Origin of the sequence: Streptomyces sp. NPDC058001, from assembly GCF_042886315.1 — a bacterium.
Classification (GTDB): Bacteria; Actinomycetota; Actinomycetes; order Streptomycetales; family Streptomycetaceae; genus Streptomyces.
Genome location: NZ_JBHVQT010000011.1, coordinates 354,831 through 399,147, shown reverse-complemented (window position 1 = coordinate 399,147; position 44,317 = coordinate 354,831). Strand labels below are relative to the sequence as shown.

The window sequence follows — 44,317 nt, the reverse complement described above, 5'->3', positions numbered from 1 at the left end:
ACTTCATCGGCCCGTGAGCCTTACGGACCTTCCGGATCTCGAAGTCCATCGCATCCCCTGAGCTGGGGTGTTGCGACGACTACTAGAACCCAAGGAGGCGGGACAGGGGCTCCGTCGTCAGGTGGTTCCGGTCAGGCCAGCAGCCCCGGAATCGTCGCCCCGTGCGCCTCCCGCAGCTCCGCCAGCGACAGCGCGAACTCGCCCTGTACCTCGATCGCGTCACCGTCCACGACACCGATCCGGGTCACGGGCAGCCCGCGCGCCCCGCACATGTCGTTGAACCGGAGCTCCTCCGAGCGCGGCACCGCCACGACCGCGCGGCCGGCCGACTCCGAGAACAGGAAGGTGAAGGCGTCCAGACCGTCCGGTAGGACCAGCCGGGCACCCTTCCCGCCGCGCAGACACGACTCCGTGACCGCCTGGATCAGACCGCCGTCGGACAGGTCGTGCGCCGCGTCGACCATGCCGTCGCGGGACGCGGAGATCAGGATCTCGGCGAGCAGCCGCTCCCGCTCCAGGTCGACCACCGGCGGCAGCCCGCCCAGGTGCTCGTGCACCACCTGTGACCAGGCCGAACCGCCGAACTCCTCACGTGTGTCGCCGAGCAGGTAGAGCAGTTGGCCCTCCTCGCGGAAGGCGACCGGCGTACGGCGCGTGACGTCATCGATGACGCCGAGGACCGCGACCACGGGCGTCGGGTGGATCGCCGTCTCACCGGTCTGGTTGTACAGCGACACATTGCCGCCCGTGACCGGCGTGCCGAGTACCTGGCAGGCGTCCGCGAGTCCGCGCGTGGCCTCCGCGAACTGCCACATGACCGCCGGGTCCTCGGGCGAGCCGAAGTTCAGGCAGTCCGACACGGCCAACGGCTTCGCACCGCTCGTCGCCACATTCCGGTACGCCTCCGCCAGCGCGAGCTGCGCACCCGCGTAAGGGTCGAGCTTCGCGTACCGGCCGTTGCCGTCCGTGGCGACCGCGACGCCGAGGTTGGTGTCCTCGTCGATGCGGATCATGCCGGAGTCCTCGGGCTGGGCGAGGATCGTGTTGCCCTGCACGAAACGGTCGTACTGGTCCGTGATCCACGCCTTCGACGCCTGGTTCGGCGACGCCACCAGCTTCAGGACCTGCGACCTCAGCTCGTCCGCCGTCTTCGGGCGGGGCAGCTTGTTCGCGTCGTCGGCCTGGAGGGTGTCCTGCCAGTCGGGGCGCGCGAACGGCCGCTCGTACACCGGACCCTCGTGGGCCACGGTCCGCGGCGGTACGTCGACGATCTGCTCGCCGTGCCAGTAGATCTCCAGGCGCTCGCCGTCCGTCACCTCACCGATGACGGTCGCGATGACGTCCCACTTCTCGCAGATCTCCAGGAACCGGTCGACCTTGCCGGGCTCGACAATCGCGCACATGCGCTCCTGCGACTCGCTCATGAGGATCTCCTCGGGCGAGAGCGTCGCGTCACGCAGCGGCACGGTGTCCAGCTCGACCCGCATCCCGCCGGAGCCGGCGCTCGCCAGCTCACTGGTCGCGCAGGACAGACCGGCGCCGCCGAGGTCCTGGATGCCGTCGACCAGCTTCTCGCCGAAGATCTCCAGGGTGCACTCGATGAGCAGCTTCTCCTGGAACGGGTCGCCGACCTGCACGGCCGGGCGCCGCGAGGGCCCGGTGGCGTCGAAGGTCTCGGACGCGAGCACGGACACACCGCCGATGCCGTCACCGCCGGTCCGCGCCCCGTACAGGATGACCTTGTTGCCCGCGCCCGACGCCTTCGCGAGGTGGATGTCCTCGTGCTTCATCACGCCCACGCACAGGGCGTTGACCAGCGGGTTTCCCTGGTAGCAGTCATCGAAGACGACCTCGCCGCCGATGTTCGGCAGGCCCAGGCAGTTGCCGTAGCCGCCGATGCCCGCGACGACTCCGGGCAGCACCCGCTTGGTGTCGGGGTGCTCGGCCGCGCCGAACCGCAGCGGGTCCATCACGGCGACCGGCCGCGCGCCCATCGCGAGGATGTCGCGGACGATGCCGCCGACGCCGGTGGCGGCGCCCTGGTAGGGCTCGATGTAGGAGGGGTGGTTGTGCGACTCCACCTTGAAGGTGACGGCGTAGCCCTGGCCGACGTCGACCACGCCCGCGTTCTCGCCGATCCCGACGAGCATCGCATCGTTGTCGGGGGCCTTCTCACCGAACTGCCGCAGATGCACCTTGCTGCTCTTGTACGAGCAGTGCTCCGACCACATCACCGAGTACATGGCGAGTTCGGCGCCGGTCGGGCGGCGGCCGAGGATCTCGCGGATACGCGCGTACTCGTCCTCCTTGAGGCCCAGGTCCCGCCAGGGGAGGGCGACCTCCGGGGTACCGGTGGCGTGCTTGACCGTGTCCAGCGTCATACCGCCGCTCCCTTCGCCACGAGGTTCTTGAGGATCGAGGTGAAGAATCCGAGGCCGTCGGTGCGGCCCGTGCCGATCAGCGGCTCGACCGCGTGCTCGGGGTGCGGCATGAGGCCGACGACATTGCCCGCGGTGTTGGTGATGCCGGCGATGTCACGCAGCGAACCGTTCGGATTCACGTCCAGATAGCGGAAGGCGACACGGCCCTCCGCCTCCAACTCGTCCAGGACCCGCTCGTCGGCGACATAGCGGCCGTCGATGTTCTTGAGCGGGATCGAGATCTCCTGCCCGGCCGTGTAGTCGGCGGTCCAGGCGGTGGCGGCCGTCTCGACGCGGAGCTTCTGGTCCCGGCAGATGAAGTGGAGATGGTTGTTGCGCAGCATCGCGCCGGGCAGGAGATGCGTCTCGGTGAGCACCTGGAAACCGTTGCAGATCCCCAGTACCGGCATTCCGGCCTTCGCCTGCTCGATGATCGTTTCCATGACCGGCGAGAACCGGGAGATGGCACCGGCCCGCAGATAGTCGCCGTACGAGAATCCGCCGGGCAGAACCACGGCGTCGACCTGCTTCAGATCCTTGTCCCGATGCCAGAGCGGGACCGCTTCCGCACCGGCGACCCGGACGGCGCGCTGGGTGTCGCGGTCGTCGAGCGTGCCGGGGAAGGTGACGACTCCGATACGAGCTGTCACTTCGACTCCTCGACCTTTACGACGAAGTCCTCGATCACGGTGTTGGCGAGGAACGTCTCCGCCATCTCGTGAATACGGGTGAGGGTCGCGTCATCGACCGGCCCGTCGACCTCAAGTTCGAAGCGCTTTCCCTGACGTACGTCGGCGATCCCCTCGAAGCCCAGGCGCGGCAGTGCCCGCTGCACCGCCTGGCCCTGGGGGTCGAGGATCTCCGGCTTGAGCATGACGTCGACTACGACGCGTGCCACTGGCACTCCCGGTGTGTGGTGCTGAGCTGGTTCGTTCAGACTACCGGGCCGAAATTTCTACTCGCGTAGATTCGTAGGTTCCCACGTGACCGCCATCACCCCCGCCCGCACTCGTCCAGAGTCCGCAGGTCGTCTTCACGGAAAATCCTGGGAAAAATCGCGGATCCGCAATGCACCGGACACGCGGACGGATTTAACGGGGCTTCACAATTCATTGCCAGGCACTGTACAAAGGAAATGGCAATAGCCGATACTTTGGCTCACCAGCCGGACAGTCGACATCACCGCACGTCAAGGGCGAGATGTCGCACGAAGGGACCGATATTCGTGGCGCAGCGTGTCGTGGTCACTCTCTCTGACGACATCGACGGCGGAACAGCGGCGGAAACGATCGCCTTCGGCCTTGACGGCAAGTCGTACGAGATCGACCTCAATCCAGCCAATGCCAAGAAACTGCGTAAGGCCCTCGCGCCCTACGTGAACGCGGGCCGCAAGGCGAAGGCCGGCAAGACCGCCCGGATCTTCAAGCACACCGCCGTGAGCCCCGACCCGTCCGCCGTCCGCGCCTGGGCCCGCTCGCACAAGATGGACGTACCGCCGCGCGGCCGGATTCCCAAGCGGGTGTACGAGGCATTCGACGCCGCGAACTGAGCCCATCCGCCTGACGGAGCAGCCGACTTGCGTTGCACCCCGGCTGATCAGCTAGAGTCTGGAGCACGCCGAGGGGCGGGGCCGGAAAAGCCCACCTCACGGAGGCGTGCGGGTGTAGTTCAGTAGTAGAACATCCCCCTTCCAGGGGGAAGGCGCAGTGTGCGATCCCTGTCACCCGCTCCGCGCCTCTTACCGACCATGAAAGTGGATCAGGTAAGGTGGTGCTCGCGCCGATCGGTGAAAGCCGGTCGGAGGCAATGCGGACGTAGCTCAGCTGGTAGAGCGCAACCTTGCCAAGGTTGAGGTCGCGAGTTCGAACCTCGTCGTCCGCTCGTGACAAAGGCCCCGGTCATCACGACCGGGGCTTTTTCGTATCTCCTGTCCGCCGCGTCTGACATTTGTCATGCGGGCCGGTGACACGCCGCACTGCTCTCACGCCCCGCGCCCGGGGAAGCTCGACACATGACTACCGACATCGACGAGCGCGTGATCGACGTCACCGAGCTGCGGCGGGTGTACGGGGGCGGATTCGAAGCGGTACGCGGCGTCTCCTTCTCCGTGGGCCGAGGTGAGCTGTTCGCCCTGCTCGGGACCAACGGCGCCGGAAAGACGTCCACCCTCGAAATCCTGGAAGGACTCGCCGCACCCGCCGGCGGCCAGGTCCGAGTACTCGGCCACAACCCCTTCACCGAGCGCGCCGCCGTACGCCACCGCATCGGCGTCATGCTCCAGGAAGGCGGCTTCCCCTCCGAACTCACCGTCGGCGAGACCGCCCGTATGTGGGCCGGCTGCACCAGCGGCGCCAGGCCCCCGAAGGAGGCCCTCGCACTCGTCGGCCTCGAACGGCGCACCGGCGTCCGCGTCAAGCAGCTGTCCGGCGGTGAGCGGCGCCGCCTCGACCTGGCGCTCGCCCTCCTCGGCCGCCCCGAGGTGCTGTTCCTCGACGAGCCCACCACCGGACTCGACGCCGAAGGGCGCCACGCCACCTGGGAGTTGGTCCGCGAACTGCGTGACCAGGGCACCACCGTGCTGCTCACCACGCACTACCTCGAAGAGGCCCAAGACCTCGCCGACCGGCTCGCGATCCTCCACGAGGGCACCATCGCCGCCGAGGGCACCGTCTCCGACGTCGTCGCCGCGCAGCCCTCGCACATCTCCTTCCAGCTCCCCGACGGCTACTTCGTCGGCGATCTCCCGCCCCTGGGCGAACTCGGCGTCAGCGGCCACGAAATGGAAGGCCGCACCGTACGGCTGCTGACCGGTGAACTCCAGCGGGCCGCGACCCGGCTCCTCCTCTGGGCCGAACGGGAACGGATCGAGCTGCGCGGACTCGACGTACGCTCCGCGTCCCTGGAGGAGGCGTTCCTGCGGATCGCGCGGGAAGCCGAGGACCGAAGCGCCCCCGGTCAGGGCGGCCAGGACGGTCAGGCACAGAACGGTCAGGCACAGGACCCCATGAAGGAGCCGGCGCTGTGAGCACCACCACCCCCACGCACACCCACACCCCCCTCACCGAGGGTGGCCCGGCGACCACCGCCACCGGGCGGATGCTCGCGCTCGCGCGCGCCGAACTCCTCCTCCTCGGGCGCAGCAAGGGCACCCTCTTCGCCGCGCTCTTCGTCCCGCTGGTCCTGCCGTTCAGCGCCCGCTCCGCCACCAAGGACATGGACCTCGCCGGCTCCGGGCTCTCCGTCGGCGACGTCCTGCTGCCCGGCGCGATCGGCTTCTCGCTGCTCTTCGCCGTCTACTCCGCCCTCACCGCCGTCTTCGTCGCCCGCCGCGAGGAACTCGTCCTCAAGCGGCTGCGCACCGGCGAACTCCGCGACACCGAGATCCTCGCCGGAGCCGCCCTGCCCTCGCTCTGCATCGGCCTCGGCCAGTCCGTACTCCTCGCCGTCGGCTGCGCCATCGTCCTTGACGTGGGCGCCCCGCAGGCCCCCCAGTACGCCGTACTCGGACTGCTCGCCGGACTCGTCCTGTGCGCCGCGCTCGCCGCCGTCACCGCGAGCTTCAGCCGCACCAGCGAAAGCGCCCAGGTCACCGCCCTGCCGCTGATCTTCGTCTCCATGCTCGGCTCCGGCATGCTCATCCCCCTCGAAGTGCTCCCCGACCGGCTCGCCACCTTCTGCGAGCTGCTGCCGCTCACCCCCGTGACAACCCTGCTGCGCGGCGGCTGGACCGGGGACCTCTCCAATGGCGACCTGCTCCGCGCCGCGCTGATCGCGCTGGCCTGGATCGTCCTCGCCGTGTTTGCTGTACGTCGGTGGTTCCGCTGGGAGCCGCGGCACTGAGGAAGAACTGAGCAAGAGAGGAGCGGCATGCGGAAACCGGGCCTGTGGTGGCGGCGTAAGACCACCCCGCAGAAGGTCGAGACCTACACCCGCTGGTCGTTCCACTTCTTCGCGACGATCGAGATCTTCACGCTCGGTATCGCGCCCTTCGGGAGCGTGCCGCAGCCCCGCGCGGGCTGGCTGTTCCTGATGGTGTGCGCGCACGCCGTGCTCTCCGGGATCACCGCGTCCCGGGCCCTCGACTGGACCCGGGGCACCCGTGGCATCCCCCGACGCGCGGTCGCCGTGCTCGGCGCGGTCACCGCCGTCATGGCCGTCAGCGCCTTCGCCCTCGCGTATGACGGCAGCGAGGACCCGGGCCGGTTCGCGACCGTCCTGACCCTCTATATCGGCGTCCTCTCCTTCGGCGCCGGCACCATCGCCCTCGTGATCCGTACCAAACGGCGCATGTTCGCGCTGGTCTGCGGCGCGGCCGTGGGCGCCGGGGCCGTCGTGCTCGGCTTCACGGGCAACGTCGTCCTCGCGCTCGCCACCGTCTTCGGGGCGTTCCTCAGCTGCGGCGCCCTCACCGCCACGGCCGGCTTCTCCGTCTGGCTGCTCAACGCCGTCTACGAACTCGACGACGCCCGCGAGACCCGCGCCCGGCTCGCCGTCGCCGAGGAACGGCTCCGCTTCGGACGGGACCTGCACGACATCATCGGCCGCAACCTCGCCGTCATCGCCCTCAAGAGCGAACTCGCCGTGCAACTCACCCGCCGCGAACGGCCCGAGGCCGAGGAGCAGATGATCGAAGTGCAACGCATCGCGCGGGAGTCCCAGCGGGAGGTACGGGAGGTCGTACGCGGCTACCGCGAGGCGGACCTCGCCTCCGAACTCGCCGGGGCCCAAAGCGTTCTGACCGCCGCCGGGATCGTCTGCGAGTTCACCGGTACGGCGACCGGTCTGCCGCCGGCCGTCCAGTCGACCCTTGCCTGGGTGGTGCGCGAGACGACGACGAATGTGCTGCGGCACGGGGACGCCAGTCGCTGTGCCGTGGCGTTGGAGGAGGTGGGGGGTGTGGTGCGGCTGACCGTGGAGAGCGATGGAGTCCCCCTCGCGGGGGCCCGCTCCAGCGGAGGGACCGGGTTGGCGGGGCTTCGGGAACGGTTGGGGGGAGTGGGGGGAACCTTGACCGCGGGGGCGGAGGGGCGAGTGTTTCGGGTGGTGGCTGAGGTACCGGTTGCCTCCGGCGGTGGGGGAATTGCCGACCGGGAAGTGGGCGGGCACCCGGAACTTGGGCGTCGTGCCCACCCGTTCCGCCCTGCGGAACACCTGCCCACAACGCAGGCGGCGGAGCCGCAAGCCGCGCATAGGGAAACCGGGGAGTCCCGATGATTATGGTGCCGGTCAGGGTGCTGCTCGCCGATGACGAGCACCTCATTCGAGGTGCCCTTGCCGCTCTTCTCGCGCTGGAGGACGACCTGGTCGTCGTCGCGCAGGCCGGGTCCGGGACCGAGGCCCTCGCCATGGCACGTGCCCACACCCCGGACGTCGCGGTCCTCGATCTTCAGATGCCCGGCGCCGACGGTGTGAGCGTCGCCACATCGCTCCGTGCCGAACTCCCCACCTGCCGGGTCCTGATCGTCACCAGCCACGGCCGCCCCGGCCACCTCAAACGCGCCCTCGCCGCAGGCGTCCGCGGCTTCGTACCCAAGACGGTCAGCGCCCAGCGCCTCGCCGAGATCATCCGCACCATCCACGCCGGCAGCCGTTACGTGGACCCGGAGTTGGCCGCCGACGCCATCGCGGCCGGCGACTCACCGCTCACCGCCCGCGAGGCCGAGGTGCTTGAGCTGGCCGCCGACGGCGCCCCCGTCGCGGAGATCGCCGAACGCGCCGCCCTCTCCCAGGGCACCGTACGCAACTATCTGTCGTCGGCCGCGTCCAAAATGGGGGCCGAGAACCGTCATGCGGCGGTGCGGCTCGCGCGGGAGCGGGGTTGGGTATAGTGGGCGACGCGCTTCGGCGCATGCGGACGTAGCTCAGCTGGTAGAGCGCAACCTTGCCAAGGTTGAGGTCGCGAGTTCGAACCTCGTCGTCCGCTCTCGACAGAAGCCCCGGTCACCACGACCGGGGCTTCTTCGTGTCGGTGCTCAGAACCGCTCAGGACCAACTGGTGCCCGTCAACCGCTCGTACGCCTCCACGTACTTCGCGCGGGTCGCCTCCACGGTCTCCGGCGGCAGCGGCGGGGGCGGCTGCTCGCCGTGGCGGTCCCAGTGGGCCGCCGGTGACGTCAGCCAGTCCCGTACGAACTGCTTGTCGAACGACGGCTGCGGGTGGCCCGGCTGCCAGGTCTCGGCCGGCCAGAACCGCGACGAGTCCGGGGTCAGCACCTCGTCCGCGAGGGTCAGCACCTCACCGTCGAAGCCGAACTCGAACTTGGTGTCCGCGAGGATGATCCCCCGGTCCCGCGCGATGTCCCGGGCCTGCCCGTACACCGCGAGTGTCGTCTGGCGCAGCTGCGCGGCGGTCTCCGCGCCGACCTGCCGGGCCACTTCCTCGTACGCCACGTTCTCGTCGTGCTCGCCGACCGCCGCCTTCGTCGCCGGCGTGAAGATCGGTGCCGGCAGCTCGGAGCCGTCCGAGAGACCTTCGGGCAGCGCCAGACCGCAGACCGTACGGGACTCCTCGTACTCCTTGAGTCCGGAGCCCGCGAGATAGCCGCGTGCGACGCACTCCACCGGCAGCATCCGCAGCGGCTTGCAGATGAGGGTCCGGTCCGCCCAGTCGGCGGGGGCGCCCGCCGGGAGGTCGGTGCTCAGGACGTGGTTGGGCGCGAGATGCGCGAGGTGCTCGAACCACCAGAGCGACAGTCGTGTGAGGACCCGGCCCTTGTCGGGGATCTCGGTCGGCAGCACCCAGTCATAGGCGGAAATACGGTCACTGGCGACCATCACGAGGTCGCCCGCCTCGTTCTGGTACAGGTCGCGCACCTTGCCGGTGTGCAGATGCACCAGGCCCGGAACCTGAAGGGGCTCGGGCTTTTCAACGAATCCGGACACGGTTCCTCCCCGTGGTTCTGTACGAGTGCCCTTGATTCTCCCGTATGCGGGGAACGGTCTTGGTCAGGGGTCCGCAGGAGTGCGGGTCGGCCGGGGGTCAGTCCCGCTTGCAGATGCGGTCCAACAGGTTCGCCGTCGCCCGCTGTACGCGCGTGTCGACATGGCCGGGGCGGTCAAGCGCGGGCGACCAGGCGAAGGTGCCCGACGCGAACACCAGCGCGCCCGACGGCGCCCGGTACAGCGAGGTCTCCTGGTGGCGCCGGGCGCCTTCCGCGTCGCGGTACGGGGAGTGCGCGAGCAGGATGCGGCGCTGGTGTTCCGGCAGCGCGGTTCGCGGGAAGTACCGGTCGGCCTCGCCCGCGACCATGCCGGCGAGTTCGTCGCCCTCGTGCGCCCCGGTCGCGTCCCACAGCCAGTGGTCCGCGTTGCGCACGATCAGCGGCTGCGGTTCCGGGACCCGGCCCGCGTACTGGATGCCCATGAGCTGCTGTTCCGGCCGGTCGATCTCCCGCCACAGGGCCGAGCGGCCGGGTCCGCGCCGTTTGCGGCAGGTGAGCAGCCGGTCCGGTACGCCGGAGGGCGCGGGCGCCAACTCGACCTGCCAGTACATGGTGTTCGCCGACAGGAACACGAGTGAGGTGCCGTGGTCACGGGCCTGCTCGGCGGCGCGGCGCATGTTCACCGACCAGTACTCGTCGTGTCCCGGGAAGACCAGGCCCCGGTACCGGGTGGGGTCGACGCGGCCGGCGTGCAGGTCGCGGGTGTCCGCGTACGCGAGGTCGTAGCCGTAGCGCTCGGCCCAGCGGATGAAGTCGTACGCGTGGCCCACGTGCAGGGGTAGGCCCGCGCCGGCGTAGGGGCGGTCGAAGGAGACCGTCATCGCCGCGTCCTCCTCGCCGACGAGCCGGCCCTCCTCGTCCCACGCGTGGTAGAGACTCGCGCCGGTCCGGCCGTCCTCCGGGTAGAGGTTGTACGCCTGCCAGGTGATGTCCGGCAAGATCAGCAACAGGTCGGCCGGCTCGTCGTCGCGGACCGTGAACGGGATGTGCGAGCGGTATCCGTCGGGCGTCGTGAGGACCGCGACATACGCGCCGACGCTCCAGAAGCTCGGGATCTGCAACCGCCAGGACAGCCACCAGTGGTGACAGGAGACCGTGCGGTCGGCGGCGAGCGGGGTCGGCTGGACGATGCCGGAGAGGCGGGGGCTGGTGGTGATCTTGGCGGCGCCGTCGCCCGCGTAGTGTCCGATGCGGTAGATGTCGACGCTGAACTGCTGCGGTGGGTTGACGGTCACATGGAAGTCGATCGACTCGCCGGGTGCGGCGCCGCCGGTCGACGCGAAGCCCTTGATCTGCCGGTGCACGTCGTCGGCGCCCCGCAGACCGGTCGCCGGTCTGGTCGCCACGCGGGGCTGCGGGATGCCGGCGGCGCCGGGTGCCGGAGCGTGGTCCACGTACCAGGGGACGACGTGTCCGGTGTCGTCGAAGTAGTGCTCGCTGCCGCGCAGCCAGGGCAGGGGGCCGAGGCCGAACGGATCGTTCACGGCGTGGGCGAGTGCGCCCGACTCCCAGCGCCGGATGTGCTCTGTCCGCTCCGACCTCATCCCGCACCCCTCCCTGGCGCCCCCGCACAGCTTCCGTCCGCCCCGAAATACGTCGTCCTGTGCCGTCCTGTATCACCGTGTGCCGTCCTGCCGCGCTTGCACAGCACATCACATTACGCACGCACTCCGTCACCGTTCGTCGCGAATTGATGTGAACGAAGACGCTCCGCTGGTTGAGGAGGGGGGCGAAGGGGCCCCCACCCCGGGACGGCCCGGACGACCCGGACGGCCCGGAGGCACCCCGGGGGGGGCGGAGCCCTGGAGTGCCGGAGACCCGGGGACTTGGTGGGCCGGGTGGGCAGGGAAGACCCGGAGACCCGCGTGGGCCGGTGAGCCGGTGAGCCGGGGAGGCCCGGCAGACCCGGGTGCGCCGGGTGCGCCGGGAGGCCCGCAGGCCCGAGCCGACAGGCCCGGAGCCTCGGGGCCCGGCTGCGGGAGCCGGGGGCCGGAAAGCCGGGAGGCCCGGGAGGCGGGAAGGCGCAGAGGTGGGGGCCGACCGGGACCAGGAGCCTTGGAGACCCGTGGGGCCGGGAGGCCGGAAGGCCCAAGTGGCGGAGGCCGGTACGCCCAGAAATCCGGGGGCCCTGAGACACCGGTGAGCCGGTCGTCAGGGGGTGGGGTGCCGGTGCCTGTTAGACCAGGCGGACCGGTTTTTCTGGGCGGGCTCCGATTCTGGTGAGCCAGGTGCGTAGGGGGGTCGGGTCGCCGTGTTCCACGAGGCTGAGTACCCGGGACGACAGGTCGGCGGCCCGTTCTCCGTCGACCAGGAGAGACGGGCCGTCGAGCCAGTCGAGGCCCGGGGTCGCGCCGGCGGTGTCCACGGCGGCGCAGCAGACCATCGCCGTGACGTGGTCGGCTAGCAGTTCGCGTCCCGTACGCGGCGGTTGCAGCGGGAACAGCGGCAGCATGCCCTCGTCCCACAGCACCTCGTCCGCTCCCTGCCCGGCCCGCACGGGATCGGCCGCCGTACGGGCCGGCGCCGACGCCTCCTCGCGGGCGATTTCGGCGCTGAGTCCACCGGCCAGCGCGGCACCGTGCCCTTCGGACTCGTCGGGTTCGTCGGGTTCGTCGGGTTCAATGATGGGTTCGGTGGTCTCGACGTTCTCGGGCACGTCAGGCGGCCGGTTCAAGGCGAGTTCGGCGGGGTCCAGGGCCAGGTGTTCCATGACCCGGGCCAGCGTGGGTCCCGGGGTGCCCCGGGATTCCGAGTCGCCGGCGTCCCGTACGCCCAAGGTGTCGAGCACCCGGTGCAACCGGGCCGCGTCGGCGCGCCACTTACGGTCGACGACCTCCTCCGGATACGACTGCCAGTCGATCGGCGCCCAGTCGGGCCCCGCCTCGGCCGGTCCGCCGTGGAACAGCCGCGCCGCGAGCAGCGAGGTCGCCTCGTCCACCGCGCCCGGCTCCTCCAGGAGGTCGCAGGCCGGGCGCTCGCCGAGCCGGGACGCGAACCCTTCCGCGAGCCGGTCGCGCCGTGACAGTTCGGTCAGCGCGGCGACCACACCCGCGTCGAGCCGGGACGGCCAGCGGCCCATGCGCCACGCGGGCAGCGCGACCCTGGTCAACAGCCGGTCCCAGCCCGCGTACGCCAGACCGACCTGTTCCTGGGCGACGATCCGTACCCCGTAGTCCACGGCCTGGGCGCGCTCCGCCGCCGCGGCGGCCACACCCCGCTCCATCTCGGCCGCGTGCTCCCGGCAGCTCCGCAGCAGCAGCCGGGCGACCCAGCCGACCCAGCCGAGCACCGCACGGCTCAGGGGTCCGCGACCAGGCGCCGATGTGACGGCGACGGCCGCGTCCAGGCCCCGTACGAAGCGGCGGGCGGCGGCTATGTCGGGGTGCGCCGAAGGTCCCGTACCGGCGACGACCGGGGCGAGGACCGCGCGCAGCTCGGCCACCCGCATCCACCACAGGAAGGGCGAGCCGATGACGAGGACCGGCGCGACGGGGGTCCTGGGCCGGTCGCCGGTGCCCGGTACGCGCATTCCGTTGCCCGGCGAGGCGGTGGCGGGCGTGGCGGTGTCGGTGGGCGTCCGGGCGGCCGGGTGGGTGCGGTCCTCCAGCCAGCTGTCGCAGTCGGGGGTGAGCGCTATCGCGGAGGGCGCGGGCACGTCGAGCCGGTCGGCGAGGTCACGCACCATCCGGTACAGATCGGGCGCCGAACGCTCGCTGATCGGGACGGTGGGGCTGACGGCCGGGCGGGAGCGCGCGACGACGAGCGCGATGGCTCCGGCCGCGAGCAGTACGACGACGGCGACTGCCGTGACGACCCAGCGCGCCGTGCCCCAGCTCGCGCCGCCGATGTGTCCGGTGACCTCGGCTGCGAGGAGCACCACGGCGACCGCGGCGGGCAGCAGAGCCACGGCCAGCGCCCTGCTGCGGACGCGCAGCACGGCGAGGGCCCGGGATCGCGCTCCGCCCTCCACACCCATACCGGACACGACTGGATCTCACCCCCTCCTCTCACGCCCGCCCCGCGCGTGCTGTCCAAGCCACCGCCGACGGACTCCCATGGCGTTGCTCATTCCCCCACTGTGGCACCCCGCACTGACATCGCAATGCCGTTGGGCCAAGTGCCGGAACGCTGTGCGCCGCACCTTAGTTGGGGTGCGGGGCGACGTCAGCCGTCTGGGCTATCGGTCACCCGATGGAATGGCTTTGGGCAAAGGTGCTGACGTGGGGCTGTGGACAGTTCTGCTAATAGGACCGGTTCAGGGAGGCGAGGGCGCGCGAGTTCGGGCTAAGAGGATTCGGTGACCGACTCGTTGGCTGACTCGTTGGCTGACTCGGTGGCTGACTCGGTGGCCGCCTTCGCCGCGATGTCCGTACGGTGCTGGGATCCGTCGAGGCGGATCCGGGCGATCGCCGCGTAGGCGCGCTCGCGGGCCTGGGTGAGACCGGTACCGGTCGCCGTCACGGACAGCACCCGGCCGCCCGCGCTGACGACCGCGTCACCGTCCCGCTTCGTCCCGGCGTGCAGCACGTACGCCGCCGGCGCGTCCTTGGCCACGACGTCCGCGAGACCGTCGATGGGGTCGCCGGTGCGGGGCGTACCGGGGTAGTTGTGCGAGGCGACCACCACCGTGACGGCCGCGTCGTCGCTCCAGCGCAGCAGCGGGAAGAGTTCGAGGGTGCCCTGCGCGGCGGCGAGCAGCAGACCGGCGAGCGGGGTCTTCAGCCGGGCGAGGACGACCTGGGTCTCGGGGTCGCCGAAACGGGCGTTGAACTCGATGACCCGTACCCCGCGCGAGGTGATCGCCAGACCCGCGTAGAGCAGACCGGAGAACGGCGTACCGCGGCGGCGCAGCTCGTCGACCGTCGGCTGGAGGACGGTCTCCATGACCTCGTCGACCAGCTTGGGATCGGCCCACGGCAGCGGGGAGTACGCGCCCATGCCGCCGGTGTTGGGGCCCTCGTCGCCGTCGAGTGCGCGCTTGAAGTCCTGCGCGGGCTGGAGCGGGACGACGGTGGTGCCGTCGGTGATCGCGAAGAGGGAGACCTCGGGGCCGTCGAGGAACTCCTCGATGACGACCCGGTCGCAGGCGTTGGCGTGTGCCCGCGCGGCCTCGATGTCGGCGGTGACGACGACGCCTTTGCCTGCGGCGAGACCGTCGTCCTTGACGACGTAGGGGGTGCCGAAGGCGTCCAGCGCGTGGTCGACCTCCTCCGGCGTCGTACACACATAGCTGCGGGCCGTAGGCACGCCGGCCGCGGCCATCACGTCCTTCGCGAACGCCTTTGAGCCCTCCAGTTCGGCGGCCTCCTTGGAGGGGCCGAAGCAGGGGATGCCCACGTCCCGTACGGCGTCGGCGACACCGGCGACGAGGGGGGCTTCCGGGCCGACGACGACCAGCTCGGCGTCGAGCCGCGCGGCGAGGGCGGCCACGGCGGCACCGTCGAGCGCGTCGACCGCGTGCAACTCGGCCACCTCGGCGATGCCCGCGTTTCCGGGGGCGCAGTGCAGCGCGGTGACGTCGGGATCGAGGGACAGTGAGCGGCACAGGGCGTGTTCGCGGGCGCCGCCGCCGATGACGAGGACCTTCACGGCGCCAGCCTAGCTGGCGGGGGGTGGGGGGTCGGTGGGGGTGGTTGGCGGGGGGGTGAGGTGGGGGTGGTCGGCGGGGGGCCGATATGGGGTGGCGGTGGGAGGGGGTCCGGGGCAGCGGTCAGGGGGCGGCTTTCGATGGCCCGCTTGCCGGGGGGATCTGCCGGGGGCGTTCGCCGGGCGCGCTACGCGGTGGGCGGTGGCGCCGGGGGTGGTGGTGTCGGGCTCGGTAGTGCCGGGGCGATGGTGCCGGGGCGGTGGTGCCGGGGCGGTGGTGCCGGGGGGCTGCTGTCGATTTCCCGCTTGCCGGGGGCATCCGCCGAGGAGCGTTCGTCACGGTCACCCGCCGACTCGCCGGAAACCGCCCACCGAGGCCGTCCAGCGAACCTCCGCCAGGCCCGTCCGCCAACGGACGCTCGCCGATGCCGTACTCCAGGGGCCATCCACTACGGGACACCCGTCAGGACCGTCCGCCGACCCCCTGACTGGGCCCCCACCCCGGCCTGAGGCCGTCCGGTGGGGCTATTCGTTGGTGAACTCCTCCACAATCGTCGCGCCGAGTTCGCGGACGATCAGGTCGTGGCCCGAGAGGGCGGATTCGTCGAGGTCGGGATCGTCGTCCTCGGGGATGTCGTCCTCGGGAGCCACCGCGCGCGGGGGTTCGGGGGTGCGGTCGGTCGGGGGCGGGGTCCGCGGCGTGGCGGTGGCCGGTCTGTCCGTGGGGGCGGACCCGTGCTGCTGGTGGGGGGCGGGGGGCTGGGAGGCGCCCGGAGACTGCTGGTACGAGGTGGGGCGGGGGGCGGTCTGGGCGCTACCGAAACCCGAGCCGGTGCCGCCTGTGCCTGCCGCGCCCCCTGAACCCGCTGAGCCCGCGCCAGGGCCGCCGTATCCCGGACCGGTCGGGGCGCCGCCGAAGTTGGCGGCGGCGGGCGGTGGTGCGGAACCGCCCGACGGGTCGACGATCGCCTCGACCTTCCAGTCCAGCCCGAACTGCTCCCGCAGCGCCTGCCGCAGGACTTCCTCGCTGCCGCTGCCCCCGAAGTTGTCCCGCGCCCCCGCGTTCACGAATCCGAGCTGGAGCGTGGTGCCGTCGAAGCCCGCCACCTGGGCGTTCTGGCTCAGCAGGATCCAGGTGAACCGGCGCCGGTTCTTCACGGCCTCCAGGATGTTCGGCCAGAGCGTGCGGGGGTCGAGGCCGCCCTGGGCCGGGGGCGACGGTGGGGCGGGGGGCTGCTGTGCGGGGGCGGGGGCGGTGGTTGAAGGGCTCGATGGGCTCGATGGGGTCGACGCGGCTGCCGGGGCCGCCTGCGGTGCCGTGCTCGCGGGGCGTCCGGCGCCGGCCGTGACGGCGGTGGGCCAGCCGCCGGGGCGGCGCTCGGGGGTGGCGGGTGCCGTGGGTTCGGGCGCCGTGGGCTGGACGGGCGCGGGCGGTGTGCCGGCGCCTCCCGCACCCGTACCCATACTCGTACTCGCACCCATACCCGTACCCGATCCCGGGTCGGCCTGCGCCACGGGCGGCACCGGCATCGAGGGCGGCGGGGGCATCGCGGGCGCCACCGGTGCGTGCGCGCCGGGCCCAGGCACGTACCCCATCGCGGGCGCGCCTCCCCCGGGCGTGAAGTGCCCGCCGCGCTCCAACCGGTCGAGGCGGGCCAGCAGCGACCGCTCGTCTTCATACGCGGCGGGCAGCAGCACGCGCGCGCAGATCAGCTCAAGCTGGAGCCGGGGCGAGGTGGCGCCGCGCATCTCGGTCAACCCCTCGTTGACGAGGTCGGCGGCGCGGCTCAGCTCGGCGCCGCCGAAGGCTCCGGCCTGGGCGCTCATCCGCTCGATGACATCGGCGGGGGCGTCGATGAGCCCCTTGTCGGCGGCGTCGGGCACGGCGGAGAGGATCACGAGGTCCCGGAGCCGCTCCAGGAGGTCGGCGACGAACCGGCGCGGGTCGTTGCCGCCCTCGATGACGCGGTCCACGACCTCAAAGGCGGCGGCGCCGTCACCGGTGGCAAAGGCGTCGACCACGGAGTCGAGCAGCGACCCGTCCGTGTACCCGAGGAGGGAGGTCGCCATCGCATACGTCACGCCCTCCTCGCGGGCCGCCGCGAGGAGCTGGTCCATGACGGACATCGAGTCCCGTACGGACCCGGCTCCGGACCGCACGACCAGCGGAAGGACGCCGTCCGCGACGGGGATGTCCTCCTTGCCGCAGACCTCGGCGAGATAGTCGCGCAGAGTGCCGGGCGGTACGAGCCGGAAGGGGTAGTGGTGGGTCCGGGAGCGGATGGTCCCGATGACCTTCTCGGGCTCGGTGGTGGCGAAGATGAACTTGAGGTGCTCGGGCGGCTCCTCGACCACCTTCAGCAGAGCGTTGAACCCGGCCGACGTGACCATGTGGGCCTCATCGATGATGTAGATCTTGTACCGGCTGCTCGCGGGCCCGAAGAACGCCTTCTCACGCAGGTCACGCGCGTCATCGACACCACCGTGCGACGCGGCGTCGATCTCGATGACGTCGATGGACCCGGGACCGTTCCGCGCGAGATCACGGCAGGACTGGCACTCACCGCAGGGCGTGGGCGTCGGGCCCTGCTCGCAGTTCAGACACCGGGCGAGGATCCGCGCGCTGGTCGTCTTCCCGCACCCACGCGGCCCGCTGAACAGGTACGCGTGATTGACCCGGTTGTTCCGCAGGGCCTGCTGCAACGGGTCAGTGACATGCTCCTGACCGATGACCTCTGCGAACGACTCCGGGCGATAACGGCGGTACAGCGCGAGAGACGACACGCTTACGAGGTTATAGGCGCCCACTGACATCGGGGACCGCCCCGACCCCCCGGCACCCGGCGCGCACCGGAAACACAAGCGCCCCCCACGCACCCGCCAGAGCCGACCTACCCTTGCTGCCTTCCGGCCCTGGGGGAGTTCAGTCAGATAGCGCCACGTGAGGGGCTGCGCAAAGAGTACCCGATCCCACGGGCACGAACGAGTTCGCGACCACTCCCCGCCGTCATGTAATGTTCCCGGCGGAGGATTCGCCTAGTGGCCTAGGGCGCACGCTTGGAAAGCGTGTTGGGGGCAACCCCTCACGAGTTCGAATCTCGTATCCTCCGCCATTGCTCTCACCGGGCAATACGTCGAAGGGCCCCACCTCGCGGTGGGGCCCTTCGACGTTGTCTCAGCCCTCGTTGTTCTGATCTTTGTCCACAGGGGCGCTCGGTGAGGGCCCCCAGATGGCGTCCGCGAGTTTCTGCGCCACGTCCTTCAGCATGGCGTCGGGCACGTGCAGGTACCGCGCGCGCATCCGTGAGGACGTGCCTGCCTCCCAGCCCATTGTCAGCGGTCATGTAATTCCCCACGATCTTCGTGATCAGCTTCACGTAATTCCCCAGCTGGGCTGAGGCCGTGACGGGCCGCCCGACGGCTGAGTGTGCGGCTGGTCCGGTCAGTCAAGGGCGCCTTCGGCGGCGCTCCGCGCTGGCCTTGCGGCCACCCTGGACAGCCCTGACCAGCCTGAACGACGGTCTGGCTATCGGGCGGCCCGGGAACCTCTGGGCCCCTGGGGATGCCGACGCACGGTCACCGTCCCCATGTCCACGACGGTCGCGACGCCGCCGTCCCGGTGGCCCATTACGTGACGTTCAGGGTGGGGAATTACGACCGTCGACACCGTATTCCTCCCGCGCGGTGCGGGCCCGTGCGGCGATCTGCTCGGCCGCGACAGCGTCGACGAACGCGGACGCGACGATGCGGGGGTCATCTCCCCCACCAGCCATCCAGCACATGCCCCGGTCGGAGCGGGAGAACATCGTGGCCCGGTATCCGGCCTTGTACATCGACGTGCCGAGGACCATGTCGTTCGCGGGCTGGGCCATGACCTTCAGGCAGAACCGCAGGACCGCGTTGGCGCTGATGCCGGTGGGCAGCGACTTCGCGTCGGGGCGCTGGGTGCCGAACAGGGTCACGATGCCCAGGGCGGGGCCGCGCTTGACGAGGTCGGTGCAGATCGCCTCGATCTCCTTGCCGCGCTCCTCGTGCTCGAAGGGCACCTGGCACTCGTCGAACCCGACCACGATCGGGTGGAGCTTCAAGCTCTTGTCACTGGCCAGGTCCGGGGTGACCTTCGACTCCGGGCACCGGGAGCCCGGCAGGGACTTGATGACCTTCGCCCGGCGGCGCAGCTCTTCCTTCAGCTCCCGCAGTGCGTCCAGGACGTATTCGATGTCGTCGTCCTCCTCACCGGCCCGGTAGCGGTGGCAGACCGGTTCAAGGGCGCCGAAGTCACCGGTGCCCTTGAAGTCGAACGCGTGCAGCTCGGAGCGCGGATCGAGGGCGGCAATGAGCAGGAACAGCCGCATCAGGAACGTCTTGCCCATGCGGGGGATGGAGCCGACGACGACGACGGCGAACATGAGCGTGACGCTCACGTCCCGCATCCGCTGGTCTTTGCCGAACACGACCGGCTTGAACAGGTCCACCGTGCCGGTCTTGAGGAGCGGCCAGGCCGGTTTGGTCAGCACGCCACGCCACCCTGGACCGTGCCGACCCCGCGAGCGGACTGCGGCGCCGGGCTCGGGGTGGGCGTACGCGTCCTGGCCGGCTCCGACGGCACCCCCGCGCCCGGCGGTCACGCGGCAGCCGACACGCACACGGAACGGGTCGCCGAACTAGCCATGCCACCTGAATGGCGCAACACGATGTGCCATCCACATGGGCAAAGCTCAAGCTGGCTAGTGCCCCACCGAGGCAATCCGCGAGAGGGGAACCAAATGCACATCCGACGAATCCTCGCCGCCGTCATCGCCACGGCAGCCCTGGCCGGACTCGGCCTCACAGGCGCCGCCACCGCCACCGCCGCCACCGCAAAGGGTGCTCCATCCTACGTCACCCCTTCTCAGTGCAGGGAGGGCGGCGGAGAGCCCCGGATCGACTTGCCGGGCAACCCCTGCGTGGGCGGTACGCACAACGGGGAGTCAGTCGACTAAACCCCACAAGGCGCCCCTTAAACCCCACACGGCGCCCCGCGGCCACGCGCCGCGGGGCGCTCCCGCGCGAGCGTAGCCGGGAGAGTCGCAGGGACTGTGCCGACCCGTCGGACACGCCCTAGCGGGGCTCGGGGCAAGATTCCCAAGCTCAGGTGCCAGACCTGGGCTGAGCCGCCAGCGCCGCGTCCACCCGCTCCACTGCGGCGAAGATCGAGGAGCGGCCGACGCATTGTGGAAACCGCTTCGGCGCGGCCGGCCGGAACTGAGTCGTCAGGTACGCGCGGGAGTTGTGTTGTGTCCGACCGCCGCACGTGCCTCGGCCCACCGGATCGCATACGGCATGGCCACTCCCGCGAGCACGAAGACGCCACCCAGCGCCAGCCAGCCGGGAACACCCCAGGTGAGGCAGAAAAGGCCCAGAAGTGACGGGGCCAGGGAGCTTGCCCACGCCGACGCCGGTGGCGTTCAGTCCGGAGTACTGGCCCCGCGCATGGGCAGGCGCCAGTCCGAAGCTGAGCTCGAACGAGGCTACCGCGTGCCACAGCTCACCGATCGTGTGCACGACGACACCGGCGATGATCATCACGATGGAGAGCCACCCCGGCACCCCTGCGGCGACGGAGATCGCCGCCATGCCGAACAGGAACGCCAGTACGCAGTCCTGTGACCCGAAGACTCCGGCCGCAAGGTGCTGACCTGCGTGTCCGCCCACAAGAACGTTCTCCGAACAGCCCGAAGGGCGACGAGCGGGATGGCCCGAGGGTTGCAGTTTGGGTTGCATTCAGTTCCGTTCGCGGACGTCCGTGAACCACCCGGCCGATTGTCCAGCAGCGGGTCAGGACGCCGACGGACCCCATCGGACAGCCACACGAACATTTGGAAAGCGTGTTGGGGGCAACCCCTCACGAGTTCGAATCTCGTATCCTCCGCACCTGCCTGAACTGGCGAAACGAAGAGCCGGACCGCTCATTGCGGTCCGGCTCTTCGGCGTGCCTTGGTTGCAGTTCCGGTTGCATTGATGGGCGACATTTAGGACATTGCCTCAAGCAGGGAAGGCGCACACTCACGCCCTATGGGGCGACCGGCACAGACCGCGGGAAGCCACGCCATCCGACGGGATACGTCACGACGGTTACCGGCCGCCAAGAGCCACACGATGAGTTGGCCGTCCTCAACGACGTAGACGAAGAGGCAGTCGCCGCCCTGAGCCGCCAGCCGGCGTTGCGCCCCGACAGCTTTGACGCCGAATGCGGTCATGCCCCCGCATCCGTCGGCGCCTTTTTCACCCATCGCGGGCTGACCTGCGGCGACTCTGGTTTCTGCGGATCCACGCGGATCGGTCCATGGTCCCGGGACGATGTCGCGGTCATAGCCCGATCATCCGGACCTTGCTGCCGCACAGCCGGGTCAGGTCATCGACATCCGACGTGAGGATGGCGACCGGGCCAGGCTGACGCAAAGCCGCTTCCGCGACGGTGGCGTCGATCGCGTACTTGTGTCCGTGCAGACCGGCGCCCTTGAGCAGTTGTGCCGCCGCCTTGGCCACTGCCTCCGTGACCGGCTCCACCTTGACCCGGGAGAGCGCCCACTGCAGTCGGGCCAGGTTCACCCTTGCGTGGCTCACCTCCACGATGGTGTTGGCGCTGACGACAAGGTCCGCTCCCATGTCGTGGAACACCTGGAACATCGCCAGAACCTTCCGGTCCTGCGCCACCCAGGCCGACAGCCCTTCGCTGTCCAGGACGACGGTCTCGATGTGCCCGCTCACGCGGCGCTCGCGCCGCCGGCGGCCTGCGTCGTACCGAAGATCCGCGCCTGTGCCTCAGCCAGCTCTTCCTCGCTGAAGGCCCCGTGCTCGTCTGTGTGGCTGCGCAGGTCGGCCCCCAGAAGCTGGTGCCGGATCTGTCTGGCGACCGCTTCGGCCACGTAGCCGGAGATGTTGTCCGTGATCTTCTTCAGCTCCGCCACCTGCTCGGTGGGGAGTGTCACCGTGATGCGTGTGGTGTCAGCCATGGCGGCAAGCATACTTCAGTATGCGCGCTATCTCCTCCCTGTTCCCGCGGCCGGTCCAGTCAGTGGCAGTCGGGGCGACCTCCGTTCCATAGGGCTCAGCTGGGCAGTTGTACGACGCACCAGCTCAACGGGCCCAGTAGCGGTATGCCTCGATCCATTGCCAGCCCTCGGGGGCGGGTTCCGGCAGCGGCAGGTCCAGAATTCCGATGTCCTGTCGGACCGACCCCCGGGCGCAGCGTGCGACCACGCGCCCGTCCTCGGTCAGATCGACACCGACCACGCTCACCTCGACGCCGAGAACAGTCGTGGTGAACGGCACGGCAAGGCTCTCCTCGATCATCGTGAAGAAGCCGGTGAGCTGCTCATCCTCGCCGTAGGCGTCGACGGTGGCCTCTTCGATCAATGCCTCCAGCGCGGCTGGTTCCCAGGTGCTCACGGCCTCACCGTAGCGCCGCACCATACGGTTGAGGACCGGTGTGTTCAGCAGCGGCATATCCGTCGTGGCGCCGTCGCCAGCAGTCAAGCCGAGGCTCGCGGTTGCCAGCGTGCGACGTTGCCTGGTGGGGTTCGGTAGTGAGGGCCCAGGGGAGGGCCCGGCAAGCGACAGGGCGGAAGAGAGTGGCACGAGTCGTCGTACGAGAGCCGAGTACGGGCGCGAGGAGCGCACCCCCGCTGGCCCGGCAGGAAACATCCGCCTTCGTGAGGGAGCTGCTCGGCGCCGGCTGGGCGGCGGTGTTCCTGCCCGGTGAGCCCGCCCGCCTTGGGCGTCTGCTGCTGTGGAAACCGACCGGGGCAGCAGCCGGAGACAATATGGCGCCCACCGGCCTTGAGATCGAGGCGGTGGAGCTGGTCCTGCCACACGGCCGCTCGGTCAGGCGGCGCAGGGTCGAGGGTTACGCGCTGCCTGTCGCCGTCGCTGTCTCCGCCCTGGCCGATGCGGAGCCGACGCATCCCTCCGGCGCCGCCTGGCAGGCCGCCACTCGCTTCGCGCTGCGGCTGCTCGCCGACGGCCGCCTCCACCCGGCCCTCACCCCCGCCGGTTACGACACCTGGCAGGCGGGCCCTTTCACCGCCGCCCAGCGCCAGACGCTGGACGCCCTGGCCGCCGCCTTCCCGCCACACGCCCACTGCCTGCCCGAGCCAGGCCCTGCTCCGGTACGGATCGCCGAACCGGCTGCGCTGGTACGCCAGTTCTGCGACGCGGTCGCCGACGATCTGGTCCGTACCCCGGCCGCGCCACTCGCCATGGGAGCGCTGCCGTACGCCTGGCGCGAGGCCCGCGCCGTGCCCACCTTGCGTGAATGGGCCGAGGAAACCCAGGCGGCGCTCACCGCCGAGGTCAGTGTCTCCCTGCGCGTCGACGTACCCGAAGGACGCCGACGGCAGTTCCGGGCCGTCCTGCAACTGCACACCGCGGCGGACCCGGCACTCGTCATCGAGGCCGCACGGCTGTGGAGCGAGCCGGCCGAAGTGGAGCGGCTGCTCGGCCCGCGCGCCGAGACCGAGACCCTGCTCGCCCTACGCCGCGGCGCCCGCGCCTGGCCCCCGCTGCGGAGGCTGCTCGACGATGCCGCTCCCGATCAGCTCCGGTTGACCGACGACGAAGCCTTCGATCTCCTTGGGGTCGCCACCGACGCGCTGCGCGCGGCCGGTGTCGACGTGCACTGGCCGCGCGACCTGGTCAAGGCGCTCACCGCGACCGCGGAGATCGGGCAGCGCACCGCCCCCGGTTCCACCGCGGACGGCCTGCTGGACACCGAGGCCCTCCTCGACTTCCGCTGGCAAGTCTCCCTTGGCGGCGAGCCGCTCACCGAGGCGGAGATGGATGCCCTCGCGGAGTCACGCCGTCCCCTCGTCCGGCTTCGCGACCAGTGGGTGCTCGCCGACCCGAAGCTGGTGGCCCGCGCCAAGCGCCGCCGGATGGAACCGCTCACCCCCATGGAGGCGTTGAGCGCCGCGCTGACCGGCGAGGCCGAGTGGGACGGCGACCGAGTCCCCTGTGCGGCGGTCGGTGCGCTCGGCGACCTGGTCGCCCGCATCCGCGACCCCGAGTCCCGCACCCCCGTGCCCCAGCCCGCCGCTCTCAAGGCCACGTTGCGCGAGTACCAGAAACGCGGCCTGGCCTGGCTGGCCGAGATGTGCGCACTCGGCCTCGGCGGCTGTCTCGCCGACGACATGGGCCTGGGCAAGACCATCACCTTGCTCGCTCTGCACCTGCACCGCCAGAGCGACCCCACCACCGCGGGCCCCACCCTTGTCGTCTGCCCGGCCTCCCTGCTCGGCAACTGGCAGCGCGAGGCTGCCAGATTCGCACCGCTCACCCCCGTACGCCGCTACCACGGCGGCGACCGCCACCTGGGGGACCTGGCCGGCGACGAGATCGTCCTGGTCACCTACGGCGTGCTGCGCCGCGACCGCGAAGTGCTCGCCCAGACAGCCTGGTCGCTGGTGGCCGCCGACGAGGCCCAGCACGTCAAGAACCCCTACGCTGTCACCGCCCGCGAACTGCGCGCCCTACCTGCCCGCGCCCGCGTCGCCCTCACCGGCACCCCCGTGGAGAACAACCTCTCCGAGCTGTGGGCACTGCTCGACTGGACCACCCCCGGGCTGCTCGGCACACTCACCGCCTTCCGTGACCGGCATGCCCGCGCCATCGAGTCGGGCGAGGATCCCGAGGCAGCCGAGGGCCTGTCCCGTCTCGTACGTCCCTTCCTGCTGCGCCGCAAGAAGTCCGACCCCGGCATCGCGCCCGAACTGCCGCCCAAGACCGAGACCGTCCACATCGTCCCGCTGACGGCCGAGCAGACCAGCCTGTACGAGGCACAGGTCCGCGAGACCATGGCGAAGATCGCGGAGTCGGAGGGCATCGCCCGACGCGGTCTGGTACTCAAGCTGCTCACCGCGCTGAAGCAGATCTGCAACCACCCCGCCCAGTATGTGAAAGAGCACAGCCTGCGCCAGTCCACTCCCCTGCGGGGCCGCTCCGGCAAGCTCGACCTGCTCGACGAACTTCTCGACACCATCACCGCCGAAGGCGAATCCGTGCTGGTCTTCACGCAGTACAAACAGATGGCAGCTCTGCTGGAGAAGCATCTCGCCGAGCGCGGCATCCCCGCGCTCTTCCTGCACGGTGCCACCCCTGTCGCGCGGCGCGAGGAGATGGTGGACCGCTTCCAGCGCGGTGAAGTGCCGGTGTTCCTGCTGTCGTTGAAGGCGGCGGGCACCGGACTCAATCTCACCCGCGCCACTCACGTCGTGCACTACGACCGCTGGTGGAACCCCGCCGTCGAGGACCAGGCCACCGACCGCGCCTACCGCATCGGCCAGGACAAACCCGTGCAGGTACACAAGCTCCTCGCGGAGGGAACCGTGGAGGACAAGGTGGCGAGGCTGCTCGAAGCCAAGCGCGCCCTCGCCGACGCCGTCGTCGGCTCCGGCGAGGCAGCCCTGACCGAACTGTCCGACGCCGACCTCGCCGAACTCGTCGCCCTGGGAAGGCAGTCATGAGCCCCGCTGTCCCCGGCCCCCGCCGGGCGCCCGCCCGCGGCAAGCGAGCCTTCGCCGCGACCTGGTGGGGCCAGGCACGGGTGGCCGCCCTGGAGGACTCCACCCTGGACGCCGGACGGCTCGCGCGCGGACGCACCTACGCCCGCAAAGGCATGGTCGGTCCGGTCACCGTGGCTCCGGGCAAGGTCAATGCCGCTGTCCAGGGCAGCCGCCCGCGCCCGTACCGCTCCTCAGTCCACCTGCCCGTCCTCACCGACCCTCAGTGGGACACCCTGCTCGACACAATCGCGGCCCGCGCCGGACATCTCGCAGCACTTCTCGACGACGAGATGCCCGCCGAACTCGTGGACGACGCCCGGCACGCAGGCGTCCCACTGCTCCCCCTGCCCACCGAGCTCGATCCGGAATGCTCCTGCCCCGACTGGGGGTACCCCTGCAAGCACGCCGCCGCGCTCTGCTACGCCATCGCCGCCACCATCGACACCGACCCGTTCGTGCTCTTCGCACTGCGCGGCCGCGGTCGCGAGGAGGTCTTCGCCCAGCTGCGCGCACTCCGTACGGCAGCACAGGAGCCCGCCGCCCCACCGGCACCGGCCGGCATCCCGGCCGCCGCCGCGTACGCCCACTGGGCCGAAGAGCCCCCCGAACTGCCCGAACTCCCGCAACCCGCCGCCCACACCACAGCACTGCCCGTCGCCCCGCCACCCGGCACCGGCCTGGCCGCCGCGGACCTGGAACGCCTCATGGCCGACGCCACCGCGCGCGCCGTTCGGCTCCTCGCGGGCGACACCGGCGACCTGCATCTGACCCAGCACCAGGACGCTGTCCGCATCTCCGCAAGCAACCCCGGACCCGAGTGGTTCCACCACCTGATCCAGAACACCGGTGCCAAACCCACTGCCTTCGCACGCCTCACCCGCGCCTGGCGCCACGGCGGCCCCACGGGCATCACCGTCGCCGAACAGCCCTACGCCCCCGACCCGGCGGTGATGAAGGCCGCCCGCACCGCCCTGGACGCGGCCCTCTCCGAAATGACCGACTCCCCCACACATCTCAGAGCCTGGCGCAACCGCCTCACCCTCACCCACCACGGCATCCAGTTGCGTCTGGGCCCCGACGCCCGCTGGTACCCCTACCTCCAGGACGACGACGGCGAATGGTGGCCCGCGGCACCGGCCGACAGTGACCCGGTCACCGCGCTCACCGCGGCCTGGTCGCAGAAGGGCGAGTAACGAGGCGATTCCCCGCTGACCAGGAACCACGAGCAGAAGCTGGACACACTCACGCTGCTCCACTTCCGTTGTTGCAGTTCTGGTTGCATTCACCTGCGTACAGCACCGTTCAGAACCCCCGCCCGGACCAGCTGCACCGCAGGTCAGGACGTTGCCGTACGCCCCAGAACCCCCAGACGAACATTTGGAAAGCGTGTTGGGGGCAACCCCTCACGAGTTCGAATCTCGTATCCTCCGCCATTGCTCTCACCGGGCAATACGGGCCGACCTTCAGTCCCCGGCGTTCGGGTCCTGGGCGTCGACTACACGGTGACCAGGCGCACTCTGTCGCCGCAGAGCTTCGTCATGTCGTCGATGTCCGAGGTGAGCATCACGACCGGGCGGCGCTGACGCAGCGCCGTCTCGGCCACGGCAGCGTCGATGGCGTATTTGTGACCATGCAGCCCAGCGTTGATCAGCATGGCTGAGGCGGCCTTGGCCTCCTCGTCGCCGATGTGCACGATTCGAACGCCGGACAGGACCCAGGCGAGCCGCGCCTTGTCTGTCCGGCGATGCACCGCTTCGATGATGGTGAGTGCGCTGATGACCACCTCCATGCCCCGCTTGCGGGCTTCGGCGATGAGGGCGACGACGGGTTCGTGATCACTGACGAACTTCGACAGGCCCTCGCAGTCGAGAACGAGGGTGCCTTCGTGGCTCAGCTTGCGGCGGGCCACTGCCCCTCCTCGGCGAACACCTCGTCGAAGACCCGGCGTGCCCGCTCCTGCTCGTGCTCGGAGATCGGCCCCTGACGACGTTCGTAGTCGGCCAGGTACTCATCCAAGATCTGACCGCGCAGCTCGCGCTCCACCGCTTCGGTGATGAACGCGGAGAACTCACGCTTGCCGACCCGTCGGCGAATCGCCTCCGCCGTCCCCTCGGGGAGGGAGAGACTGACCCTGGTGGCCGGTCCCTCGCCGACGCTGTAAGGAATTTCGCTCATGGAACGGACATTATCAAACAAGTAGGAATCTTGCCGCGCAGCATCCGCCGAACGACGCGAGCCACCCATCCGGCACCTCGCGGTCTCAGTTACCTCTGGGCCGACCACCAGCTCGACGCCGAGTAAGAGGCCGCGCGGATGGGCGGGCGCCGCCCATCGGCACGCGACGCCGCCCGCCCATCCGCGCGGCCTCAAACCCTGCCACTCAGCGCGAGATGGCACCGCCGGCCCACGACAGGGCGAACGTTGCCTGATGCGGCACCAGGTCGCGCCCGGTTGTCGGAGGGCGGCACTACGGTGCTGCCATGACACGTGAACCCTCTGCACCCGTGGACTCCCGGGCCCCTTCGGTGTCCCGGACGTCTCCGGACGGCGACTGGGACCGGCAGCTCGCCGACGCCTTCGCCGTTCTGCTCGGCCGCCCCCTGCGGGAGTACGACCCCGACGCGGTCTACGCCGCCTGTGTCGACGGCAATCTGCTGTACGAGACCGGGTTCCGGCAGGACGCCGCCTGGGTACGTCCCGCTGCTCTGAGCGGCGCCGAACCGGTCGTCTGTGACTGGGTCCTGTTCGACGAGACCGACCAGACGCCGGTCTTTGACGCGAGCGGATCGTTCTTCGATTTCTGGGCACCCGAGGGGGCGCGGACAGCGCTCCCAAAGGACTTCGCCGCCGCCCTCCACGCCGTCTGCTTCGCGCGGGGGCTCGTCCGGGGCGCCGACCTCGCCCCGCTGGTGGCGCGGTACGGCGTCGATCTCGCCGCCTCCGCCTTCAATGGCACCTGGACTGTCTTCTTCCCCCGGCTCGTCTCCGACGGCACCCTCCTCGACGCCCTGCGGGTCGCTCTCGCCACCGGCCACGGACCCGAGGACCTGCTGCCCTTCACGACGGAGCCCCAAGAGGAGTGGGAGGAGGAGCTGGCCGCGATCGGTCACCCCGGACTCCGCACCCACCTCGGCTACTTCTGCACCAACGGCGAGGAGGGGCTGATACCCCTCCTCGACGAGGCCACGGCGGGCGGCCTGGAGGACGAGGGCTGTGAACCGGTCGCGGCCTGGGAGGACGGGCACGGCCAGTTCGATATCAGGGTCGTCCGGCTGAGCGACCGCGTCGCCGGGCCGCGTCGCGGCCCGCACCGGCCCCCGCCCCGCTGAAAGTTGGCGGATACGAAGCCTGCGAGGTACATCCTCGCGCTGCGTACGACGGGCTTCTGTCGGATCAACCATATATTTTGCGATCTTCGCGCTCCCCGGACCACAGACTGGTAAGGCGGTCGATACGCGGAGTATGGTGCTCAATATGGCAACCAAGAAGGTGACGGTGACAATCCCCGAGGATCTCCTGGAGGAGATCCGTGCTGAGGCAGCAGAGCGGGGCATGTCGGCGTACGTCGCAGAAGCTCTGCGCTTCAAGCGCGACCGCGACCGGCTCAGGGAACTGGTCGGCTGGCTGGAAGAAGAACACGGGCCGGTCACGGAGAGCGAGCGGGCGACGGTACGCGAGGAGCTGCACGATCTCGACGCCGAGCATGAGCGCCGCAGTGCCGCCAGAAAGAACCGCGCGGGAGAAGCCGCGTGAAGAAACGGAGCAGCGATCACAGCCCGCCGCTGCGCGTTTTCGTTCTCGACTGCGAGGCTCTGTCGCTGGCCGTGCGCGGGGATCGGATGATGATCGCCCGGCTCGCGCTGGCCGCCGACGGGGAAGCCGAGGTGGTGACCTCGCCGATGACACTCGTCGAGGCGTACGACGGAAGAACCACCGAACAACGCTGGGACTGGGTCCTCTCGCGTATCAGTGTGGCCGACATCGGGAAGGACGAAGCCCGACAAGCCCGTTTGCTCTTGGCCGACGCGGGGCTGCACGGCCACAAATTCGCGATCGACGCCGTACTCGCCGTCATCGCGCGACAGCAGAAGGGGCAGGTCACAGTCTTCACATCAGACGTGGACGACTTGGAGCGGCTGGTTCCCGACAGGATCGTCGTCAAGAAGGTATGACCTGGGCCTGGTCTCGGTTCTGGTCTCGGTTCTGGTCTCATTCACCGGCGTACAGCACCGTTCAGGAGCCCCACTCGCACCCACTGCACCTGACGAACCAGCCCTCTTCTCCCGCTCGGCAGGTGCGGTCCACCTCCTGCTCGATGCTCCGTACGGTGGTTGCGGCTGTTTCGGTCAGGTCCTTCCGTGGGGGGGGAGCAGAGTCGGCGCCGTCAGTCCCCTCCTTCTTCTCCTTCTTCGCCCGCCTCGTCGTGGTGGATGTGGATGTCGCCGTTGGTGGCGGCGTAGACGGTGCCGTCTTCCTTGGCCGTGTTGGTCTGGGTCGTCTCGGCGGGCTGGGTCACCTTGACGCGGATGTTGTCGCCGGCCACGACGGGGCCGGAGGCGTTGCCGCCGATGTGGATCTTGTTCTGGCTGGGGGGCTTGTGGGCCATGGGCGGGGCTCCTCGGTTGGGGTAGGGCGGGGCGTTCGGCTATGACGCGCGGGTCAGGGTGAATGACTCGCAGTTGGTGCACGTCACCGTCTCATCGACCGTTGACGCCACTTCCTGGGTGGCTTCGGCGCTGTCGCCGTCCGAACCGATCGTGATCGTCGTACGGACCTGACCGAGGGCCAGGTCGCACTGATCGCTGGCGTACATCGGCGCCGTTCCGCTGTAGGTGTCGCCGCTGCCGGTGTATTCGACGGTGGTGGGGTTTCCGCAGCCGTCCGTTTGCGTCAATGTGTAGCTCCCGTATCCCGCTTCGGTGAACTGGAGCGTCTCTCCATTGCTGTTCTGCCACGTCCCCGCCAGCCCGGTCGGCTCCGGTTCTGGTTCTGGTTCTGGTTCTGGTTCCAGTTCCGGTTCCGGATCGGCGGGGGCCGTGTCCACGGGGTCCGGCGTGTAGTCGAGGCCCAGGTCCGGCGTGGTGACGGCGGCGGCCGGAGTGTCCGTGGCACGGTCCGACGCGTTCTGGTTCTGCTCGATGGCGACGGCTCCGATGGCGATGGCGGCGATCACCGCGGCCACCTTGAGGACCACGGCGACTCCGGTACCGGCCGCCGCTCCGGTACCCGCCGCCGCTCCGGTACCGGCCGCCGTTCCCGCTCCGGAGGAGGCCGCATGGGACACGGCCGTTCCGGGATCGACAGGCATACCGGTTCCCGGCGTGGTCGCACTCTGCACCGGCGTCAGATCCGGCACCACGGAACTCGTGTCATGCGCAGGTGCCGGATCCGGCAGCACGGAACCGCTCACGTCCTGCACCGGCGTCGGGCCGACTCCCGCAGAACCCGCGTCCGGTGCCGGCGTCAGATCGCCTGCCGGAGAACCCGCATCCGGTGCCGGCGTCACATCGCCCGCCGAAGAACCCGCATCCGGCCCAGGCGCCGCATCACCCCCGGGCTGCGAGCCGCTCACATCCGGCGACGTAGCACCCCCGTCACCCTGCGCCGCCGACCCCGACCCCCCGTCACCCTGTGCCGCCGACCCCGACCCCCCGTCAGAAGGCGGCGGAGCCTGCTCCGGAACATACTGCTGGGCCGCCGATGCCGCCTCCGCCCCCTGCGTATCGCCCAACTGCCGCCACAGGATCCCCGCCTGCACCAACAGCACCGCCGCGAGGACCCGGTTGCCGGTCAGGATGTTCCGGATGCCCCGCTCATGCGTGAAGTACGCCTCGGCCTGGCGGTCCCCCGCCCGCTGAGCGGCCGGCAGTCCCTGGTCGAGCAGACGCCCCCAGACGCCGAAGCGCAGGGAGCGGGCGAGGGCGGGTGAGGCGGCCCGTATGACCCGCACCGCCAGGTCGGCCCGCCCGGCCCTCTCGGCGAGCTGCGCCACCACCTCCAACACCTGGGCGTGATCGGCGACTTGGACCGCCGGAGTCGTCGACCGCGCCGCCCACTCCGCGAAGTACGTGCACAGCCGCTCCAGCGAGTACGGCACCAGGCCCTCGCGTTGCCGCAACGCCGGAACGACGTCCGTGGCCACGCGATAGCCCAGCTCCGTCTCCTGGGCCAGGCCCAGCCTCGCCAGTCCCTCGCACAGCACCGACGGATCCGAGGTCTCGCTCAACTCGCCGATGTGCACCGGCGCGAGCTCGGCGTCGGCGAGGGTCGCCAGGAGATGCAGGGCGCGCAGCGAGTGGCCGTCGAGCCGGTCGAACAGCGGGGGCAACAGGTCCCGTACCGCGCCGGGTTTGGGCAGTACGGCCTCGCCCGACGGGTCCAGCCGGGCCACGGCCGCCGCGCGCAGCAGCAGTAACGGCGTGCCGGACGCGGTCTCCCACAGCGCGGCGGCGGTCTCCTGTTCGCCGGCATCGGCGACGGGACGGCCCAGTTCCCGTGCCAGCAACTCCGTCGCGGCGTCCCGGTCGATGCCCTGGAGTCGTTGCGCTGTGCCGTCGGAGCCCAGCAGCGAACTCTCCCGCCCGGCAAAGACGAAGGTCGCGTCCGGGGCCGCGTCCATGACCATGCGCAGTTGTTCCGCGGTGTAGTCGGCGTTGTCGACGTACACCGTCACCTTCATGCCCGCCATGAGGCGGCGCAGTTCGGTGTGGGACGGGGCGTAGCCGTGGGTCTCGTGGCATGCCTCGAAGATGTCCTGGGCCAGGTCCTCGGGCTCACGTCGGGCGGCGTCGAGGAACAGCTTCCCGTGGGGCCCCGCGGCGAGCGTGCGGGCCGCGTGCCGCAGCAGCGCGCTCTTGCCGATGCCGGGCGGTCCCCACAGCTGTACCGTGTCGCTGCCCCGGAGCGCGGCGTCGAGCGACGTGAGGTCGGCGGCCCGGCCGAGCGGGGCGCTCTGCGCCCGCGGGGGCAGCTCGACCCGTTCGCGGCGTTGCGGCCTCGGCCGCTCGCCCTCCACCAGCACGTTCACCATGGAGCCGTGCTGCGCGCCGATGTACGCGATGTGGTTCCCGGCGATCACCGGCGCGGTGGCATCCCCGCTGATGGTGATCTGATTGCCTGTCTGCTGGCTACCTGTCTGCTGGCTATCTGTCTGCTGACTGCCGGTTCGCTGACTGCCGGTTTGCTCGTTGTCGTCTTCGTCGATGCTCGCCATGGTTACCCCGTTGTGGTGATCGCTCCCTTGGGCAGGCGTCACGCTAGCCACAGGCTCACACGGCTCCACCGTCAAAATACGGTTTTGTGACGGGCCCCTTCATCTTCGCCACTCGGTACACACAATTGACCCGAACTACCGTTCCCCACAGGGGAGTTCACGGATCTGGGAACGCGATCGACTTCAGCCGCGCCAGGCCCTCGACCCGGATGGAGCGGTACCCCGTGGTGACGACTCCCTCTTCCCGCAGCCTGCGCAGCGCCTTCTGCACGCTGGGCTCGGACGCACCCGCCAGGGTCGCGAGTTCGGGCTGCGTGATCGGCCAGCGGATCACCGCGCCGTCGTTGCCGTCCGGTTCGCCGTACGTCATCGCGAGATGGTGCAGCACCCGGGCCAGCCGGGTGGCGGCGTCGCAGCCGATGAAGTTGACGCGGTGGGTGTTGGCGGCACGCAGCTTGGCCACGACGGACTGGTTGACGGCGTGCGCGATCCGGGGCCGGTCACGCAGGCAGGCGAGGAACTCCGCCCGGGTCACGCTCTGCGTGACGAGGGGCCCGCAGGTGGTCACCGTGGCGGAGCGCGGTTGTCCGTCCAGGGCGGCGAGTTCGCCGAGCAGGTCCCCGCGCATGCGTACGGCCAGCAGTGCGTCGCGGTCGTCGTCGGCGTGACCGGTGACCTTGACCAGCCCGCGGAGCAGGATCAGTACGTGGTCGGTCCGCTCAGCCTCCCGCATGAGCACGCGGTCGGCCGGGTACGGCACCCGCGCCCCCAACGTGAGCAGATGGTTGCGATCGGCCGGGCCGAGGCGGCCGAGCAGGCTCGACTCAGGCCAGTCCCGCTCCTCGTACGGCCGCCCGTTCTCCGCGCGACTGCGACGTCCGCCGTCCATGGCCCCACCTCTCCCCGGGTCCAACCTCTACCCCGGGTCCCACCTCCCCCCCCGGGTCCCCTCGCTTCGCCCGACTCAGTGTGCGCCCCGGGGCTTCGGTCACGTCGGCGAACTCACACCGATCGCACGCGTACTCCACAGAACCCTGTATTCCTACGAGTTCCTCTCGGTACACCGGGGGCACAGTCGAGGTGGGGGACGGCGGCGCGGAGCGCGTGAACCCGCGCTCCGCGCCGTGCCGCGTCCGCCGCCGATTCGAAGAAGGGCCGTATGGAAGCACAGTGGGAGTACCGGGCCGTCCTGGCTGTGGACATCGAGAAGTCGTCCGGACGGGGAAACGTGGCGCTGGTGCGCAACCGTAAAACGCTCCAGACCCTGCTCCGCGAAGCGTTCGCGCGAAGCGGCATCGACTGGGACGCGTGCGTACGGGAGGACCTGGGCGACGGTCTGCGCGTGACCGCGCCCGCCGGGACGCGGAAGGCGAGTCTCGTCCACCCACTCGTCCACGAGCTGGCCGATCTGCTGCGCGACCACAACCACCGCACCCAGGAACCGCCGACGCGGATCCGCATGCGCACCGCGCTGCACGCCGGAGAGGTCTGTCTCATGCCGTCCGGCGAGGTCGCCGGAGCCCCGCTGGAGACCCTGGCCCGGCTTCTCGACGCCCCTCCCGCGCGCGAGGCCCTGGCCGGGGCGCCACAGACGGTGCCCGTCTCGCTGCTGATGTCGCAGCACTTCTACGACGAGACGGTGCGGCACGGATACGAGGGCATCGATCCGGCCGCCTTCCACAAAGTGGGCTTCACCTTGAAGGAACTCACCGCCGATGCCTGGCTCCACACACCCGGATGGACGCCACCGGGGGAACCGAAGGCGCCCGCCGGCAAGGGAACCACCAGGAAGCGTGACCGGTCGCGGGGTGACTCGAAGCAGGTCAGCAGGGCTTCCGGAAACGGTGTCATCTACGCCACGCAGAACGGCGACATGAACATCCGTGTCGTCAAAGGATCGTGAAGGAGCCCCGGTGAACGACGAATTGACCGTACTCGCCCAGGCGGGCGCCGCCGCGCTGGTCACGGCGATGGCCACGGACGCATGGCAGGAGACCAGGGGCGCGATCACCGGCATGTTCCGCCGCGGGCGCCGGGCCGCGCTGGAGGCCCAGCTCGACGGTAACGCCGAGCTGGTACGGGACTCCCCCAGTCCCGACGACGTACGGCGAGCGCTGTACGGCTACTGGACCCAGGAACTGGCGGCGCTGCTGCGCCGGGAGCCCTCCAGCCGCGACCTGCTCGCCCGCCTCGTCGACTCCGTCGGCGGCACCCTCGCGGACGGTCGCCAAGCGCGCTTCCTGGAGCAGACGAACACGGCCCGGGACTCCGCGACCGTGCTCGCCGTACAGCACGGATCCCAGCACGTCCACGGCCGGGAAGCACGGACCGCGGAGAGCTGACCGCCACGGCCCCTGGGGGCCGGCCCTTGCCCGGACACCGTGAGCTGGGCGCTCAGGGCCAGCGGGCATGAACGCCTCAGATAAGCTGCCGCCTCTTGTAAAGGCATCCTCCTGAAGAGGTGTGAATGAAAACAGGCAGACGAACCGTCGCGGTGGCCACGCTCGTGGGGGCACTGGCGTTCTCGGTGCTGAACGCGCCGGCGGCTCACGCGGCGGACACCGGTATCACCGTGTCGGACATCGTCATCAACGACGGCAAGCCGATCGTCGCCGGCACGTCGAAGGTGGTGGAGCCGCCCATACGTTTCAACATCGCGCTGCCTCCCGGGTACAGCACCGACGACCCCTTCCGCTACGACGCGTTCCCCTTCCTCTACCGCGGCAGCATCACGACAGCGGCGGACACCGGAGAGAACTTCATCGGGCCGGGCAGCTACATCTGCTACGAGAAGGACTCCAAGCACGCTCGCTGCGAGGGCAACCTTTACATCGACCCGCACCCGAGCCAGGAGCACGTCGACTCCAACAGCGACGCCACGACCTGGAAGGTCGGCGTCTCGCTGCGGCTGTTCAAGGCCGACGGCGGCCTCAAGGCCGCGGAACGGGAGACGCGGTCCATGACCGCCCAGCTCAAGCGCGCGGCCAAGGCCACCACCAACGCCTCGCCGGAGCCGGTCACCAAAGGCAAGCCGATCACCGTCACGGGCAAGCTGACTCGGGCCAACTGGAGCACGAAGAAGTACGGCGCCTACAGCGGCCGTACGGTCAGCCTCCAGTTCCGGGCGAAGGGCACCGACACCTTCAAGACGGTCAAGAAGGCCACCACCAGCAGCACCGGGGGGCTGAAGACCACGGTCACCGCCTCGGTCGACGGCTCCTATCGCTGGGTGTACTTCGGCAACTCCACGACCGGCGTCGCCACCAGCGCGGCCGACTACGTCGACGTGCGCTGACGCCTCAGTACAGGGTCGCGCGACAGGGTCGGGATCTCGCCGCCGCCGTCGGCTCTCGTCAGCGCGACGCCCGTCAGTCCGCGTAGCCGGGGTTCCGCCACGGCGGTCAGCTCGGCGGCGGTCGGTGGGGTCGCCAGGTGCCTGGCCGAGCCGCCGTCCGACCACCGGCACATCGACGCGCTTCGGGCGCGCGCCGTGCGGCAGGGCGGGGCGGGGCGGCTGGAGATCATCCGCCGTCGCCGGCTTCAGCGTCTCGTGACGAGTGCCCCGTGGATGCGTTTCTGGTTGCATTCGCTTCAGTACCGCACCGTTCCGAGGGCTCGTCCACCCCCTGCACCGCAGGTCAGGTCGCCGAGAATGACGCCGATTCTCCGGGAGTTGCCGCGCGTGGAAGCACTGCGAAGAATCGACCCGGTCGTCATGCCGGACGATCTCGGCCCGGGATATGTCTGGTACGCGTCGTACGGATCCAACACGCATGTGGACCGTCTGCGGGTCTATATCCAGGGCGGCCGTCCGATCGGCACGACGAGGATCTACCCCGGTTGCAGGGACCCGAAGATGCCTAGCCGTTCGATCCCGGTGGAGCTTGCCGGCGTGATGTATTTCGCTACCGAGTCGCCGGTATGGGGAGGCGGGAGGGCGTTCTACGACCCGAAAGCCGACGGTCGTGTGCTGGCGAGAGCGCACCTGGTGACGGCGGAACAGTTCTCGGATGTCGCGAGTCAGGAAATGTACCGGGAGCCAGGTTCGGCGATCGACCTCACCGAGGTGTTGACCCGAGGGACGGCGGCCTTGGGCGACGGGCGATACGAGACGTTGGTCTGTGCGGGGCAGGTGGACGGGCTACCGGTGTTGACCTTCACGGCCCCTTGGGGTCTCAACGACGTTCGGTGGAACCCTCCGTCAGCGCCGTACCTGCGCTACTTGGCGGCGGGACTGCTTTCGGCCGGGGTGTGGGACGTGGAGGCGGTTGCTTCGTATGTCGCGGCCTGCCCGGGTGCGGCGGGCCACTGGTCGGAGCAGGCGATCACCGACTTGCTGCGGGGATGACTCAGGAATGACCGGTTTCGACCTCACGGGTACCTCGGGCCCGTGGACCGTCTTCGTTCCCGAAGGGGCGGCCGAGGTTCATCGGCAACTGTCGGGGCTCCCCTGTTCGTATCGGTCCTCTGTCAGGCTGCGGATCGTGCGAATTCGGCCGTAGATCTCGACGGGGTCCCCCTGAATCGGCCCCCCATTGCCGAACACTTCGTTTTCGAGTTCCGTGAATTCGATCGCGGGAAGGTCGAGAAGGTCGCACTCCGGATTGGGCGGCCCGACCTGACCGTCATCACGGGGGACGGGTTTGTCGCGGCCGGCCTCGATCCCGAGGAGTGGCATTGAAGCGGGGGCCCGTGGACACGTAGAGAGACAGGCAGAAAGGCAGCCCCACCTCTGCCCGTGACCCGTGGTGGCGATGGGTGCGCGGTCGGCGCTGGCAGGTCCCGCTCTTAGCCATCGACGAAGCCCGATCGTAGGTTGGGTCCCGGGTTGCTCCCGGGCCACCCCCATACAGAGTCGGGGATGCAGCCGCTTCACAAAGATGGACACCTCGGAAGCCGACCGCGCGTCTGAAAACCTAGCCGTGGGCACTGACAATCCGGTCTACGACCGTGGAGTCCTCCGGGGCGAGAGAAGATGGTAGCGAAGGCGATAGTATCTCTATCGATACTACCGACCGCAGGAGCATTCCCATGCGTCGTTTCATCGGGCGGGACCGGGAGCTGAACGTGCTCCGCGACGCCTTCCAGGCAGTTCAGGATGCCGCCGGATCGGCGAAACCAGGTCAATGCATCCTCATGCGGGGAAGGCGGCGGGTCGGCAAGTCGAGTCTCGTCGAGGAGTTCCTGCGGCGTACCGAGACGCCGTACCTCTTCTTCACCGCGGCGGGCGGCACGGCGGAGGACGAACTGACCGAGCTGCTCGATGCCGTCGCCCGGTCCACCTTGCCGGAGCGGGGACTGTTCTCGGAGGAGACCCCGGCGCAGTGGAACGCGGCGTTCAGGCTGCTTGCGGAGGTCCTGCCCGACGACACCCCGAGCGTGGTCGTCATCGATGAGGTTCCATATCTCACGGACCGCATCGACGCCTTCGAGGGAATGTTGCAACGGGCCTGGGACCGGCTGCTCAGCCGTAAGCCCGTACTCCTCCTCCTGGTCGGATCCGACCTGTCGATGATGGAGGCACTGAACAGCTACGACCGCCCTTTCCACCAGCGCGGCCGGGAAATGATCGTGGGGCCGCTGAACCCGGCCGACATCGGCGACATGCTCGCCCTGTCGCCGGCGGACGCCCTCGACGCCGCCCTGGTCACGGGCGGTCTTCCGCTGATCTGCGCGGAGTGGCGGGCCGGAGCCGACATCTGGGAGTTCCTCCGCGACTCGCTGGACAACCCGATCTCTGCGCTGCTGGTCTCGGCCGAGCGGTCGCTGGCCGCGGAGTTTCCACCGCAGGCGATGAGCAGGGAAGTCCTGCGGGCCATCGGTGCCGGGGAGCGAACCTTCACCAACATCGCGCGCGCTGCCGGCGGCATCGCCCACACCACCCTCACCCGAGCCACGGACGTCCTGACCGAGAAACGGGTGGTGGCGGCCGAGCTGCCACTCTCCTTGCGCCCGTCGAAGGAACGCCGCTACCGAGTAGCGGACCCCTATCTGCGGTTCTGGCTCGCGTTTCTGGATCCGCACATGGCGGAGATCGAGCGGATGCGGGGAGATCTCACCCTGAGCCGGATCAAGGAGCAGTGGACGAGTTGGCGGGGCCGCGCGATCGAGCCTCTGGTCCGGGAATCCCTCGCCCGTCTCCTGCCGGACGGGCACCTGCCCGCCGCCCCGGCGATCGGCGGGTACTGGACCCGGAGCAACGACGTCGAAATCGACTTGGTGGGAGCCGACCGGCAGCCGGTGGCCAGGCAATTGCTCTTTCTGGGGTCGGTCAAGTGGCTGCAGAAGTCCCCGTTCGACAACCACGACCTGGCCGCGCTGCAGAAGCACCGGGCGGCGATCACCGACGAGCCCGTACCGCTCGTGGCGGTCTCCCGCAACGGGATCACCTGTTCCGGGCTCCAGGCCGCGTACGGTCCCGAGGATCTCCTCGGCGCTTGGCGCAGGGTGTGAACAGGCGCCGGAGACCTGCGGGTTCGGTGATCCGGCTACGCCTCCGTAAGGAGTGGGTCGAAGGGTGTGGTGTGGGATCGGGCTGTCATGAAGGCGAGGAAGTCTTTGACGAAGGCGGTGCGGGAGTACGTGGGTTCGGTGGTGGGTTTGTCGCGGTGGAAGGCGGTTTGGAACAGGGAGCGGTATTCCGTCGCGTCGATGGAACCGTTGCCGTCCGTGTCCGTGGCCGTGAAGAGGACCTCCGCCAACCTGATGAGTGCAGGACCGGCGAGGGAGGGCACGGCGGTGGCGTACTCCTCCCTGCTGATACGACCGTCCCCGTCCGTGTCGAGTGCCGCCTGAAGTTCCCGCCACCAGTCCGCGTACGCGTTGTACAGCTTGGTCTCCTCCGGCTCGTCCAGATCCAGGCGGGACGACAACTCCCGTGCCATGGCGGCGAGATCGGGCCAGTCCAGGTAGCCGTCACCGGTCTGGTCGAGTACGTCCGTGAAGAATTGCTCGGCGTTCCGACCGCCGCCGCCCGTCTCGTCCGCCGGACCGTGTTGTGCCGGGAACGGTGTCACCAGTCGGAACAGGGCCGCCGCCCGCTGCATGCGGTCGCGTAGTGCCATGAGGGTGGCGGCGCGCGGGTCGTCGCTGTCGGGGGACAGATAGAGCAGGCCGGTGATGTTCTCGGTCGTGATCCAGCTGTCGGGCAGGAAGCGGGTCAGGCCGGCGGCCAGGTACGCGCCCTGCATCAGCGCCTGGGCACCCGGGACTTCGGGCAGACCGGCCCGCCGGCGGAAAGGTTCGGGGAGGGACGCCACGGTGACCGTGCCGACGACCGGGCCGGCGAGCGCGCGGCCCGCCGCCCACACGGTGGGCAGGCCGTTCAGGAGCGGCGGTGCCGGGAGGTGGTCGAAGAGTTTGTAGAGGATGATGCGCAGGGCTTCGGTGTTCTCCAGTTCCTCTTCGACCATGCGGTCGTAGTACTGCCAGAACTCCCGCAGTGTGGGCGGCAGATGGCCGCCCCGGTCCCCCAAGGCCCTGAAGAATCCGTGGAATTCGGCGTACAGCCGCTCCGTCGCGGCCGGGTCCAGCGGCTGTCCGCTGAGGCGGCGCATGGTGACGGAACTCTCGAACACGGTCGCGACCACCCAGGCGCGTACCTCGGGGTCCATCGCGTCGTACGGCCGGTTCCGTCCGTCCGTACCGCTCAACCGCGCGTGCATACGGTTGAGCCGCGCCGCCTCCTTCCGCCGGACTTCCTCGTCGGGGCCGAACATCCGCTGAAGGCTCACCAGGGTGTTGCGCAGCCGTCGCCACGGGTGCGCCACGAACGTCGAGTTGTCGATCAGGGCCGCGCCGATCTGCGGGTGCGCGGCCTCCAGTACCGTCGCCCGCAGGACGGCCAGGGCCCAGCGCGGATCGTTGAAGAAGAGATGAAACTGCGAGTCGGGGCCGAACAGGGAGCCGGGGGACGGGGTTTCGGGGGTCACGGGTGGCGGTCTCCGTTCGCTCGCGGTGGCACGCCGCCGAAGCGGCGGTCACGTTGCCGGTACGTGTGCAGGCACTCCAGGAAGTGCGGCGCGTGGAAGTCGGGCCAGAGCACCGGCGGGAAGATCCACTCGGCGTAGGCCACCTGCCAGAGCATGAAGTTGGAGATGCGCTGTTCACCTGAGGTCCGGATGACCAGGTCCACATCGGGGGTGTCGGGGAACGGCAGATGCGCGGCGAAGTGCCGCTCGTCAACGGCCTCGGCGGGCACGCCACTACGGATGAGGGAGCGCGCCGCCTCCACGATGTCGCCGCGTCCGCCGTGGTCGAACGCCACGGTCAGCGTCATGCCCCGGTTCGGGCCGGTCAACGTCATCAGGTCCGCGAAGTCACGGGCCAGCGGGGCGGGGATCCTCGGGTCCGTCGCGCCGAGAAAACGGCAGCGGATGCCTCGGGCGTGCAGCAGGGGGGCGTGTTTGCGTACGACGCGGCGCACCAGGCGCATGAGGTAGTCGACCTCGCCGGCCGGGCGCCGCCAGTTCTCGGTGGAGAAGGCGTACAGGCTGAGCCACTCCACGCCCGCGCTCCGCGCCGCCTCGATGACGTCGATCACCGCGGATTCCGCCGCGCGGTGACCTGCCGTACGCGACAGGGAGCGCTGCTCGGCCCAGCGGCCGTTCCCGTCCATCACGCAGGCTACGTGGCGGGGGACGGTGCGGGGCGGGGGCTGCTCGGCGGGTGGGTGGGGCGCCGGCGCGTGACGAGGGGGCGGGACCGACGACGGGGCAGAAATGCCGGTGGCTCGTTCGTATGCGTATGAGGCGGACGTACCGGTGGCTCGTTCAACCGTCACATGTGCTCCCCCTGGCAGCGAGGTCGACCCTCGGTCCCGACCCTCAGCAGAGTGCCGGTACCGGTCCCCTCACACACCGCGATCCCCGCGCGTTCATCCCCTGCGCGCCAGTCCGAATTCCCCGGCCGGGTGCTACGGGGCTTCTGAAACGGCGGTGATCGGCGCGTGGGTTGGCGTGTCCCTGAGCTGAGTTGGGGGCGGAAAGGGTCGGCTGCCTCACCACCTCATGGCTGCCGTTCAGTTTCGACCACGAGGACTACGTCCAGATCCTCACGGATATCGCTACCCGGCTGGGCCCGGCTCCGGGCCGGCGCCCGTCGGCGGACTGAGCAGGTCGAGGGCCTCCGTCCAGCGGAACGGCTCCGTACCGAACAGGACGCCCATGTCGCGTAGCCGGTCGAGACTCTGCCGGTACGCGGGGTGGGCGGCTTGGGCGGCGTTCAGATACGGGAGCGCGGCGATGGGGACACCGAGGCCGTGTGCTTCGCAGAGGATGCCCAGGGCGAGGGTGTCGGAGATCCCGGCCGCCCATTTGTTGACCGTGTTGAAGGTGGCCGGGGCGACGGCGATGGCGTCGGGCGGGGGCAGGGGGCGGGGTTCGCCGGGGGCCCGCCAGGCCGACCGGATCGGGTACCCCGTACGGGACTCGACGGCCGGCGCGTCGATGAAACCGAGCCCTTGCGGGGTGGCGACGACGCCCACCTCCCAGTCGGCGTCCTGGGCGGCGGCGATCAGGGTCCCGACGTCACCGGCGATTCCTGCCGCGCAGACGACGACGTAAAGAAAGGGTTTCTCACCCACGCGGGCTCCCAACTAGTCCGGTTTCTGATCATGTTCGGTGATGACCAGTCGGCGCAGGGCTTCGGTCACGGGGTCGTGCAGGTCCCACGCGTGTGGGGCGACGTGATCCCAGTAGAGCGTGCAGGCGTCCTGGTCTACTCCACCGATGGCCTCGCACCAGGGTAAGGACTCGAACCGGAGGGGTTGGGCGGTCGTCCAGTGGGCCCAGAGGGCGTGGGTGGGTTTGTGGTCCCAGTCCCATACGTGGTCGGCGTGTTCGCCGTCGTGTCCGTGCCCGAGTTCGCAGCGGACGCGGGGGGGCGTGTAGGCGAGTTCACTGCCAAGGACTCGCCCTTGCCCCGCGAGGATCGCGACGAGAAGTCCGGCGGGGGGTACGTGGGTGGTGGCTTCGCATTGACGCATGTGGGTCGCCGCCATTACCGGGGCTGTCGGATCGCGGTGCGGACCCGGTCGCGCAGGGTCTCGTCGGTGAGGGTATCCGGGTTTCGCCACTCGGAGGCGCTGACCTCTTCTTCCTGCAAGGTCACGTTCACGGGTCCGGTGGTGGCGAACAGGTAGCGCATGTCGGCGTGTTGGTGGGCGGGTTCGCCTTTGGTGTCGTTGGCGGGGATGTCATGTACGTCGATGTGGACCGGGTGGGGTGACAGGGGTGTGATGCTCGCCCGGATGCCGGTCTCCTCGGTGAGTTCCCGTAGGGCGGCGCCCATGAGGTTCACGTCCTGGGCTTCCAGGTGCCCGCCGGGGGTGAGGTAGGTGCCGAGCGTGTTGTGCCGGATGAACAGCACGTCGCCGTGGTCGTTGACCAGGACGGCTCCGGCGGTGACGTGGAGCGGGAACGTCTTGCGACTGGTGAGGTCGTCGCCCTGGTCCAGCCCTTTCAGGATGACGGAGAGCGCCGTGTTCTCGGCGGGGTTGGCGTCGGTGTAGTAGGTCACGGTCTCGCGGATGTGCTGGGGTGTGATCGGCATGGTGGGGTCACCTGTTGTTGTAGTAGTGGAGCCACAGTGCGGCGATGGTGCTTCGGTCGATCGCCGGTATCTCGTGCAGGGTGGCTTCGAGGCCACCACGCGCGAGAACGCGTACGCCCGCGATGATCTCGGCCTGGACGAGGAAGATGAACGGTCCCACGCTGGCGCCGTGCAGGAAGTTGACGGCGTTTCCCCCGTTGAGCAAGTAGAAGTAGTGGCCGGTCGTGCTGTAGCGAGTGACGTGTTCTCCCGCGCTGCTCTTGCTGTAGCCGTCCGGCAGGCCCGCCAACTCCAACTCGTCCTCGGAGCTGGTCACGGTGGCGACGTACGCGCCGTTCTTCAGCTCGGGGAAGTCCTCGCCCCGCAGGGACAGGGAACCCGTGGCGCACAGGAGGAGTCCCGCACTGTGCAACGCGCCGTCCCGGTCCCGGGCAACGCTGAACCCCTGGGACAGGGCTTGCGCACGCCGTACCGGGTCCACGTCGTAGACCGTGACGTGGACTCCCTTGGCGTGCAGGAGGCGGGCGATCGAGCTGCCGAGCTTGCCGAAGCCGAGTACCAGGGCGGGCCGTCCGTGCAGGATGTCGCCGCGCCCGCGCAACAGGGCTTCCGTCGAGAACACGACGGACTGCCCCACCAGGAAGTCTTCCGGGTCCTTGAGCGGGGATCGTGCGACGGACACCACGGGGCAGGGCAACTTGCCGCGCTCGGCGTAGCGTTTGTGGCCGTTCTCGGTGTCCTCGACCACGCCGAGCAGCTTCCCGGAGAACCGTTCGCACAGCGCGTCCAGCGAGGGCGCGAAGTACCCGCCCACGTCGAGCAGGACGACGGGTTCGCCGGCCGCGCGGGTCTCCAGGTAGGCCAACGCGGTGTCCGGGTCCGCGAAGAGACCTCTGGACAACTCGTCCACCGGGTAGGTCTGTTCGACTTCCCTGCGCGCGGGTGGGTGCACGGAACGCGGCTTCGGCAGCACCGCGCGGAGGTTCGCCACTTTGCCCACGGCGTTCACGAAGGCGGGGCGCTCGGCCAGCAGATGAGTGACCAGCAAGGCGGATGGGACGGTTG

At 69.9% G+C, this 44,317-nt stretch carries 40 protein-coding genes, 4 tRNA genes, 1 other RNA gene and 1 pseudogene (1 of these 46 running past the window's edge); 20 read left to right on the top strand and 26 right to left on the bottom strand.

Annotated features, from left to right (window positions below):
- Window positions 1-131: 131 nt before the first annotated feature.
- From purL to purS, 3 genes are read right to left on the bottom strand one after another with little or no spacing between them, the layout of a single operon-like run.
- Complete coding sequence (gene purL, locus ACFVT5_RS28535; protein ID WP_389893859.1) at window positions 132-2,381, bottom strand: phosphoribosylformylglycinamidine synthase subunit PurL; 2,250 nt, start codon at window positions 2,379-2,381, stop codon at window positions 132-134.
- Window positions 2,378-3,070: a phosphoribosylformylglycinamidine synthase subunit PurQ gene (purQ, locus tag ACFVT5_RS28530; RefSeq protein ID WP_389893857.1), complete on the bottom strand. Its 693-nt coding sequence runs from the start codon at window positions 3,068-3,070 to the stop codon at window positions 2,378-2,380. The genes purL and purQ overlap by 4 nt, the downstream gene beginning before the upstream one ends.
- Complete coding sequence (gene purS, locus ACFVT5_RS28525) at window positions 3,067-3,318, bottom strand: phosphoribosylformylglycinamidine synthase subunit PurS (RefSeq protein ID WP_389893855.1); 252 nt, start codon at window positions 3,316-3,318, stop codon at window positions 3,067-3,069. Before purS ends, purQ begins: the two co-directional genes overlap by 4 nt.
- Window positions 3,319-3,645: 327 nt before the next feature.
- Between purS and ACFVT5_RS28520 the strand changes: the two genes are divergently transcribed.
- From ACFVT5_RS28520 to ACFVT5_RS28485, 8 genes are all read left to right on the top strand, one after another.
- Window positions 3,646-3,969, top strand: coding sequence for an Lsr2 family protein (locus tag ACFVT5_RS28520; RefSeq protein ID WP_389893853.1), 324 nt, complete (start codon window positions 3,646-3,648; stop codon window positions 3,967-3,969).
- Between the two features lie 108 nt (window positions 3,970-4,077).
- A tRNA-Gly gene (locus ACFVT5_RS28515) sits at window positions 4,078-4,149 on the top strand.
- Between the two features lie 79 nt (window positions 4,150-4,228).
- Window positions 4,229-4,301, top strand: a tRNA-Gly gene (locus ACFVT5_RS28510).
- A 130-nt stretch (window positions 4,302-4,431) separates the two neighbouring features.
- A complete protein-coding gene (locus tag ACFVT5_RS28505) occupies window positions 4,432-5,445 on the top strand; it encodes an ABC transporter ATP-binding protein (RefSeq protein ID WP_389893851.1) in 1,014 nt (337 codons plus the stop codon).
- A gap of 71 nt (window positions 5,446-5,516) precedes the next feature.
- Window positions 5,517-6,260 (top strand): ABC transporter permease, encoded by a 744-nt coding sequence (locus ACFVT5_RS28500; protein WP_389893913.1) that lies wholly within the window; start codon window positions 5,517-5,519, stop codon window positions 6,258-6,260.
- A gap of 27 nt (window positions 6,261-6,287) precedes the next feature.
- Entirely contained in the window at window positions 6,288-7,634 is a 1,347-nt protein-coding gene (locus ACFVT5_RS28495; RefSeq protein WP_389893849.1) for a sensor histidine kinase, read from the top strand.
- Entirely contained in the window at window positions 7,631-8,248 is a 618-nt protein-coding gene (locus tag ACFVT5_RS28490; RefSeq protein WP_389893847.1) for a response regulator, read from the top strand. The genes ACFVT5_RS28495 and ACFVT5_RS28490 overlap by 4 nt, the downstream gene beginning before the upstream one ends.
- Window positions 8,249-8,270: 22 nt before the next feature.
- Window positions 8,271-8,343, top strand: a tRNA-Gly gene (locus ACFVT5_RS28485).
- A gap of 59 nt (window positions 8,344-8,402) precedes the next feature.
- On the opposite strand, the gene ACFVT5_RS28480 is transcribed toward ACFVT5_RS28485, so the two are convergent.
- The 6 genes from ACFVT5_RS28480 to ffs form a co-directional block, all read right to left on the bottom strand.
- Window positions 8,403-9,302 carry a phosphoribosylaminoimidazolesuccinocarboxamide synthase gene (locus tag ACFVT5_RS28480; RefSeq protein WP_389893845.1) on the bottom strand — a complete coding sequence of 300 codons (900 nt, stop codon included), beginning with the start codon at window positions 9,300-9,302 and terminating at the stop codon, window positions 8,403-8,405.
- A gap of 97 nt (window positions 9,303-9,399) precedes the next feature.
- A complete protein-coding gene (locus ACFVT5_RS28475) occupies window positions 9,400-10,905 on the bottom strand; it encodes a N,N-dimethylformamidase beta subunit family domain-containing protein (RefSeq protein WP_389893843.1) in 1,506 nt (501 codons plus the stop codon).
- Window positions 10,906-11,537: 632 nt separating this feature from the next.
- The gene (locus ACFVT5_RS28470) at window positions 11,538-13,337 is read right to left on the bottom strand and encodes a hypothetical protein (RefSeq protein ID WP_389893911.1); all 1,800 of its coding nucleotides are present in this window, start codon (window positions 13,335-13,337) and stop codon (window positions 11,538-11,540) included.
- Window positions 13,338-13,645: 308 nt separating this feature from the next.
- Window positions 13,646-14,950, bottom strand: coding sequence for a phosphoribosylamine--glycine ligase (gene purD, locus ACFVT5_RS28465; protein WP_389893841.1), 1,305 nt, complete (start codon window positions 14,948-14,950; stop codon window positions 13,646-13,648).
- Window positions 14,951-15,472: 522 nt separating this feature from the next.
- The gene (locus ACFVT5_RS28460; protein WP_389893839.1) at window positions 15,473-17,731 is read right to left on the bottom strand and encodes a DNA polymerase III subunit gamma and tau; all 2,259 of its coding nucleotides are present in this window, start codon (window positions 17,729-17,731) and stop codon (window positions 15,473-15,475) included.
- 71 nt (window positions 17,732-17,802) lie between these two features.
- Window positions 17,803-17,901, bottom strand: an RNA gene (ffs, locus tag ACFVT5_RS28455) — signal recognition particle sRNA small type.
- Between the two features lie 71 nt (window positions 17,902-17,972).
- Between ffs and ACFVT5_RS28450 the strand changes: the two genes are divergently transcribed.
- Window positions 17,973-18,060 (top strand) — tRNA-Ser (locus ACFVT5_RS28450).
- Window positions 18,061-18,122: 62 nt separating this feature from the next.
- On the opposite strand, the gene ACFVT5_RS28445 is transcribed toward ACFVT5_RS28450, so the two are convergent.
- Window positions 18,123-18,248 (bottom strand): hypothetical protein, encoded by a 126-nt coding sequence (locus tag ACFVT5_RS28445; RefSeq protein ID WP_383759832.1) that lies wholly within the window; start codon window positions 18,246-18,248, stop codon window positions 18,123-18,125.
- Window positions 18,249-18,612: 364 nt separating this feature from the next.
- Window positions 18,613-19,458 (bottom strand): annotated as a pseudogene (locus tag ACFVT5_RS28440) (cell division protein FtsK); the annotation flags it as partial.
- Window positions 19,459-19,713: 255 nt separating this feature from the next.
- Here ACFVT5_RS28440 and ACFVT5_RS28435 point away from each other — a divergent pair.
- The gene (locus tag ACFVT5_RS28435; protein ID WP_389893837.1) at window positions 19,714-19,929 is read left to right on the top strand and encodes a hypothetical protein; all 216 of its coding nucleotides are present in this window, start codon (window positions 19,714-19,716) and stop codon (window positions 19,927-19,929) included.
- 1,366 nt (window positions 19,930-21,295) lie between these two features.
- On the opposite strand, the gene ACFVT5_RS28430 is transcribed toward ACFVT5_RS28435, so the two are convergent.
- The 3 genes from ACFVT5_RS28430 to ACFVT5_RS28420 all read right to left on the bottom strand — a co-directional run bounded on the left by ACFVT5_RS28430 (window position 21,296) and on the right by ACFVT5_RS28420 (window position 22,378).
- The gene (locus ACFVT5_RS28430; RefSeq protein WP_389893835.1) at window positions 21,296-21,697 is read right to left on the bottom strand and encodes a PIN domain-containing protein; all 402 of its coding nucleotides are present in this window, start codon (window positions 21,695-21,697) and stop codon (window positions 21,296-21,298) included.
- Window positions 21,694-21,942 (bottom strand): hypothetical protein, encoded by a 249-nt coding sequence (locus tag ACFVT5_RS28425; RefSeq protein ID WP_389893833.1) that lies wholly within the window; start codon window positions 21,940-21,942, stop codon window positions 21,694-21,696. The genes ACFVT5_RS28430 and ACFVT5_RS28425 overlap by 4 nt, the downstream gene beginning before the upstream one ends.
- Window positions 21,943-22,066: 124 nt before the next feature.
- Window positions 22,067-22,378 (bottom strand): calcium-binding protein, encoded by a 312-nt coding sequence (locus ACFVT5_RS28420; RefSeq protein ID WP_389893831.1) that lies wholly within the window; start codon window positions 22,376-22,378, stop codon window positions 22,067-22,069.
- A gap of 263 nt (window positions 22,379-22,641) precedes the next feature.
- Between ACFVT5_RS28420 and ACFVT5_RS28415 the strand changes: the two genes are divergently transcribed.
- Window positions 22,642-25,449: a DEAD/DEAH box helicase gene (locus ACFVT5_RS28415; protein ID WP_389893829.1), complete on the top strand. Its 2,808-nt coding sequence runs from the start codon at window positions 22,642-22,644 to the stop codon at window positions 25,447-25,449.
- Entirely contained in the window at window positions 25,446-26,681 is a 1,236-nt protein-coding gene (locus ACFVT5_RS28410; protein WP_389893827.1) for an SWIM zinc finger family protein, read from the top strand. The genes ACFVT5_RS28415 and ACFVT5_RS28410 overlap by 4 nt, the downstream gene beginning before the upstream one ends.
- A 302-nt stretch (window positions 26,682-26,983) precedes the next feature.
- Here ACFVT5_RS28410 and ACFVT5_RS28405 read toward each other — a convergent pair whose 3' ends face one another.
- Complete coding sequence (locus tag ACFVT5_RS28405; RefSeq protein ID WP_389893825.1) at window positions 26,984-27,397, bottom strand: DNA-binding protein; 414 nt, start codon at window positions 27,395-27,397, stop codon at window positions 26,984-26,986.
- Window positions 27,379-27,663 (bottom strand): hypothetical protein, encoded by a 285-nt coding sequence (locus tag ACFVT5_RS28400; protein WP_030973973.1) that lies wholly within the window; start codon window positions 27,661-27,663, stop codon window positions 27,379-27,381. The genes ACFVT5_RS28405 and ACFVT5_RS28400 overlap by 19 nt, the downstream gene beginning before the upstream one ends.
- A 305-nt stretch (window positions 27,664-27,968) precedes the next feature.
- Here ACFVT5_RS28400 and ACFVT5_RS28395 point away from each other — a divergent pair, with 305 nt between their 5' ends.
- The 3 genes from ACFVT5_RS28395 to ACFVT5_RS28385 all read left to right on the top strand — a co-directional run bounded on the left by ACFVT5_RS28395 (window position 27,969) and on the right by ACFVT5_RS28385 (window position 29,660).
- Window positions 27,969-28,817, top strand: a complete 849-nt coding sequence (locus ACFVT5_RS28395; protein ID WP_389893823.1) for a hypothetical protein — start codon at window positions 27,969-27,971, stop codon at window positions 28,815-28,817.
- Window positions 28,818-28,962: 145 nt separating this feature from the next.
- Window positions 28,963-29,241 carry a CopG family transcriptional regulator gene (locus ACFVT5_RS28390; protein WP_389893821.1) on the top strand — a complete coding sequence of 93 codons (279 nt, stop codon included), beginning with the start codon at window positions 28,963-28,965 and terminating at the stop codon, window positions 29,239-29,241.
- Window positions 29,238-29,660, top strand: coding sequence for a hypothetical protein (locus tag ACFVT5_RS28385; protein WP_389893819.1), 423 nt, complete (start codon window positions 29,238-29,240; stop codon window positions 29,658-29,660). The genes ACFVT5_RS28390 and ACFVT5_RS28385 overlap by 4 nt, the downstream gene beginning before the upstream one ends.
- 212 nt (window positions 29,661-29,872) lie before the next feature.
- Here ACFVT5_RS28385 and ACFVT5_RS28380 read toward each other — a convergent pair whose 3' ends face one another.
- From ACFVT5_RS28380 to ACFVT5_RS28370, 3 genes are all read right to left on the bottom strand, one after another.
- Window positions 29,873-30,094, bottom strand: a complete 222-nt coding sequence (locus tag ACFVT5_RS28380; RefSeq protein ID WP_389893817.1) for a hypothetical protein — start codon at window positions 30,092-30,094, stop codon at window positions 29,873-29,875.
- A gap of 39 nt (window positions 30,095-30,133) precedes the next feature.
- A complete protein-coding gene (locus tag ACFVT5_RS28375) occupies window positions 30,134-32,701 on the bottom strand; it encodes an ATP-binding protein (protein ID WP_389893815.1) in 2,568 nt (855 codons plus the stop codon).
- Window positions 32,702-32,858: 157 nt separating this feature from the next.
- Window positions 32,859-33,590, bottom strand: coding sequence for a Crp/Fnr family transcriptional regulator (locus ACFVT5_RS28370; protein WP_389893813.1), 732 nt, complete (start codon window positions 33,588-33,590; stop codon window positions 32,859-32,861).
- Window positions 33,591-33,860: 270 nt separating this feature from the next.
- Here ACFVT5_RS28370 and ACFVT5_RS28365 point away from each other — a divergent pair, with 270 nt between their 5' ends.
- From ACFVT5_RS28365 to ACFVT5_RS28355, 3 genes are all read left to right on the top strand, one after another.
- Window positions 33,861-34,604 carry a hypothetical protein gene (locus ACFVT5_RS28365; RefSeq protein ID WP_389893811.1) on the top strand — a complete coding sequence of 248 codons (744 nt, stop codon included), beginning with the start codon at window positions 33,861-33,863 and terminating at the stop codon, window positions 34,602-34,604.
- 10 nt (window positions 34,605-34,614) lie between these two features.
- Window positions 34,615-35,043, top strand: coding sequence for a hypothetical protein (locus tag ACFVT5_RS28360; RefSeq protein ID WP_389893809.1), 429 nt, complete (start codon window positions 34,615-34,617; stop codon window positions 35,041-35,043).
- Window positions 35,044-35,168: 125 nt separating this feature from the next.
- Complete coding sequence (locus tag ACFVT5_RS28355) at window positions 35,169-35,996, top strand: hypothetical protein (protein WP_389893807.1); 828 nt, start codon at window positions 35,169-35,171, stop codon at window positions 35,994-35,996.
- On the opposite strand, the gene ACFVT5_RS28350 is transcribed toward ACFVT5_RS28355, so the two are convergent.
- Entirely contained in the window at window positions 35,978-36,226 is a 249-nt protein-coding gene (locus ACFVT5_RS28350; RefSeq protein ID WP_389893805.1) for a hypothetical protein, read from the bottom strand. The two genes, ACFVT5_RS28355 and ACFVT5_RS28350, sit on opposite strands and share 19 nt — an antisense overlap.
- 190 nt (window positions 36,227-36,416) lie before the next feature.
- Between ACFVT5_RS28350 and ACFVT5_RS28345 the strand changes: the two genes are divergently transcribed.
- Window positions 36,417-37,049 carry a histone deacetylase gene (locus tag ACFVT5_RS28345; RefSeq protein ID WP_389893803.1) on the top strand — a complete coding sequence of 211 codons (633 nt, stop codon included), beginning with the start codon at window positions 36,417-36,419 and terminating at the stop codon, window positions 37,047-37,049.
- Between the two features lie 683 nt (window positions 37,050-37,732).
- A complete protein-coding gene (locus ACFVT5_RS28340; protein ID WP_389893801.1) occupies window positions 37,733-39,154 on the top strand; it encodes an ATP-binding protein in 1,422 nt (473 codons plus the stop codon).
- A gap of 35 nt (window positions 39,155-39,189) precedes the next feature.
- On the opposite strand, the gene ACFVT5_RS28335 is transcribed toward ACFVT5_RS28340, so the two are convergent.
- The 6 genes from ACFVT5_RS28335 to ACFVT5_RS28310 form a co-directional block, all read right to left on the bottom strand.
- Complete coding sequence (locus tag ACFVT5_RS28335; protein ID WP_389893799.1) at window positions 39,190-40,632, bottom strand: oxygenase MpaB family protein; 1,443 nt, start codon at window positions 40,630-40,632, stop codon at window positions 39,190-39,192.
- Window positions 40,629-41,318 (bottom strand): polyprenyl diphosphate synthase, encoded by a 690-nt coding sequence (gene uppS / locus ACFVT5_RS28330; protein ID WP_389893797.1) that lies wholly within the window; start codon window positions 41,316-41,318, stop codon window positions 40,629-40,631. Before uppS ends, ACFVT5_RS28335 begins: the two co-directional genes overlap by 4 nt.
- A 447-nt stretch (window positions 41,319-41,765) precedes the next feature.
- Entirely contained in the window at window positions 41,766-42,284 is a 519-nt protein-coding gene (locus ACFVT5_RS28325) for a flavoprotein (protein WP_389893795.1), read from the bottom strand.
- Window positions 42,285-42,296: 12 nt separating this feature from the next.
- Window positions 42,297-42,686 carry a hypothetical protein gene (locus tag ACFVT5_RS28320; RefSeq protein ID WP_389893793.1) on the bottom strand — a complete coding sequence of 130 codons (390 nt, stop codon included), beginning with the start codon at window positions 42,684-42,686 and terminating at the stop codon, window positions 42,297-42,299.
- 14 nt (window positions 42,687-42,700) lie between these two features.
- Window positions 42,701-43,252: an NUDIX hydrolase gene (locus ACFVT5_RS28315; protein ID WP_389893791.1), complete on the bottom strand. Its 552-nt coding sequence runs from the start codon at window positions 43,250-43,252 to the stop codon at window positions 42,701-42,703.
- A gap of 7 nt (window positions 43,253-43,259) precedes the next feature.
- Window positions 43,260-44,317 carry the 3' portion of an adenosylhomocysteinase gene (locus ACFVT5_RS28310; RefSeq protein ID WP_389893789.1) on the bottom strand. 67 nt of this gene lie beyond the right edge of the window, so only the last 1,058 of its 1,125 coding nucleotides appear in the window; its start codon lies off the right edge, out of view; the stop codon is at window positions 43,260-43,262.

Bases quoted from the DNA above. Each gene is read 5' to 3' on its own strand.
- purL (WP_389893859.1), bottom strand. From the start codon at position 2,381: ATGACGCTGGACACGGTCAAGCACGCCACCGGTACCCCGGAGGTCGCC.
- ACFVT5_RS28505 (WP_389893851.1), top strand. From the start codon at position 4,432: ATGACTACCGACATCGACGAGCGCGTGATCGACGTCACCGAGCTGCGG.
- ACFVT5_RS28500 (WP_389893913.1), top strand. From the start codon at position 5,517: ATGCTCGCGCTCGCGCGCGCCGAACTCCTCCTCCTCGGGCGCAGCAAG.
- ACFVT5_RS28495 (WP_389893849.1), top strand. From the start codon at position 6,288: ATGCGGAAACCGGGCCTGTGGTGGCGGCGTAAGACCACCCCGCAGAAG.
- ACFVT5_RS28490 (WP_389893847.1), top strand. From the start codon at position 7,631: ATGATTATGGTGCCGGTCAGGGTGCTGCTCGCCGATGACGAGCACCTC.
- ACFVT5_RS28475 (WP_389893843.1), bottom strand. From the start codon at position 10,905: ATGAGGTCGGAGCGGACAGAGCACATCCGGCGCTGGGAGTCGGGCGCA.
- ACFVT5_RS28470 (WP_389893911.1), bottom strand. From the start codon at position 13,337: ATGGGTGTGGAGGGCGGAGCGCGATCCCGGGCCCTCGCCGTGCTGCGC.
- ACFVT5_RS28445 (WP_383759832.1), bottom strand. From the start codon at position 18,248: ATGCGCGCGCGGTACCTGCACGTGCCCGACGCCATGCTGAAGGACGTG.
- ACFVT5_RS28435 (WP_389893837.1), top strand. From the start codon at position 19,714: ATGCACATCCGACGAATCCTCGCCGCCGTCATCGCCACGGCAGCCCTG.
- ACFVT5_RS28425 (WP_389893833.1), bottom strand. From the start codon at position 21,942: ATGGCTGACACCACACGCATCACGGTGACACTCCCCACCGAGCAGGTG.
- ACFVT5_RS28410 (WP_389893827.1), top strand. From the start codon at position 25,446: ATGAGCCCCGCTGTCCCCGGCCCCCGCCGGGCGCCCGCCCGCGGCAAG.
- ACFVT5_RS28400 (WP_030973973.1), bottom strand. From the start codon at position 27,663: ATGAGCGAAATTCCTTACAGCGTCGGCGAGGGACCGGCCACCAGGGTC.
- ACFVT5_RS28395 (WP_389893823.1), top strand. From the start codon at position 27,969: ATGACACGTGAACCCTCTGCACCCGTGGACTCCCGGGCCCCTTCGGTG.
- ACFVT5_RS28390 (WP_389893821.1), top strand. From the start codon at position 28,963: ATGGCAACCAAGAAGGTGACGGTGACAATCCCCGAGGATCTCCTGGAG.
- ACFVT5_RS28380 (WP_389893817.1), bottom strand. From the start codon at position 30,094: ATGGCCCACAAGCCCCCCAGCCAGAACAAGATCCACATCGGCGGCAAC.
- ACFVT5_RS28375 (WP_389893815.1), bottom strand. From the start codon at position 32,701: ATGGCGAGCATCGACGAAGACGACAACGAGCAAACCGGCAGTCAGCGA.
- ACFVT5_RS28370 (WP_389893813.1), bottom strand. From the start codon at position 33,590: ATGGACGGCGGACGTCGCAGTCGCGCGGAGAACGGGCGGCCGTACGAG.
- ACFVT5_RS28365 (WP_389893811.1), top strand. From the start codon at position 33,861: ATGGAAGCACAGTGGGAGTACCGGGCCGTCCTGGCTGTGGACATCGAG.
- ACFVT5_RS28355 (WP_389893807.1), top strand. From the start codon at position 35,169: ATGAAAACAGGCAGACGAACCGTCGCGGTGGCCACGCTCGTGGGGGCA.
- ACFVT5_RS28350 (WP_389893805.1), bottom strand. From the start codon at position 36,226: ATGATCTCCAGCCGCCCCGCCCCGCCCTGCCGCACGGCGCGCGCCCGA.
- ACFVT5_RS28345 (WP_389893803.1), top strand. From the start codon at position 36,417: ATGCCGGACGATCTCGGCCCGGGATATGTCTGGTACGCGTCGTACGGA.
- ACFVT5_RS28340 (WP_389893801.1), top strand. From the start codon at position 37,733: ATGCGTCGTTTCATCGGGCGGGACCGGGAGCTGAACGTGCTCCGCGAC.
- uppS (WP_389893797.1), bottom strand. From the start codon at position 41,318: ATGGACGGGAACGGCCGCTGGGCCGAGCAGCGCTCCCTGTCGCGTACG.
- ACFVT5_RS28320 (WP_389893793.1), bottom strand. From the start codon at position 42,686: ATGCGTCAATGCGAAGCCACCACCCACGTACCCCCCGCCGGACTTCTC.
- ACFVT5_RS28315 (WP_389893791.1), bottom strand. From the start codon at position 43,252: ATGCCGATCACACCCCAGCACATCCGCGAGACCGTGACCTACTACACC.